57 protein-coding genes (1 of these 57 only partly in view) are annotated in these 55,594 nt (G+C 71.9%); 20 read left to right on the top strand and 37 right to left on the bottom strand.

All coding sequences use genetic code 11. The features are described 5' to 3' along the window. Positions 1–32 precede the first annotated feature (32 nt). The 4 genes from cysS to AB0M92_RS05230 all read right to left on the bottom strand — a co-directional run bounded on the left by cysS (position 33) and on the right by AB0M92_RS05230 (position 3,579). Positions 33–1,433, bottom strand: a complete 1,401-nt coding sequence (gene cysS, locus AB0M92_RS05215; protein WP_366100720.1) for a cysteine--tRNA ligase — start codon at positions 1,431–1,433, stop codon at positions 33–35. Between the two features lie 156 nt (positions 1,434–1,589). After that, the gene (gene ispF, locus AB0M92_RS05220; protein WP_366100721.1) at positions 1,590–2,102 is read right to left on the bottom strand and encodes a 2-C-methyl-D-erythritol 2,4-cyclodiphosphate synthase; all 513 of its coding nucleotides are present in this window, start codon (positions 2,100–2,102) and stop codon (positions 1,590–1,592) included. Beyond that, a complete protein-coding gene (gene ispD, locus AB0M92_RS05225; protein WP_366100722.1) occupies positions 2,092–2,838 on the bottom strand; it encodes a 2-C-methyl-D-erythritol 4-phosphate cytidylyltransferase in 747 nt (248 codons plus the stop codon). The genes ispF and ispD overlap by 11 nt, the downstream gene beginning before the upstream one ends. Positions 2,839–3,096: 258 nt before the next feature. Continuing rightward, entirely contained in the window at positions 3,097–3,579 is a 483-nt protein-coding gene (locus tag AB0M92_RS05230) for a CarD family transcriptional regulator (RefSeq protein WP_003953493.1), read from the bottom strand. 670 nt (positions 3,580–4,249) lie between these two features. Between AB0M92_RS05230 and AB0M92_RS05235 the strand changes: the two genes are divergently transcribed. Continuing rightward, the gene (locus tag AB0M92_RS05235; protein WP_366100723.1) at positions 4,250–4,930 is read left to right on the top strand and encodes a DUF461 domain-containing protein; all 681 of its coding nucleotides are present in this window, start codon (positions 4,250–4,252) and stop codon (positions 4,928–4,930) included. A gap of 112 nt (positions 4,931–5,042) precedes the next feature. On the opposite strand, the gene AB0M92_RS05240 is transcribed toward AB0M92_RS05235, so the two are convergent. Together AB0M92_RS05240 and AB0M92_RS05245 are read right to left on the bottom strand one after the other, a co-directional pair. Further along, positions 5,043–5,723 (bottom strand): response regulator transcription factor, encoded by a 681-nt coding sequence (locus AB0M92_RS05240; RefSeq protein WP_007265514.1) that lies wholly within the window; start codon positions 5,721–5,723, stop codon positions 5,043–5,045. A 35-nt stretch (positions 5,724–5,758) separates the two neighbouring features. Further along, complete coding sequence (locus AB0M92_RS05245) at positions 5,759–6,979, bottom strand: ATP-binding protein (protein ID WP_366100724.1); 1,221 nt, start codon at positions 6,977–6,979, stop codon at positions 5,759–5,761. Between the two features lie 216 nt (positions 6,980–7,195). Between AB0M92_RS05245 and phoU the strand changes: the two genes are divergently transcribed. Then, on the top strand, positions 7,196–7,873 hold the full coding sequence (phoU, locus tag AB0M92_RS05250) for a phosphate signaling complex protein PhoU (RefSeq protein ID WP_030157050.1): 678 nt from the start codon (positions 7,196–7,198) through the stop codon (positions 7,871–7,873). Positions 7,874–8,243: 370 nt separating this feature from the next. Here phoU and AB0M92_RS05255 read toward each other — a convergent pair whose 3' ends face one another. The 3 genes from AB0M92_RS05255 to AB0M92_RS05265 form a co-directional block, all read right to left on the bottom strand. After that, the gene (locus tag AB0M92_RS05255) at positions 8,244–9,098 is read right to left on the bottom strand and encodes a hypothetical protein (protein WP_366100725.1); all 855 of its coding nucleotides are present in this window, start codon (positions 9,096–9,098) and stop codon (positions 8,244–8,246) included. A 325-nt stretch (positions 9,099–9,423) separates the two neighbouring features. Beyond that, positions 9,424–10,683: a PQQ-binding-like beta-propeller repeat protein gene (locus AB0M92_RS05260; protein WP_366100726.1), complete on the bottom strand. Its 1,260-nt coding sequence runs from the start codon at positions 10,681–10,683 to the stop codon at positions 9,424–9,426. Positions 10,684–10,881: 198 nt separating this feature from the next. Continuing rightward, positions 10,882–11,643 (bottom strand): phosphoglyceromutase, encoded by a 762-nt coding sequence (locus tag AB0M92_RS05265; RefSeq protein ID WP_366100727.1) that lies wholly within the window; start codon positions 11,641–11,643, stop codon positions 10,882–10,884. Between the two features lie 163 nt (positions 11,644–11,806). On the opposite strand from AB0M92_RS05265, the gene AB0M92_RS05270 reads away from it, so the two are divergent. Continuing rightward, the gene (locus AB0M92_RS05270; protein ID WP_366100728.1) at positions 11,807–13,102 is read left to right on the top strand and encodes an MFS transporter; all 1,296 of its coding nucleotides are present in this window, start codon (positions 11,807–11,809) and stop codon (positions 13,100–13,102) included. 25 nt (positions 13,103–13,127) lie between these two features. Here AB0M92_RS05270 and AB0M92_RS05275 read toward each other — a convergent pair whose 3' ends face one another. Both AB0M92_RS05275 and mshA read right to left on the bottom strand, forming a co-directional pair. Then, complete coding sequence (locus AB0M92_RS05275) at positions 13,128–13,616, bottom strand: YbjN domain-containing protein (RefSeq protein ID WP_366100729.1); 489 nt, start codon at positions 13,614–13,616, stop codon at positions 13,128–13,130. After that, positions 13,609–14,979 carry a D-inositol-3-phosphate glycosyltransferase gene (gene mshA / locus AB0M92_RS05280; protein WP_366100730.1) on the bottom strand — a complete coding sequence of 457 codons (1,371 nt, stop codon included), beginning with the start codon at positions 14,977–14,979 and terminating at the stop codon, positions 13,609–13,611. The genes AB0M92_RS05275 and mshA overlap by 8 nt, the downstream gene beginning before the upstream one ends. A 279-nt stretch (positions 14,980–15,258) precedes the next feature. On the opposite strand from mshA, the gene AB0M92_RS05285 reads away from it, so the two are divergent. The 3 genes from AB0M92_RS05285 to AB0M92_RS05295 all read left to right on the top strand — a co-directional run bounded on the left by AB0M92_RS05285 (position 15,259) and on the right by AB0M92_RS05295 (position 18,891). Further along, a complete protein-coding gene (locus tag AB0M92_RS05285; protein ID WP_366100731.1) occupies positions 15,259–16,071 on the top strand; it encodes a class I SAM-dependent methyltransferase in 813 nt (270 codons plus the stop codon). Positions 16,072–16,297: 226 nt separating this feature from the next. Continuing rightward, positions 16,298–17,356, top strand: coding sequence for an NlpC/P60 family protein (locus AB0M92_RS05290; RefSeq protein WP_366100732.1), 1,059 nt, complete (start codon positions 16,298–16,300; stop codon positions 17,354–17,356). A 233-nt stretch (positions 17,357–17,589) separates the two neighbouring features. Beyond that, a complete protein-coding gene (locus tag AB0M92_RS05295) occupies positions 17,590–18,891 on the top strand; it encodes a fused response regulator/phosphatase (protein ID WP_366100733.1) in 1,302 nt (433 codons plus the stop codon). A 16-nt stretch (positions 18,892–18,907) separates the two neighbouring features. Here AB0M92_RS05295 and AB0M92_RS05300 read toward each other — a convergent pair whose 3' ends face one another. The 8 genes from AB0M92_RS05300 to AB0M92_RS05335 all read right to left on the bottom strand — a co-directional run bounded on the left by AB0M92_RS05300 (position 18,908) and on the right by AB0M92_RS05335 (position 24,263). Continuing rightward, positions 18,908–19,255, bottom strand: a complete 348-nt coding sequence (locus tag AB0M92_RS05300; protein WP_366100734.1) for a DUF2516 family protein — start codon at positions 19,253–19,255, stop codon at positions 18,908–18,910. A gap of 141 nt (positions 19,256–19,396) precedes the next feature. Further along, positions 19,397–19,978 carry a hypothetical protein gene (locus AB0M92_RS05305; RefSeq protein WP_366100735.1) on the bottom strand — a complete coding sequence of 194 codons (582 nt, stop codon included), beginning with the start codon at positions 19,976–19,978 and terminating at the stop codon, positions 19,397–19,399. A gap of 26 nt (positions 19,979–20,004) precedes the next feature. After that, on the bottom strand, positions 20,005–20,433 hold the full coding sequence (locus AB0M92_RS05310; RefSeq protein WP_366100736.1) for a helix-turn-helix transcriptional regulator: 429 nt from the start codon (positions 20,431–20,433) through the stop codon (positions 20,005–20,007). Positions 20,434–20,484: 51 nt separating this feature from the next. Further along, on the bottom strand, positions 20,485–20,904 hold the full coding sequence (locus AB0M92_RS05315; protein WP_366100737.1) for a VOC family protein: 420 nt from the start codon (positions 20,902–20,904) through the stop codon (positions 20,485–20,487). A gap of 10 nt (positions 20,905–20,914) precedes the next feature. Next, positions 20,915–21,340, bottom strand: coding sequence for a helix-turn-helix transcriptional regulator (locus AB0M92_RS05320; protein WP_366100817.1), 426 nt, complete (start codon positions 21,338–21,340; stop codon positions 20,915–20,917). A 128-nt stretch (positions 21,341–21,468) separates the two neighbouring features. Then, positions 21,469–22,245, bottom strand: coding sequence for a putative protein N(5)-glutamine methyltransferase (locus tag AB0M92_RS05325; RefSeq protein WP_366100738.1), 777 nt, complete (start codon positions 22,243–22,245; stop codon positions 21,469–21,471). Positions 22,246–22,263: 18 nt separating this feature from the next. Next, positions 22,264–23,508, bottom strand: coding sequence for a GNAT family N-acetyltransferase (locus tag AB0M92_RS05330; protein ID WP_366100739.1), 1,245 nt, complete (start codon positions 23,506–23,508; stop codon positions 22,264–22,266). Between the two features lie 119 nt (positions 23,509–23,627). Beyond that, a complete protein-coding gene (locus tag AB0M92_RS05335; RefSeq protein WP_366100740.1) occupies positions 23,628–24,263 on the bottom strand; it encodes an AmfC protein in 636 nt (211 codons plus the stop codon). Between the two features lie 162 nt (positions 24,264–24,425). On the opposite strand from AB0M92_RS05335, the gene dtd reads away from it, so the two are divergent. Continuing rightward, positions 24,426–24,851: a D-aminoacyl-tRNA deacylase gene (gene dtd, locus AB0M92_RS05340; RefSeq protein ID WP_366100741.1), complete on the top strand. Its 426-nt coding sequence runs from the start codon at positions 24,426–24,428 to the stop codon at positions 24,849–24,851. Between the two features lie 15 nt (positions 24,852–24,866). Here dtd and AB0M92_RS05345 read toward each other — a convergent pair whose 3' ends face one another. From AB0M92_RS05345 to AB0M92_RS05405, 13 genes are all read right to left on the bottom strand, one after another. Beyond that, positions 24,867–25,835 carry a folate-binding protein gene (locus tag AB0M92_RS05345; protein ID WP_366100742.1) on the bottom strand — a complete coding sequence of 323 codons (969 nt, stop codon included), beginning with the start codon at positions 25,833–25,835 and terminating at the stop codon, positions 24,867–24,869. A gap of 10 nt (positions 25,836–25,845) precedes the next feature. Continuing rightward, a complete protein-coding gene (locus AB0M92_RS05350; RefSeq protein WP_366100743.1) occupies positions 25,846–26,301 on the bottom strand; it encodes a Fur family transcriptional regulator in 456 nt (151 codons plus the stop codon). 66 nt (positions 26,302–26,367) lie between these two features. Continuing rightward, positions 26,368–26,940 carry an FABP family protein gene (locus AB0M92_RS05355; RefSeq protein WP_030718398.1) on the bottom strand — a complete coding sequence of 191 codons (573 nt, stop codon included), beginning with the start codon at positions 26,938–26,940 and terminating at the stop codon, positions 26,368–26,370. A gap of 280 nt (positions 26,941–27,220) precedes the next feature. Next, a complete protein-coding gene (locus AB0M92_RS05360; protein ID WP_366100745.1) occupies positions 27,221–28,141 on the bottom strand; it encodes a hypothetical protein in 921 nt (306 codons plus the stop codon). After that, complete coding sequence (locus tag AB0M92_RS05365; RefSeq protein ID WP_366100746.1) at positions 28,138–28,962, bottom strand: hypothetical protein; 825 nt, start codon at positions 28,960–28,962, stop codon at positions 28,138–28,140. The genes AB0M92_RS05360 and AB0M92_RS05365 overlap by 4 nt, the downstream gene beginning before the upstream one ends. Then, the gene (locus AB0M92_RS05370; RefSeq protein ID WP_366100747.1) at positions 28,959–29,738 is read right to left on the bottom strand and encodes a hypothetical protein; all 780 of its coding nucleotides are present in this window, start codon (positions 29,736–29,738) and stop codon (positions 28,959–28,961) included. Before AB0M92_RS05370 ends, AB0M92_RS05365 begins: the two co-directional genes overlap by 4 nt. Positions 29,739–29,853: 115 nt before the next feature. Beyond that, positions 29,854–30,117, bottom strand: coding sequence for a DUF3099 domain-containing protein (locus tag AB0M92_RS05375; protein ID WP_366100748.1), 264 nt, complete (start codon positions 30,115–30,117; stop codon positions 29,854–29,856). A 145-nt stretch (positions 30,118–30,262) separates the two neighbouring features. Next, entirely contained in the window at positions 30,263–30,553 is a 291-nt protein-coding gene (locus tag AB0M92_RS05380; protein WP_214939340.1) for a DUF1416 domain-containing protein, read from the bottom strand. Positions 30,554–30,613: 60 nt separating this feature from the next. Continuing rightward, on the bottom strand, positions 30,614–31,459 hold the full coding sequence (locus tag AB0M92_RS05385) for a sulfurtransferase (RefSeq protein ID WP_366100749.1): 846 nt from the start codon (positions 31,457–31,459) through the stop codon (positions 30,614–30,616). A 233-nt stretch (positions 31,460–31,692) separates the two neighbouring features. Then, positions 31,693–31,782 carry an Ms5788A family Cys-rich leader peptide gene (locus AB0M92_RS05390; protein WP_350875872.1) on the bottom strand — a complete coding sequence of 30 codons (90 nt, stop codon included), beginning with the start codon at positions 31,780–31,782 and terminating at the stop codon, positions 31,693–31,695. Between the two features lie 156 nt (positions 31,783–31,938). Then, the gene (locus AB0M92_RS05395; RefSeq protein ID WP_366100750.1) at positions 31,939–32,649 is read right to left on the bottom strand and encodes a DUF2993 domain-containing protein; all 711 of its coding nucleotides are present in this window, start codon (positions 32,647–32,649) and stop codon (positions 31,939–31,941) included. A gap of 144 nt (positions 32,650–32,793) precedes the next feature. Continuing rightward, positions 32,794–33,957: a hypothetical protein gene (locus AB0M92_RS05400; RefSeq protein WP_366100818.1), complete on the bottom strand. Its 1,164-nt coding sequence runs from the start codon at positions 33,955–33,957 to the stop codon at positions 32,794–32,796. Positions 33,958–34,527: 570 nt separating this feature from the next. Continuing rightward, entirely contained in the window at positions 34,528–34,782 is a 255-nt protein-coding gene (locus tag AB0M92_RS05405) for a MoaD/ThiS family protein (protein ID WP_030157092.1), read from the bottom strand. A gap of 447 nt (positions 34,783–35,229) precedes the next feature. Here AB0M92_RS05405 and AB0M92_RS05410 point away from each other — a divergent pair, with 447 nt between their 5' ends. From AB0M92_RS05410 to AB0M92_RS05430, 5 genes are all read left to right on the top strand, one after another. Then, complete coding sequence (locus AB0M92_RS05410) at positions 35,230–36,045, top strand: response regulator transcription factor (RefSeq protein WP_366100751.1); 816 nt, start codon at positions 35,230–35,232, stop codon at positions 36,043–36,045. A gap of 23 nt (positions 36,046–36,068) precedes the next feature. Further along, positions 36,069–37,091, top strand: coding sequence for a LacI family DNA-binding transcriptional regulator (locus tag AB0M92_RS05415; protein ID WP_099891111.1), 1,023 nt, complete (start codon positions 36,069–36,071; stop codon positions 37,089–37,091). Between the two features lie 136 nt (positions 37,092–37,227). Beyond that, on the top strand, positions 37,228–38,370 hold the full coding sequence (locus tag AB0M92_RS05420) for a trypsin-like peptidase domain-containing protein (RefSeq protein WP_366100752.1): 1,143 nt from the start codon (positions 37,228–37,230) through the stop codon (positions 38,368–38,370). A gap of 57 nt (positions 38,371–38,427) precedes the next feature. Beyond that, positions 38,428–39,183 (top strand): response regulator transcription factor, encoded by a 756-nt coding sequence (locus AB0M92_RS05425; protein ID WP_366100753.1) that lies wholly within the window; start codon positions 38,428–38,430, stop codon positions 39,181–39,183. Further along, positions 39,180–40,631, top strand: a complete 1,452-nt coding sequence (locus AB0M92_RS05430; RefSeq protein ID WP_366100754.1) for a HAMP domain-containing sensor histidine kinase — start codon at positions 39,180–39,182, stop codon at positions 40,629–40,631. Before AB0M92_RS05425 ends, AB0M92_RS05430 begins: the two co-directional genes overlap by 4 nt. Here AB0M92_RS05430 and AB0M92_RS05435 read toward each other — a convergent pair. Both AB0M92_RS05435 and AB0M92_RS05440 read right to left on the bottom strand, forming a co-directional pair. After that, complete coding sequence (locus AB0M92_RS05435) at positions 40,611–41,507, bottom strand: phosphatidylinositol-specific phospholipase C (protein ID WP_366100755.1); 897 nt, start codon at positions 41,505–41,507, stop codon at positions 40,611–40,613. The two genes, AB0M92_RS05430 and AB0M92_RS05435, sit on opposite strands and share 21 nt — an antisense overlap. A gap of 101 nt (positions 41,508–41,608) precedes the next feature. Then, positions 41,609–42,178 (bottom strand): TetR/AcrR family transcriptional regulator, encoded by a 570-nt coding sequence (locus tag AB0M92_RS05440; protein ID WP_366100756.1) that lies wholly within the window; start codon positions 42,176–42,178, stop codon positions 41,609–41,611. Positions 42,179–42,323: 145 nt separating this feature from the next. Here AB0M92_RS05440 and AB0M92_RS05445 point away from each other — a divergent pair, with 145 nt between their 5' ends. Then, complete coding sequence (locus AB0M92_RS05445) at positions 42,324–43,106, top strand: alpha/beta hydrolase (RefSeq protein ID WP_366100757.1); 783 nt, start codon at positions 42,324–42,326, stop codon at positions 43,104–43,106. 92 nt (positions 43,107–43,198) lie between these two features. Here AB0M92_RS05445 and AB0M92_RS05450 read toward each other — a convergent pair whose 3' ends face one another. Further along, positions 43,199–45,013: a bifunctional metallophosphatase/5'-nucleotidase gene (locus tag AB0M92_RS05450; RefSeq protein ID WP_366100758.1), complete on the bottom strand. Its 1,815-nt coding sequence runs from the start codon at positions 45,011–45,013 to the stop codon at positions 43,199–43,201. 176 nt (positions 45,014–45,189) lie between these two features. On the opposite strand from AB0M92_RS05450, the gene mshD reads away from it, so the two are divergent. The 7 genes from mshD (at position 45,190) to pstB (ending at position 54,175) form a co-directional block, all read left to right on the top strand. Continuing rightward, a complete protein-coding gene (gene mshD, locus AB0M92_RS05455; protein ID WP_366100759.1) occupies positions 45,190–46,122 on the top strand; it encodes a mycothiol synthase in 933 nt (310 codons plus the stop codon). 348 nt (positions 46,123–46,470) lie between these two features. Next, positions 46,471–48,765, top strand: a complete 2,295-nt coding sequence (locus AB0M92_RS05460; RefSeq protein WP_366100760.1) for an RNA degradosome polyphosphate kinase — start codon at positions 46,471–46,473, stop codon at positions 48,763–48,765. Beyond that, the gene (locus AB0M92_RS05465; protein ID WP_366100761.1) at positions 48,746–49,729 is read left to right on the top strand and encodes a CHAD domain-containing protein; all 984 of its coding nucleotides are present in this window, start codon (positions 48,746–48,748) and stop codon (positions 49,727–49,729) included. Before AB0M92_RS05460 ends, AB0M92_RS05465 begins: the two co-directional genes overlap by 20 nt. A gap of 303 nt (positions 49,730–50,032) precedes the next feature. Next, a complete protein-coding gene (gene pstS, locus AB0M92_RS05470) occupies positions 50,033–51,169 on the top strand; it encodes a phosphate ABC transporter substrate-binding protein PstS (RefSeq protein WP_366100762.1) in 1,137 nt (378 codons plus the stop codon). Positions 51,170–51,296: 127 nt separating this feature from the next. After that, positions 51,297–52,286: a phosphate ABC transporter permease subunit PstC gene (gene pstC / locus AB0M92_RS05475; RefSeq protein WP_366100763.1), complete on the top strand. Its 990-nt coding sequence runs from the start codon at positions 51,297–51,299 to the stop codon at positions 52,284–52,286. Further along, a complete protein-coding gene (pstA, locus tag AB0M92_RS05480; RefSeq protein WP_366100764.1) occupies positions 52,286–53,368 on the top strand; it encodes a phosphate ABC transporter permease PstA in 1,083 nt (360 codons plus the stop codon). The genes pstC and pstA overlap by 1 nt, the downstream gene beginning before the upstream one ends. A gap of 30 nt (positions 53,369–53,398) precedes the next feature. Then, positions 53,399–54,175, top strand: coding sequence for a phosphate ABC transporter ATP-binding protein PstB (gene pstB / locus AB0M92_RS05485; RefSeq protein ID WP_366100765.1), 777 nt, complete (start codon positions 53,399–53,401; stop codon positions 54,173–54,175). Positions 54,176–54,308: 133 nt separating this feature from the next. Here the strand turns inward: pstB and AB0M92_RS05490 are convergent, their stop codons facing one another. Both AB0M92_RS05490 and AB0M92_RS05495 read right to left on the bottom strand, forming a co-directional pair. Further along, a complete protein-coding gene (locus AB0M92_RS05490; RefSeq protein WP_366100766.1) occupies positions 54,309–55,310 on the bottom strand; it encodes an inorganic phosphate transporter in 1,002 nt (333 codons plus the stop codon). Between the two features lie 5 nt (positions 55,311–55,315). Further along, positions 55,316–55,594 carry the 3' portion of a DUF47 family protein gene (locus AB0M92_RS05495; protein ID WP_030858724.1) on the bottom strand. It continues 342 nt past the right edge of the window, so 279 of the gene's 621 nt are visible here — the last part of the coding sequence; the start codon falls outside the window, past its right edge; its stop codon occupies positions 55,316–55,318.

The following is a 55,594-nucleotide window of genomic DNA, read 5'->3' on the forward strand; positions in this document are numbered from 1 at the left end:
GGCACAGTCGGACTGCTCCGGGCGGCCGCGGCTCAGCGCGGGCCGAGCGACCAGCGCGGTCCCGTGGGGCTGTCCTCGATGACCAGGCCCGACTGCTGGAGCTGGTCGCGGATGGCGTCGGCGGTCGCCCAGTCCTTGCGGGCGCGGGCGGACTCGCGCTGCTCCAGGACGAGGCGTACGAGGGTGTCGACGGCGCCGTGGAGCTCCTCGCCGCGGTCGGACTCCCCGGCCCAGTGCGGGTCGAGGGGGTCCAGGCCGAGGACGCCGAGCATGGCGCGCACCTCGGAGAGCCGGGCGATGGCGGCGTCCTTGTCGTCGGCGGCCAGTGCGCTGTTGCCCTGGCGGACCGTGGTGTGGACGATGGCCAGCGCCTGCGGGACGCCCAGGTCGTCGTCCATGGCCTCGGCGAAGGCCGGCGGGACCTCCGGGGCCGGGTCGACGGTCTTGCCGGCCTTCTCGATGACGCGCTGGTAGAAGCCTTCGATGCGCGCGAAGGCGGACTCGGCCTCGCGCAGCGACTCCTCGCTGTACTCGATCATCGAGCGGTAGTGCGGGGTGCCGAGGTAGTAGCGCAGGACGATGGGGCGCCAGGCCTTGACCATCTCGGAGACGAGCACGGAGTTGCCCAGTGACTTGGACATCTTCTCGCCGGACATGGTGACCCAGGCGTTGTGGACCCAGTACTGGGCGAACTCGTCGCCGAAGGCCTTGGCCTGGGCGATCTCGTTCTCGTGGTGGGGGAAGATCAGGTCGAGCCCGCCGCCGTGGATGTCGAAGGCGCTGCCGAGGTACTTGTGCGCCATCGCGGAGCATTCGAGGTGCCAGCCGGGACGGCCGCGGCCCCACGGGGTCTCCCAGTCCGGCTCGCCGGGCTTGGTGGCCTTCCACATGGCGAAGTCGCGGGGGTCGCGCTTGCCGGTGATGCCCTGTTCGGCGGGCTGGCGCAGGTCGTCGATGTCCTGGTTGGACAGCTCCAGGTAGCCCGGGTACGAGCGCACGTCGAAGTAGACGCTGCCGTCGGCCTCGTACGCGTGGCCGCGCTCGATGAGCCCGCGCATCATCTCGATCATCTCGGGCACGTGGCCGGTGGCGCGCGGCTCGTACGTGGGCGGGAGGCAGCCGAGGGCGGTGTAGCCGTCGTTGAAGGCCCGCTCGTTGTCGTAGCCGATGGACCACCAGGGGCGGGCCTGGACCCCGGCCTTGGCGATGATCTTGTCGTCGATGTCGGTGACGTTGCGGACGAAGGTGACGTCGAGGCCGCGGTACTCGAACCAGCGGCGCATGATGTCGAAGTTCAGACCGGAGCGGATGTGCCCGATGTGCGGGGCCGCCTGGACGGTGGCGCCGCAGAGGTAGATCGAGACGCAGCCCGGGACGAGCGGGGTGAAGTCGCGGATCTGCCGGGCGCTGGTGTCGTACAGGCGAATAGTCACGGCATCCAGGGTAGTGGGCCTGTAGCAGTGCCCCGCGACCCTTTCGGCGCGCGGGGGTGCTTTGTTGCGGAAGCGGTGTGGTCGCGGCTGTGGGGCGTCTCGCCGATCAGACCGGATCGGGGAGCCGCGAGCCCGGCCCGATCGGCGTGACTCCGTCTAGGAATTCGCCCGGTACACCAGCGCGGTGGCGATCGCGGCGAGGCCTTCGGCGCGCCCGGTGAGGCCGAGGCCGTCGGTGGTGGTGCCGGAGACGGAGACGGGGGCTCCGGCGGCTGCGGAGAGGGTCTTCTGGGCCTCTTCGCGCCGCTTGCCGATCTTCGGGCGGACGCCGATCACCTGGATGGCGATGTTGCCGATCTCGAAGCCCTCGGCGCGGACGATGCGGGCGGCCTCCGCCAGGAGGGTGACGCCGGCGGCGCCGGACCATTCGGGGCGGGAGGTGCCGAAGTGCGCGCCGAGGTCGCCGACGCCGGCGGCGGAGAACAGGGCGTCGCAGGCCGCGTGGGCGGCGACGTCGCCGTCGGAGTGGCCGGCGAGGCCGTCCTCGCCCTCCCAGAGCAGCCCGGCGCACCACAGCTCGCGCCCGGTCTCGAAGGCGTGTACGTCGGTGCCGATCCCGACGAGCGGGATCAGGGGGACGGCGGGGGAAGCGGCGGGGCTAGTAGGCATCGGTGGCCCTCCTGCGGGCGAGTACGGCCTCGGCGAGGACCAGGTCGAGCGGGCGGGTGACCTTGAAGGCCTCTTCGTGGCCGGGGACCACCATGACGGTGATGCCGAGCTGTTCCACCATTCCGGCGTCGTCGGTGGCGCCCTCGCCGTTGACGGCGATGGCCTCGTGCGCCCGTACGAGGGTCGCGCGGTCGAAGCCCTGCGGGGTCTGTACCGCGCGCAGCCGGGCCCGCTCGGGGGTGGCGACGACCGGCTCGGCCTCGCCGGGCCCGCCGGGCTCGACCTCCTTGACGGTGTCGGCCAGCGGCAGCGCGGGTACCACGGCGGGCGAGCCGTCGCGTACGGCTTCGACGACGGAGTCGACGGTGTCCACGGGGACGAGCGGGCGGGCCGCGTCGTGGATGAGGACGGAGGTGACGTCCGCGGGGAGCGCGGCGAGGCCGGCGCGCACGGAGTCCTGGCGGGTCTCGCCGCCGGGGACGACCAGGATCTCGGTCCGGTCGGGCAGCGTGTGCTCGTCGACGAGCCGGCGCACCTCGGCGGCGCCGTCGGACGGGGCCACGACCACCACGAGGGAGACGGCCCGGGAGCGGGCCATCGCGCGGACGGCGTGGATGAGCATGGGGGTGCCGCCGATGGCCCGAAGGGCCTTGGGGGCGCCGGGGCCGAGGCGTACCCCCCGGCCGGCGGCCGGGATCACCGCGGCGGTGCGGTGGGGACGCGATTCGTCAGACATCAGTAGCTCCGAGCCAGGTTTGTGACTTCGGCCGACATGGGTATGGCCTGAAGGGTGCCGGGTGCGACGCCCTCGCCCCTTCCGTGACGACCGGTCGAGCAGGCTGGTCGGGCAGGCTTCAGGACCCGGCACGCCGGTGGGAAAAGTGCAGCAAAGGTGTGGGTACAGACATGCCGCAGCGCCCGGCAACAGCCCTCTCGTGGAGGAGAGGGCTTGTCATCGGGCACCGCGGCACAACTGTGTGAAGGACTTCTCGCGTCAGGACGCGAGGACCTCGTCGAGGAGGGCCTCCGCCTTGTCCTCGTTGGTGTTCTCCGCGAGCGCGAGCTCGCTCACCAGGATCTGGCGCGCCTTCGCGAGCATGCGCTTCTCGCCCGCGGAAAGCCCGCGCTCACGCTCACGACGCCACAGGTCACGCACCACTTCGGCGACCTTGATGACATCGCCAGAAGCGAGCTTTTCCAGATTTGCCTTGTAGCGCCGGGACCAGTTCGTCGGCTCTTCGGCATACGGTGCACGAAGCACCTCGAAGACCCGGTCCAGCCCGTCCTGGCCGACTACGTCGCGAACGCCGACGAACTCCGCATTGTCCGCAGGCACACGAACCGTCAGGTCGCCCTGGGCGACCTTGAGCACCAAGTAGGTCTTGTCCACGCCTTTGATCTGGCGAGTTTCGATGGCCTCGATCAGCGCGGCCCCGTGATGGGGATAGACCACGGTGTCGCCAACCTTGAACGTCATGTGACAGGTACCCCTTCCGTGGCTATCCAGGGTAACACGAGAACTGACTGTTATGAATGGCGTTTTCGCAGGTCAGGGCACATCTCGGGGCTTGACAACAGCGACACGAACGTGCTGCGAAGGGGTTCCGGAGGGGGGTATTCGCAGGTCGGAGGTGCTGTGCGGACCGGGCGAAACGGCCACGCCACACCCGGCCACCCACCCCGAGAGTGTGACGTACGTCCCGTTTTGCCGGTTTCGAAGCCGGGAAACCGAACTACTCCGTTCGACTGGCGACCACCCGTACGGAGCGGTTCAGGCCCAATCCGGAATTGATCACGGAGGGGTGTTCGAAGGAATCCCGGAATTGATCACCGGGGGTCGTGCGGGAGATATGCGGGAGGCACATGATCGGCAGATGAACGGCACGGGAAGCACGAAGCGCAAGGACGGGGAACGGCGGCGGAAGGGCGCGCCGAAGCGCGGGGCGAACAGCGGGGCGGACAGCGGGGTGAATGCAAGATCGCGGGGTCGGTGCAGGGTGGCCCGTGCGCTGCGGAGGGTCGGGTGCGGGGGCGGGGCGGCGGCTCGGTAACCTAAGCGCGCTGACACACCCTTAGGACGGCTTTACCTCGGCCGCTCTGAGACTGCCCACCCTTCCGTTCCGTACGTCCAAGGAGTTGCCGCCGCCGTGAGCCGCAGCCTTCGACGCGGCGCCCTCGCCGCCACCGCCATCGTGTTCTCGATCGCCTCGCTGGCCGCTTGCGGTGCAGGCAACAACGCGGAGACGCTCCAGATCAAGCCGGACAACGCCGCCGTCACCAAGGGCAACATCAAGATCCAGAACGCACTGGTGATCACCCAGGGCGAGAAGGAGAAGAAGGGCCCGGCCGCCGTCTCCGCGACGCTCTTCAACACCGGCATCAAGCCGCAGACCCTTGACGCCATCACCCTCGTGGGTGGCAAGTCCAAGGTCGTGCTGAAGCCGGCCGAGGGCACGTCCAAGGTCACCGTGCCGGCCGGCGGTTCGATCGTGCTGGGCGGCAAGGGCAACGCCTCCGCCGTGATCGAGGGCGGCGAGGCCGTGCAGACCGGCAACGCGCAGCCGCTCGTCTTCCAGCTGAGCAATGCGGGTGACGTGGAGATCGCCGCCTTCGTCGTCCCGGGCACGGGCATGTACGCGGGCTTCGGCCCGACCGAGGCCCCGATCGCCGCCCCCGGCGCCACGCCGTCGGGCAGCGCCTCCGGCGCCCCCTCGGGCAGCCCGTCCGGCTCCCCGGCCACGACAGCCTCGGGCGCCGCTTCCGGCGCCCCGGCGGGAACGGCCTCGGGGTCCCCGTCGAGCTCCCCCTCGCACAGCGCCGGCCACTGAGCCTGCGGCAACACGCGCGAAAGGGCCCCGTCCGCAGAAGCGGACGGGGCCCTTTTCGTCTGCCCGCCCGCGCCGGGCGGGGCGGGGCGGGGCGGGGCGGGGCGGCGGCGGTTTACGGCTCGAACTTGTAGCCCAGGCCGCGGACCGTGACCAGGTAGCGCGGGGCTCCCGGGTCGGGCTCGATCTTGGCGCGCAGGCGCTTGACGTGGACGTCCAGGGTCTTGGTGTCGCCGACGTAGTCGGCGCCCCAGACCCGGTCGATCAGCTGCATGCGGGTCAGGACGCGGCCCGCGTTGCGCAGCAGCATCTCCAGCAGGTCGAACTCCTTCAGCGGGAGGTCCACCTTGGCTCCGGCGACGGTGACCACGTGGCGGTCGACGTCCATCCGTACGGGGCCGGCCTCCAGCGCGGCCGGGGTGACCTCCTCCGGCTCGCCGCGGCGGCGCAGGACCGCGCGGATGCGGGCGACCAGCTCCCGCGAGGAGAAGGGCTTGGTGACGTAGTCGTCGGCTCCTATCTCCAGCCCGACGACCTTGTCGATCTCGCTGTCCTTGGCGGTCACCATGATGACGGGCACGTTGGAGCGGCCGCGCAGCTGCCGGCAGACCTCCGTGCCGGGCAGGCCGGGGAGCATCAGGTCGAGGAGGACGAGGTCGGCGCCGTTGCGCTCGAACTCGTCGAGCCCGTCGGGCCCGGTCGCGGCGATGGCGACCTCGAAGCCCTCCTTGCGGAGCATGTAGGACAGGGCGTCGCTGAAGGATTCCTCATCCTCGACGACGAGCACTCGGGTCACGGAAGGACCTCCGGGGCAGGAATGGCTGGTTCTGTTCAGGCAGGGGTGGGGTGGCTCGGTGCGGGGGCGGGCTCCGCGGCCGGGGCGCTCGCGGGTGCCGGGGCGGCTGCTTCCGGCAGGCGCAGGGTGAACGTGGAGCCCTGACCCTCCGAGCTCCAGACGGACACCTCCCCGCCGTGCGAGGCCGCTACGTGCTTCACGATCGCAAGGCCGAGGCCGGTTCCTCCCGTGGCACGGGAGCGGGCCGGGTCCACGCGGTAGAAGCGCTCGAAGATGCGCTCGCGGTCCTTTTCCGGGATGCCGATGCCCTGGTCGGTCACGGCGATCTCGATCAAGTCTCCCCCAGGTGCCGCGACCTTGCGTCCGGCTATGCCGACGCGGGTGCGGGCGGGGCTGTAGTTGACGGCGTTCTCGACCAGGTTCCCGAGGGCCGCCGCCAGCTGGCCGCGGTGGCCCCAGACGCGCAGGTCGGCGGTGCCGCCCGCGGCCATGGTGATCTGCTTGGAGGACGCCGTGTGGCGGCAGCGGTCGATGGCCTCGGCCACCAGCGTGTCCACCCGCACGGGCTCCGCGTCCTCCAGCGGGTCGTCGTTCTGCACCCGGGAGAGGTCGATGAGCTCCTGTACGAGGTTGATCAGGCGGGTGGCCTCGATCTGCATGCGGCCCGCGAAGCGGCTGACCGCCTCGGGGTCGTCCGAGGCGTCCATGACGGCCTCGGACAGCAGGGAGATGGCTCCGACCGGCGTCTTCAGCTCGTGCGAGACGTTCGCGACGAAGTCGCGCCGCACGGCCTCGATGCGGCGGGCCTCGGTGAGGTCCTCGACCAGCAGCAGGACCAGCCGGGAGCCGAGCGGGGCGACGCGCGCCGAGACCGCGAGGGCCTCGCCGCGGCCGGTGCCGCGCCGGGGCAGGTCGAGCTCGACCTGGCGTATCTCCCCGTCGCGGCGGGTGTCGCGGGCCATGTGGAGCATGGGCTCGACGGCCAGTTTGCCGCCGCGTACGAGTCCGAGGGCGTAGGCGGCCGAGCTGGCCTTGACCACCGCGTCGCCCTCGTCGAGTACGACGGCGGAGGAGCGGAGCACGGAGAGGACGGTGTCCACGCCGGGCGGGAGCACCGCGTTGATGTCGGGGCGCATGGAGCTCCGGGTGGGGCGGGCCTGGTCGCGCTCGCTCCAGCGGAACGCCAGCATCGCGATCACACCGGTGCAAAGACCGGCGATCGCTGCAGCTGCGGCGACCGCCGCGTTCACGTCCATGCCTCAAGGTTAAGCAGGCCCGACGGCACTTCCACAGCCGTTCGGGTGGCACCTCGAACAGTCGTCGCCCAGAGTTCACCGTGACGACGGGGTTGATTCACTTGTGGTGCCGAAGTCGGACGCGTTCGGCGCCCACCGTGTCAACGTGGGGGCACGAGGCCGCCCCGGCCCGTCCCACACGGGCAGCAGAGGCAGTAGGCAAGAGAGGGACAAGCCATGCGTGACGCGTACCACGAGGAACTGGACTCCATCGGGGAAGGCCTGGTCGAGATGGCCCGGCTCGTCGGTTCCGCGATCGGGCGGGCCACGACGTCCATGCTCGACGCCGACCTGAAGCTCGCCGAGAGCGTCATCGCCGCCGACCAGAAGGTGGACGACCTCCAGCACGACCTGGAGGCCCGCGCCATCGCGCTGCTGGCCCGCCAGCAGCCGGTCGCCACCGACCTGCGCATCGTGGTGACCTCGCTGCGCATGTCGGCCGACCTGGAGCGCTCGGGCGACCTGGCCCAGCACGTGGCGAAGCTGGCCCGGCTGCGCTTCCCGGACACCGCCGTACCGCGGGACCTGCACGCCACCATCCTGGAGATGGGTCAGCTGGCGCAGCGCCTGATGGCGAAGGCCGCCGAGGTCATCATCACGAAGGACGTCGACCTGGCCCTCCAGCTGGAGCAGGACGACGACGAGATGGACCAGCTGCACCGCACGCTCTTCCAGCACCTGATGGACGACCGCTGGAAGCACGGCATCGAGACCGCGGTGGACGTGACCCTGCTGGGCCGCTACTACGAGCGCTTCGCGGACCACGCCGTGTCGGTGGCCAAGCGCGTGGTCTACCTGGTGACGGGCGAGCACGCGGACGAGCTGCAGGCGCCGACGGTGGTCGACGGGGTCTGAGCCGTTCTGCTCCAGTGCGCCGTTGACGCGCCCGTGCGGCTGGGCATGAATGAGGCGAAGGCAGTACGACGCCACGCACGCCGCCTGCGAGGAGGATCCATGCCCGATTCCCCCGTCCCCATCACACCCGAGCACGAGCAGCCACAGCCACGGTCCGAACCCCTGCGGCTCCCGCTGCTCGCGGCCTGCGGTTGCGGCTCGGGCTGCGGCTGCGGCTGCCAATCCGGCGCGCCCTGCCAGTGCGGCGGCTGACCCCGCCGAACCGGCTCGGCGGCCCGGCCGTCACGGCACCAGGCGCAAGGAGAGGCCCCCTGCCCGCGGAGTCCGCGACCAGGGGGTCTCACGCCTTTGCCGGTTCCGGCTGCCGGTCCTACCAGAACACGACGAGGTAGCCGTTGCCGCCCACGCCGCCGGGGTCACCCGCGGTACCGGGGGCGCCGCCGCCCGCACCGCCGGTGCCGCCGTCGCCGCCCGCGCCGGTGTTCGTCGCCGGGAGCTGCACGATGCCGTCGACGGCGGCTCCGCCGGCCCCGCCCTGGTCGCCGCTGCGACCGTTCGCACCGGTGCGGTTCGTCACGTCGGCGCTGCTGCAGGTGCCCGTGCCGCCGGTGCCGCCCGGACCCGGGGTGCCCGCCGCGGCCGTACCACCACCACCGCCGCCGCCACCGCCGGTGCCGCCCGAGGCGCTGAGCTGGATGCCGCCCGAGGAGGTCAGCGTCGTCGCGCTGCCGGTTCCGCCGGTGCCTCCCGCCTGTCCGGGGTTGCCGCCGACGGGACCACCGGGTCCGGCCGTACCGGCGCCGCCGCCGGAGCCGACGTCCACCGTGTAGCTCTGGCCCGGCTTCACCTTGATGACGCACCAGGTGAACCCGCCGGCTCCGCCGCCACCGCCGGTGCCCCCCGTACCGGTCAGCGTCGCGCTCGCACCGCCGCCTCCGCCGCCTCCGCCACCACCGGCGCCCCAGGCCTGGACGTGCACCGAGGTGACGCCCTCGGGCGCCGTGAAGAACCCGTCCGCGGTGAAGTCCCGCAGGCCGTGGATGACGGTGGGCGCCTGCGGCTCCTTGGGCTTGGGCCGGTCGCCCCCGCCGTGGGGGCCGTCGTACGCGAGTGCGCCGGGTGCCGTGATGAGCAGCTGGCCGGAGAGCGCCACCGCGGCGAGGGCGGAGGCGAGGAGCATCCGGCGGGGGGCGCGGGAGCGCTGGGAAACGGGCTTCTGGTTCACGGAGCGAGTTCCTTCCCCGCGGCGGGCCGAGGCTCGCGCGGAGGACGAGGGGTGCGGGACCGGTCGGCCCGCGAGCCCATCGGACCCGCAACCCCGGTGCCCCGCACCCCGGAAGCCCGGTGCTTGGCCCGCGCAGGTGAGCGCTTGGTCCACCCGAGCGTTCAGGGTCCGCGGCCGGTGCGCCGGGCCGAACCCGAAACGACCAAGCCCCTGACCTGCGCCGTGCAGCGCGAACCAGCGTCCGCAGAGCCGGTAGCCGGTAACCGGAGAGGGCAGCGGGGTGGATTCCGGCGAGGTGGACGGTGGCGTTCTTGTCGTATCGGGGTCAGCCCGCGGCGGGATGGAACTTCGTTCCCACCAGACCGCCGTACCGATCGATTTCGTACGGCGCCGCGCCGGCTGACGTCTGTCGGTCCTGTCCCGTCGCGCCGTCCAGGACGATCGACTCGTCGCCGACTTCCCCGTACACGGCGCCGTGCCAGAATCCGCTGACCTTCGGCACCTTCCGTCCGGAGCCACCCGGCAGCGTCCATCGCTGCTGCACGGAAGCGGCGTCGAACACGGTGATCCCGCGCTCGGCCTCCCCGTAGCCGTACCTGGAGCACAAGACCAGGGACTGTGCGTCATGGCGGCACCGCCAGCCCTTGCCGACGAGCGCCGCTCGCTGCTCGCCGGTGACCGCGTCCACGACGAGTGTCTTGTCGGCGACGGTTGCGCTCAGCAGCCGCGACGCGGCTGCTGCCGGCTCCTTCGCCTCCGCCAGGGTCCACCGCTGTTCGCCCGTGACCGCGGCAAGTCCCAGCAGCCTGCCTTCGCCGTACCCCGTGCTCTCGCCGCCTGCAACGACACCGTCGGCCAGGGTCACCGCGCTGAACTGGGCCTTCTTCCAGCGGAGGGCGCCCGTGGAGGGGTAGACGGCATACGTGGTGCCGGCCGCGGCGACGAGCGCTGTGGTGGCATCGACTCCGATGATCCGCGGCGCCGTGACCGAGGAGGCACCGACAGCGACCTCGGCCGACCACGCCGTCTTGCCGGTAGCCGTCTCAACGGCCTCCACCTCGATGGCGTCCCGGTCAGGCGTTGTGCCTTCGCCCTTCACGTTCCTGCCCCAAGCGGCGTACACGGTCTTGCCGTCAGCCGACACGAGGGGAGCGGCACGGTCGCTTCCGAACCCGCCCTTCGCCGCGGGGTGCTTCGTCGTCGACTCCCACCGCAGGTCACCGGTCTGGGTGTCGATCGCCTCCAGCCCCTCCTCGGCGGTGACGTAGGCAATCCCGTCGGCAAGCGTGACCGCGGGCCGTGTCGCGTCCCCGCTCGCCGTACTCGGCTGCTTGGCATCCGGTAGTTCGACCGCGGACCCCTCGAAGCGCACGGGCGGGTCGAAAGCCGGACGGCTCGGCTTCGCGGAAGCCGCCGGGGACTGTCCGGCCGACTTGCCCGGCGCCTTCGCATCCGATGAGCCGCCGTCTCCACAGGCGGCCAGCGCCGTTGACGCCAGCGCCAGCCCCACCGCAGCTGTGGCCCACCGTTTCGTTCTGCCCGCCCGTCCCATTTCTCCCCCAGCCGCTAAGGTCTTCGTGATCACGAAGACCTTAGCGGCTGGGATTTCCTGAGATCGGCAAGTTCTCCGGCCACCCCGCAGCGGAGGCGGAAGGGCCTCACTGCCACGGGATGTTGCTCTGCGCCCGGACGGGCCCCCCGGTGCGGGCCCACAGTGGGCCCGGGGCAAACGAATGCCCCCGATCTGCGCCGTGTGCGCAGGTCAGGGGCATGATCGCTTTTCTTACTTCTTCTTGCCCTGGTTCTTGACGGCCTCGATGGCGGCGGCCGCGGCGGCCGGGTCGAGGTAGGTGCCGCCCGGCTTGAGGGGCTTGAACTCGGCGTCCAGCTCGTAGGCGAGCGGGATGCCGGTCGGGATGTTCAGGCCCGCGATGTCGGCGTCGGAGATGCCGTCCAGGTGCTTGACCAGCGCGCGCAGCGAGTTGCCGTGCGCGGCGACCAGGACCGTGCGGCCCGCGAGGAGGTCCGGGACGATGCCGTCGTACCAGTACGGGAGCATGCGGACGACGACGTCCTTCAGGCACTCCGTCTTCGGGCGCAGCTCCGGCGGGATCGTCGCGTAGCGCGGGTCCTCGGACTGCGAGAACTCCGTACCGTCCTCAAGGGCCGGCGGCGGGGTGTCGTACGAGCGGCGCCACAGCATGAACTGCTCCTCGCCGAACTCGGCGAGCGTCTGGGCCTTGTCCTTGCCCTGGAGCGCACCGTAGTGGCGCTCGTTCAGGCGCCAGGAGCGGTGGACCGGGATCCAGTGGCGGTCGGCGGCCTCCAGCGCGAGCTGGGCGGTGCGGATCGCGCGCTTCTGGAGGGACGTGTGGAGCACGTCGGGGAGGAGGTCGGCGTCCTTCAGGAGTTCGCCACCGCGGACTGCCTCCTTCTCGCCCTTCTCGTTGAGATTGACGTCCACCCAGCCGGTGAACAGGTTCTTCGCGTTCCACTCGCTCTCGCCGTGGCGGAGGAGGATCAGCTTGTACGGTGCGTCGGCCATGCGTACGAGCCTAATGGACGCGCGGGGGCGCCCGCGCGCGTGTCCACGGCCGCCCACGAGCCGTGGATTGACGGTGCGCGTCAATCCGGTGGCCTTCGCCGATCCCCCACCCGTACGGTGCGTTGAGCAGGAGAGACGCTTACACCACCGGGGGGAATCCGTTATGTCGGTCGCCAGTCTCAGACGGGCGGCGCGCGAGAGCGTGGCCGGCCTCCCCCGCGAGTTCTGGTGGCTGTGGACCAGCACCCTGGTGAACAGGCTCGGGGCTTTCGTCGCCACGTTCATGACCTTGTACCTGACCGTGGACCGGGGCTATTCGGCCTCCTTCGCGGGACTCGTGGTCGCCCTGCACGGGCTCGGCGGGGTCGTCTCCTCGCTCGGTGCGGGCGTGATGACCGACCGCCTCGGCCGGCGCCCCACGATGCTGGCGGCCCAGGCCTCGACGGCGTTCTCGGTGGCGCTGCTCGGCTTCATGGAGCACCCGGCGGCGATCGCGGCGGTGGCGCTGCTGGTCGGCATGACCTCGAACGCCTCGCGCCCGGCGGTGCAGGCGATGATGGCGGACATCGTCCGCCCGGAGGACCGGGTCCGGGCCTTCGCGCTGAACTACTGGGCGATCAACCTCGGCTTCGCCGTCTCGGCGACGGTGGCGGGCTTCGTCGCCGAGTACAGCTACCTGGCCGGCTTCCTCGGCGAGGCCGCGCTCACGCTGCTCTGCGCGGTGCTGGTGTTCGTGAAGCTGCCGGAGTCGCGGCCGGAGCGGACCGCCGCGGAGCGGGCCGTGGCCGAACCGGAGATCGGGCTCGGGACGGTGCTGAGGGACGGGCGCTTCATGGGCGTGGTCGGGCTGTCGTTCCTGATCTCGCTGATCTTCACGCAGGGGGCGTTCGGACTGCCGCTGGCGATGGGGGCGGGCGGGTTCTCGACCGCGGACTACGGCATGGTCTGCGCCGTGAACGGGGTGCTGATCGTGCTGGTGCAGATCCCGGTCACCCGTTTCATCGAGAAGGGCGACCCGCAGAAGCTGCTGGTGGTCTCCGCGCTGCTGGCCGGGTACGGGTTCGGGCTGACGGCCTTCGCCGGGTCGGTGTGGAGCCTGGGGCTGACGGTCCTCGTGTGGACGCTGGCCGAGATCATCAACTCGCCGACCCAGATGGGCCTGGTCGCCCGGCTCTCCCCGCTGCACGGGCGCGGGCGTTACCAGGGCATGTACACGATGTCCTGGGCGGTGGCCTCGCTGGTGGCACCGCTGATGGCCGGTTTCATGATCGACCGGTGGGGTGCGGGATGGCTCTGGGCCGCCGTGGCCGTGCTGGGCACGGTGGCGGCCCTCGGGTACTGGCTGCTGATGCGCAACCTCGCCGGGAGCGAGCCCGGCTCCGGGTCGGTGGTCACGGCGTCGGCCGCCCCGGCCGCCACAGCCGCCCCGGCCCCGGTCGCGGCCGTCGCCGAGGCGTAGGCGGCGGGTCCGCTCCCGTACGCGGTCAGGACGACGGCTGCGTCAGGTGCTTGAAGGCGTCCAGGTTGCGCGTCGGCTCGCCGCGCGAGACGCGCCACTCGTATTCGCGCCGGATCGCGCCCGCGAAACCCAGCTCCAACAGGGTGTTGAACGCGCCGTCCGCCGCCTCCAGGACCGTGCCGAGCAGCCGGTCCAGGTCCTCGGGGGTGATGACCGACAGCGGGAGCCGGGCCGTCAGGTAGACGTCGCCGAGCGGGTCGACCGCGTAGGCCATCCCGTACAGCTTGAGGTTGCGTTCCAGCAGCCAGCGGTGGACGCCCGCCTCGTTCTCGTCGGGGTGGCGGATCACGAAGGCGTTGACCGACAGGGAGTGCCGGCCGACCCGCAACGAGCAGGTCGTGGACAGCTTGCGCGTGCCGGGGAGCCGGACGACGTAGGAGCCGGGCTCGGGGCTCTCCCAGCCCAGTTCGGCCTCGGTCAGCGTGCTCTCGATGATCGCGGCGGTGTCAGCCATGGTGGGAGCGTACGCGACGGCGGTGATCATGCATGGCCGCGGTGTACACGTCCGCCGTACCGCTCGCCGCCGTGTCCCAGCCGAAGAACTGCGCGTGCCGCGCCGCCTCGGCGCCCATCCGGTCCGCGAGCCCCGGCTCGTCCACGAAGCGCCGCAGCTCGCGGGCGTAGTCCACCGGGTCGTGCCCGGGTACGAGGATCCCCGTCACCCCGTCGTTGACGGCGACGGGCAGCCCGCCGACCGCGGCGGCCAGTACGGGCGTGCCGGTGGCCTGGGCCTCGATCGCGACGAGTCCGAAGGACTCGTTGTACGAGGGCATGACCAGCACGGACGCCGCCCGGAACCAGTCGGCGAGCGCGTCCTGGCGGACCGGCGGGTGGAAGTGGACGATGTCGGCGATGCCCAGCTTCGCGGCCAGCTTCTGCAGCCCCTCCGGCTTGGCGAGCCCGCTGCCGCTGGGCCCGCCGACGACCGGGACGAACAGGCGCCGGCGCAGCGTCGGGTCCCGGTCGACGAGCTCGGCGACCGCGCGCAGCAGGATGTCGGGGGCCTTGAGCGGCTGGATCCGGCCCGCGAAGAGCGGGATCACGGCGTCCTGGGGAAGGCCGAGGCGGGCGCGGGCGGCGGCCCGGCCGTCGCCGGCGGTGAAGCGGTCGAGGTTCACGCCGGGGTGCACGACGGCCACCTTGCCGGGGTCGGCCTCGTAGTGGCGGACGAGCTCGTCCGCCTCTTCGGTGGTGTTCGCGATGAGCCGGTCGGCCGCGGACACGATCTGGGTCTCGCCGATGACGCGGGCGGCGGGCTCGGGGGTGTCGCCCGCGGCGAGCGCGGCGTTCTTCACCTTGGCCATGGTGTGCATGGCGTGGACGAGGGGGACGCCCCAGCGCTCGGCGGCGAGCCAGCCCACGTGGCCGGAGAGCCAGTAGTGGGAGTGGACGAGGTCGTAGTAGCCGGGCCGGTGGCCGGCCCAGGCCTGCATGACGCCGTGGGTGAAGGCGCACAGCTGGGCCGGGAGCTCCTCCTTGGCGAGGCCCTCGTACGGGCCCGCGTCCACGTGCCGTACGAGGACGCCCGGGGCCAGCTCGACCACGGGCGGCAGACCGCCCTCGGTGGCGCGGGTGAAGACCTCGACCTCGATGTTGATCGCGGCGAGGCGCTTGGCCAGCTCGACGATGTAGACGTTCATGCCGCCGGCGTCGCCGGTGCCGGGCTGGTGCAGCGGTGAGGTGTGCACGCTGAGCATGGCCACGCGGCGCGGCCTGCGGTGGTGGCCGACGGCCGGCAGGCGCAGCCGGGGCGGGTCGAGACGGGTGCCGCGGGCTGCGGCGATGCGGCCGCCGAGGCGGGACACGTACTGGCTCAAGGGAGCAGTTCCTCTCGCTCGGACGACACTCGGACGGCGCACGGTGGATCGGGTGAAGCGGGTGGAGCGGGTGAAGCGGGTGGAGCACCGTGCGGGGCGCGGACAGGACACGGACAGGGCATGCCGGAAGGAGCGCACGGGGCGCCCTTCAAGGAGTGCAACCCGGACGGCCGCGTCCCGCATTCCGGGGAAGCGCGCATTTTTCCGCGGCGTTTGGATCGGGGGCCTGGCCGCGGGACGGATTCCGTCAGGTGGGTGCCCTCCGCTTACCCTCTGCGCATGTCCTCCCGCGCCGCTGCCCCGCCCCCGCGCCGCCCCGTGGGCACGGTGACGCGCGGGACGACGAATCCGAACCGGCTGCGCCGAATGGACCGCTGGATCGCGGCCACGCACGGGCCGGTGCTGCGGCGCTCGGACGCCCCGGTCGCGGTGGACCTCGGCTACGGGGCCGCGCCGTGGACGGCGGTGGAGTTGCTGGCCCGGCTGCGGGAGGCGGCGCCGCGGGTGCGCGTGGTCGGCATCGAGATCGAGCCGGCGCGGGTCGCGGGGGCGAAGCCGTACGAGCGGGAGGGGCTCAGCTTCCGGCACGGCGGGTTCGAGGTGCCGCTGGAGGGCGGGGTCCGCCCGGCGCTGATCCGCGCGGCGAACGTACTGCGCCAGTACGACGAGGAGCAGGTCGCGGCGGTGTGGGAGCGGCTGTGCGCCCGGCTGGCCCCGGACGGGCTGCTCGTCGAGGGCACCTGTGACGAGATCGGGCGGCGGCACGTGTGGGTGGCGCTCGGGCCCGAGGGGGCGCGCACGGTGACCTTCGCCACCCGGCTGGGCTCCCTGGAGCGCCCTTCGGACCTGGCGGAGCGGCTGCCGAAGGCGCTGATCCACCGCAACGTGCCGGGGGAACCGGTGCACGCGTTCCTGCGCGACTTCGACCGGGCGTGGGCGGCGGCGGCTCCGTACGCCTCGTACGGGGCGCGGCAGCGCTGGATCCGGACGGCGCGGGCGCTGGCCGCGGACTGGCCGCTGGCGGACGGGCCCGGGCGGTGGCGGCAGGGGGAACTGACGGTGCGCTGGGAGGCGTTGCGCCCGGCGGGGTGAATGTGGCGCGGCGGGGAACCGGTCGCCGGGGTGGCCCGTTGAGTCGTCGGGGACGGGTGTGGGGGACTGGTTGGGGCAGGATCCCGGACCGCAGGCAAGATCGGGACGGCCCGCGTGAGGGTGTTGGAATTCACCCGCTCGTGGCACCATCCCGAAGGCAGGGCAAAGTTACTGATGAATAGTCAGATCTGACACCGGATCCGACTCGGGGCACCTTGGGGGGACCATGGGGACCGTGGAGCGAAGGCGGCGGGGCGCGTCCGCTCTCACGCTGCTGTGTGCGACGGCGCTGCTGGCGGTGTCGGCCATGACGGGCGCGGCCCAGGCGGCGCCGGTGCCCGCGCCGGGCGCCAAGTCCCTTGAGCAGGTGCGCGAGGAGATCGACGAGCTGTACCGCCAGGCGGGCACGGCGACGGACGCGTACAACCTCGCGGAGGGCGAGGCCAAGGCGCAGTCCGCCAAGATCGTCGAGATCGCGAAGCAGGTCGTGGCGGGCCAGGACCGGATCACGGCCCTGAAGAACCGCGCGGGGGCCGCCGCGCGCGCCCAGTACCGCTCGGGCGGGATGCCGGCCGGCGCGCGGCTGGCGCTGAGCGGCACCCCGAGCCAGTTCCTCGACGGGGCGGACCGGATCCGCCAGGGCGAGAAGGCGACCACCGACCTGCTGTCCGAAATGAACCGCACGCAGAGCGACTTGCAGCAGTACGCGAAGGACGCGAGCGCGCAGTGGGAGAAGCTCGAAGCCAACCGGATCAAGCAGGAGAACTCGAAGAAGCAGATCGAGGAGAAGATCAAGTCGGCGGAGTCGCTGGAGAGCAAGCTGGAGGCCGAGGAGAAGGCCCGGCTGATCCAGCTGGAGCAGGAAGCGCAGTACAAGGCGCAGACCGCCTGGCTGTCGACGGGCGTGCTGAAGGAGATCAACAGCTCGGCGTCGGAGTCGGGGAAGAAGGCGGTCCAGTACGCCACGGGGCAGATGGGCAAGCCGTACGTGTGGGGCGCCGAGGGCCCGGACTCCTTCGACTGCTCGGGCCTCACCTCGCAGGCCTGGCGGGCGGCGGGCAAGGGCATCCCGCGCACCTCGCAGGAGCAGCTGCGGCTGCTGCCGAAGGTCGCGATCAAGGACATGCGGCCGGGTGACCTGATCATCTACTTCGACGACGCGAGCCACGTCGGGATGTACGTGGGCGACGGCGCGATGATCCACGCCCCCCGCCCGGGCCGCAACGTCACCCTGGCCGGCGCCGGCTCGATGCCGATCAAGGCAGTGGTCCGCCCCGACGCGTGACGGCGGCCCGCCGCGAGGGAACCCGGCGGGGCCCGGCGGCGTCTCGGTGGGCGGGACGGCGATCGCCGTCCCCGTGACGTTTCTCATTCAGTGGGCACTCAGTGAGGCGGACTTTCCCCCGCGATAACGGCATATGACGGCGGCCCTGGCCCGGAGCGGCATTCCGCTCCACGGCCACCGCCCGCTAGGGTCTGGCGGACGCACCCTCGGGGGGAGGGAAGGAACCGGAGACGATGGCCGTACCCGTACCGCGGCAGAGGGACACCCCCGCCACGGAGAGCGCTCAGGCAAACCCGCCGGCAGCCGCGCACCTCCCCGCCGCGCACGCCACCGCACCCCAGGCGTCCCTGACCCTGCTGGTGATCGAGGACGACCCCGGGGGCGGGCTCACCGTCCCCGAGATCCTCGACGCCGACCGGCACCGCATCCGGCTCCGCACCGCCCGCAACCTCACCGAGGCCGCGCGCCTGCTCACCCACGACGTGCACTGCATCCTGCTCGACCTCTCCCTGCCCGCCGGCGGAACCACCACGGCGGGCGGCACGCGCACCGCGGTCGTCGACCAGCTGGACACCCTGCGCGAGGTGCTCCGGATCGCGCCCCGCCACGCCGTCCTCGTCCTCACCGCCGAGGCCGACGCCGAGCGCGCCGCCGAGGCCGTCCGGGTCGGAGCGCAGGACTTCCTCTTCCGCGACGAGCTCGACGGCCGGCTGCTGAGCCGGGCCATCCGCTACGCCGTGGAGAGAAAACGGGCGGACATCGCCCAGTACAAGCTCGCAGAATCGAAACTTCGGGCCCAGGAGAACGCCCGCCTGGAGCGGGGGCTGCTCCCCAACCCCCTCCTCGAAGGCTCCGACCTCCGCTTCGCCGCCCGCTACCGCCCCGGCCGCAGCCGCGCGCTGCTCGGCGGGGACTTCTACGACACCGTCCGCACCCCCGACGGCACCGTCCACGCCATGATCGGCGACGTCTGCGGCCACGGCCCCGACGAGGCCGCCCTCGGCGTCGAGCTCCGCATCGCCTGGCGCGCCCTGACCCTGGCCGGGCTGTGCGGCGACGACCTGCTGTCGACCCTCCAGGAGGTCCTGGAGGTGGAGCGGCCCAACGACGAGATCTTCGCGACCCTGTGCACGGTGGACATCTCCCCCGACGGCCGCCGCGCCGGCCTGTGCCTGGCCGGCCATCCGGCCCCGCTGATATCCCGGCCGGGCCGCCGCGCACAGCTCCTCCCGTACGAGAACAGCGGCCCGGCGCTCGGCCTGCTGCCCAAGGCCCGCTGGCCGCGCCGCCAGGTCGAGCTGGGCGGCACCTGGAGCCTGATGCTCTACACCGACGGGCTGATCGAGGGCCGCATCGGCGAGGGCAAGGAACGGCTGGGCCAGGACGGGATGGTCGAGATGATCAACCGGCACCTCGACCGCGGTCTGACCGGCGAGGGCCTGCTGGAGGCCTCCGTCACCGAGGCCCGCCGCCTCAACGGCGGCGAGCTCACCGACGACGTGGCCGTGGTGATGCTCTCGCGCAACGCGTCCTGACGGGTCGGGCCCGCGGTCAGCGCCCGCCGTTGTACGGGCCGTACGGACCGTCGCTGCTGCTCCCGCCGCTGCGCCGGCCGCCCCGGCCGCCGCCCGAGACCTGCTTGAGGGCCGGGCGCACGTCGACGAAGAACACGATGGTGGCCACCAGGCCGGCGATCTCCAGGAACAGCATCCCCAGGAAGAAGTCCACCAGCACGGTGACCCCGAGGATGACCAGCCAGAAGGTCTTGCTCTGCTTGTCGGCGGCGCGGTACGCGTCCTCGCGCGCCAGCAGCGCGAAGACGAAGGCCACGACGGCGAGTGCCAGCATGGCGAACCCGAGCAACGGAAGCACTCCGTTATCGAACCCGTTCATCAACATCGCCTGACCGCCTTCTCACGCTCGCACGCCCGATGCCGCCTGCCTCCACGCTACCGGCAGGACGGCTCTCTCAAACAACAACGGGCCGGACACCCCACTGGTGCCCGGCCCGCCATCACTGCATTCGCATCCCGTTCGGGATCAGCCCTCGTCGCCGGCGGCGACGGTGGCCTTCTTCACGTTGTTCTTGCGCGCCGTGACGCGCCGGGCGGCGGGCTTGTCCTCGGCCGCGGAATCGGCGGCGACGGGCTCCTGCGCCGGCTGCTCCGACGCCTGCTCCTGCTCCGACTTCGGCTCGACGGCGACCGCGATGTCGACGATCTCCTCGGAGACCTCGCCGCGCCAGGTCCGCACGGCCTGCTCGCCGTGCTCCGCGACCTTGTCGTACGTCTCCTTGGCGCGCACCGCGTACTCGGCGGCGACGCCGACCCCGCGCAGCGCCAGGTCCTGCGCGGTCTCCCCGAGCTTCTTCGGGTCGATGGCGGTCAGCACCTCGGCGAACTTGGAGGTGACGGCCTCCTGCGCCTCGCGCGCCTTCTCCTGCACGATCTTCGGGTCGGTGTTCTTCACGGCCTCGATGCGCGCGGGGGCCTCGGCGCGCAGCTGCTCGATGAGCCCGGGCACCTTCTTGGCCTGCTGCACCGCGAGGTCGGCGGTACCGGCGGCGAAGTAGAGCGGCGTCGGGTCGGTGAGGGTCTTCTTCAGGTCATCGGCGATGGCCATGGTGGCTGGTCCTCCCGGATCACAGTTCAGTTCGTAGGGTGCATCGCGTCGTCCCCGCCGGACGGGGCGGACGGATCGGCCGGGTCGGCCGGGTCGGCCTCGTCGGCCTCGGCCGCGTTCTCCTTGCGGAACGAGTCGTAGATCTGGAGCAGCACCTGCTTCTGCCGCTCGTTGATGGACGGGTCGCCGAGTATGACGGCCCGCGTCTCGACCTCGTCGCGATCGCGCTCGTCGAGGATCCCGGCCTGCACGTACAGCGTCTCCGCGGAGATCCGCAGCGCCTTGGCCAGCTGCTGGAGGATGTCCGCGCTCGGCTTGCGCAGCCCGCGCTCGATCTGGCTCAGGTACGGATTCGACACCCCCGCCGCGTCGGCCAGCTGCCGCAGCGAGAGCTGGGCCTGCCGCCGCTGCTCGCGGAGGTATTCGCCGAGATTTCCGACGTTGAGCGATGCCATGCCCCGATCCTGCCGCACCTTGCTAACTATTGCAAGCAGCTGCTTGCAAAATCACCCACGGGCGCGGGGCTGGTTGAAGCGGAGCATGTTGCCCGCCGGATCGCGAAAGGCGCAGTCGCGGACTCCGTACGGCTGGTCGGCCGGCTCCTGGAGGACCTCGGCGCCCGCGGCGCGGATGCGCTCGAAAGCGGCGTCCACGTCGTCGGTCGAGAAGATCACGCCGCGCAGCATGCCCTTGGCGAGCAGTTCGGCCATCGCCTGCCGGTCGGCGGGTGCGGCGTTCGGGTTCGCGGCCGGGGGTTCCAGGACGATCTCCACGTCCGGCTGCGCCGGCGAGCCGACGGTCACCCAGCGCATCCCCTCGAACGCCACGTCATTGCGGACCTCAAGGCCGAGGGCGTCGCGGTAGAAGGCGAGCGCCTTGTCGTGGTCGTCGACCGCGATGAAGCACTGGGACAGCTTGATTTCCATGCGACCGACGCTAAGCGCGGGCGGCGGATTCCGCTTCCGGACCGCTCTCGGCACCGCCGCCCTCGGCGGGCCCGCTCGTGGCCGGGCCGTTCCTGACCGGCCGCGTGAGGATCTTGGCGACGCACGCCGGAATGGCCGCGCCGGGCTCGTGGCCGCGGGCACGGTACGCGCTCGGGCTCTCGCCGACCAGCTCGGTGAAACGGGAGCTGAAGGACCCCAGCGAGGTACAGCCGACCTCGAAGCAGACCTCCGTGACGCTCAGGTCCCCCCGCCGCAGCAGCGCCTTCGCCCGCTCCACGCGCCGGGTCATGAGGTAGCTGTACGGGGTCTCTCCGAAGGCGGCCCGGAAGCTGCGCGAGAAGTGCCCCGCCGACATCAGGGCGACGCCCGCCAGCTCGGCGACATCGAGGGGCCGCGCGTACTCGCGGTCCATCATGTCCCGGGCCCGCCGCAGGCGTCTGAGGTCGTCGAGCGTCACCCCGCCAGCGTACGCGCCCCCACCCGGCCCCCGGCAACTCGTGTGCGACGACGTCCGGTTGTCCGTACGCGGGCCCTCGGCGCCCCTTAGGCCGCCCGCGTCCCGATGGCCAGCGTCGCGTGCAGTTCCTCCGAGGAGGCCGCGCGGACCGCCAGGCCCGCCGCCGACAGCGCCGAGGCCGTACGCGGGGACTGGCGGGCGCTCGTCTCGATCAGCAGGCGGCCGCCCGGGGCCAGCCACGGCAGGGCCCCCGCCGCCACCCGCCGGTGGATGTCCAGGCCGTCCGGGCCGCCGTCCAGCGAGGTCAGCGGCTCGTGGTCACGGGCCTCCGACGGGAGCAGCCCGATCTCCTCGGTCGGCACGTACGGGGCGTTGACCAGCAGCAGGTCCACCCGCCCCCGCAGCGAGTCGGGCAGCGCCGCGTACAGATCGCCCTCGTGGACCCGCCCGCCGTACGGGGCCACGTTCAGCCGCGCGTACTCCAGCGCCGCCGGGTCGATGTCCGCCGCGTGCAGCTCCACCCGGGCGCCCAGCTGCGCCGCCACCGCCGCGCCCAGCGCGCCGACCCCGCAGCACAGGTCCAGTACGACCGCGTCCGGGCGGCCCAGGGCCACCGCCTCCTGCACCAGGAACTCGGTGCGCCGCCGCGGTACGAACGCCCCCGCGCCCACGCGCATGCGCAGCCCGCAGAACCGCGCCCACCCGACGACGTGTTCCAGCGGTTCACCGCCCGCCCGGCGGGCCACCAGGTCCGCCAGGTGCCCGTCGTCCTGCGCGGCGGCCGTCAGCAGCTCCGCCTCCTCCTCCGCGAAGACGCAGCCCGCCGCGCGCAGGGTCTCGACAATCGAAGTCACTGGATTCAATCCCTCATTCAATCCCTCTTAGAAGACGTCCGGGCACCACGGGCGGCGCGCCGTACGGAACACCGCGTCCGCGAGCGCCAGCGCCCCCGGCCGCTCCTGCGCGATCCGCCCGAGCGCCCCGAGCCGTACCGCCGACTCGTCGCCGAGGTACAGCGAACCCAGCGCCGACGCGTCGAGCCGCAGGTCGGCCGGCTCCTCCGTGACCGTGCACTCCCCCGTGCCCGCGTCCAGACGGTAGCGCCCGGCGGCCGGACCCGCCGGGTCGGCCACCTCCAGGACGAGCACTCCTGGCACGGCGTACGTCCGCGAGCCCAGCGCCCGTACGACGTCCAGCACGCGCACCCACAGGAAGTCCGAGGCCGTCACGATCGCGGCCGCGCGCGGATCGGGCAGAAGCTGCGCGACGAGGTCGTCGGGGGCCCGGTAGCCGGTGCGGACCTTCATGACCCAGTCGATCGAGCACAGGAAGTGCCACAGCGCGCGCTGCGCCTGGGCAGTGACCGCGATCAGGTCCTTGACCTGCACGGTGTTGAGCGGGACCTTCGCGTCCGTCCAGTGCGCGTCGGACACGTACGCGGCGAGGCCGGCCGGCTCACCCTCCGCCGTCCGGTACACGGCGTAGAACTGCTCCTTGTACGGGCGGGAAGCCAACTCCTCCAGCCCGGTGGCCACTCTCCACCAGCGCGCGGTGCGGTTGACCGTTCCGGGCGTGAGCGCCCGCAGCCGCTCGTGCAGCTCGGGGCCGACCGCGCGCGCCCCAGCCGCGTCCACCAGCTCGATCCGGCCGCCGTCCGCGGGTACCGGCCGGCGGGTGTCGAGCCCGGTGCGGCTCACGTCGATCTCCCACTCGGCGATCGGGGCGGCGGGCCCGTACCCGTACCGCCCGTAGATCGGGTACTCGGCGGCGATGAGCGTGGACACGACGTCGCCGCGCTCGCGTGCGGCCGCCAGCTCGGTGGCCATCATCCGGGTCAGCAGACCGCGGCGGCGGTGCGTGGGCAGGACGGTGACGTTGGTGACGGCGCTCGCGGGCACGCTCGCCCCGCCCGGGACGGTCAGCTCTTGGGCGAAGGAGCGGAAGGTGGCCACGCAGCGGCCGGTGGAGGCGTCGAAGGCACCCAGCGTGCGGGTGAAGTCGGTGTGCTTGGCCCGCTGGGCGATTTCGGAATCGGTGAGGCGTTCGGGGCGCAGGAAGCCGCTGTTCACGGCTCCGAGCCACTCGGGGAGTTCGGATTCGGCGATCGACCGCACGTCAGCACTCATAACCGGCCACGCTAACCGCCGCCCCCGGCCGCGGTCGCGCGAATTATCCGCTCCCGTACGTCCGCCGGGCGGCGCCGCGCGGTCGGGCCTTGGCCGCCTGCGCCCGGCACGCCGGCCGGTTACGCCAGCAGGTCGTCCACCTGGGCCTCGCCCTCCCGGTAGCGCCGGGTGATCTCCGCGCTGCAGTCGTCCGCCGTGCGCTGCAACTGCTGCCTGCGCCGCGAGACCTGCTGTTCGTACCGCACCAACCGGGCCATGGCGTCGTGCAGTTCGCCGTCGGTCCGGGCCACCAGGTCCGACAGCTCCACGTCCGACAGCATCTCCGCCGCCAGCAGCCGGAACTCCTCGCTGTGCGGGGTGCACAGCGTGACGTGCCGGGCGGAGGCGCTGCGGCTGGAGGGCGCGTCGGCGAGGATCTCCGAAAGCCGGTCCACCACCGGCGGCTCCGGGGTCACCGGCGCCTCCGGGTCGCTGCGCCGGGCCAGTTCGGCACGCAGGATGTCGATCCGGCCCTGGAGGAGTCTGCGCACGTAGCTCAGGTCGGCCTCGTCGCGCTGCGCGTCGCGGCGCAGCGTACGCAGCTCCGGCAGCCCGAGCGCGGTGGCGGGGCCGGCGGCGAGCGCGGTGGCGGACGTGGTCGGCGCCTGCTCCCCGCCCGTGCGCTGCGCGGGCGGTCGGACCGCGCTGCCCGTCGAAGTGGCCGCGGATGATGCCGGTACGGGTGAAGCAGGTACGGAGGTACCAGAAGTATTCATGTGAACGTGTCCGTCCCCTCGACCGGTGCATGGGGTCTCTCCCGGCCCATGGGACCGGAGGGAAGCACCGCCTGCGTGCATCGTGCCACTCTCCGTGGTGCGGGTGCAGTCCCACTCCACCCGATCGGCCCCTGATGGGTGCACGCCTGGTACACAGGTGGCATGCGAGCAGTGGTGCAGAGGGTGGACGGCGCGAGCGTCGTCGTGGCCGGCGAGACCGTGGGCGAGATCGTCGGCGAGGGGCTGTGCGTGCTGGTGGGGGTGACCCACGACGACACCCCGCAGAAGGCGGCGCAGCTGGCGCGCAAGCTGTGGTCCGTACGGATCCTGGAGGCGGAGAAGTCCTGCAGCGACGTGAACGCTCCGCTGCTGGTGATCTCCCAGTTCACGCTCTACGGGGACGCCCGAAAGGGGCGGCGCCCCACCTGGAACGCGGCGGCGCCCGGCGAGGTCGCCGAGCCGCTGGTCGACGAGGTCGTCGCACAGCTGCGGGCGCTGGGGGCGACGGTGGAGACGGGCCGGTTCGGCGCGGACATGCGCGTCTCGCTGACCAACCACGGCCCGTTCACCATCGTCATCGACGTCTGAGACGCGCCGGCGCCCTCACGGCGCCACGACGACCTCCTGCGCGGCGGCCGTGTTGCCGGCCAGCAGCGGGGCGTCGACCGGCACGTTCCGCTTGACCAGCGCGAGCGCGATCGGGCCGAGCTCGTGGTGGCGGACCGCGGTGGTCACGAAGCCCAGCTGGCGGCCCTCCTCCCCGTCGGCGGCGAGCCGGATCGGCGTGCCGTGCGCCGGCAGGAGCACCTCGGAGCCGTCCAGGTGCAGGAAGACCAGGCGGCGCGGGGGCTTGCCCAGGTTGTGGACGCGGGCCACCGTCTCCTGGCCGCGGTAGCACCCCTTCTGGAGGTGCACGGCGGTGCCGATCCAGCCCAGCTCGTGCGGGATGGTGCGGTGGTCGGTCTCCTGGCCGAGCCGCGGCCGGTGCGCCTCGACGCGCAGCGCCTCGTACGCGAGGAGCCCGGCGGCCGGGGCGTGCGAGGCCGCGAAGGCCTCCAGCCCGGCACGGGGCACGAAGACGTCGCGGCCGTACGGGGTCTCCCGTACGGGGTGCTCCTCGGCGACCTCGGCGATGGAGCCGGCCGGCAGGTGGACCACGGCGAAGTCGGCGGTGCGGTCGGCGACTTCGACGCGGTAGAAGAACTTCATCGACTCCAGGTAGGCGATCAGCGCCTCCTGCGTGCCGGGCTCCACGTGCGCCCACACGGTCTCGCCGTCGTCGACGAGGTAGAGCGCGTGCTCGATGTGGCCGTTGGCGGAGAGGATCAGCGCCTCGGTGGCCTGCCCGGGCGGAAGTTCCGTCAGGTGCTGGGTGAGCAGCAGGTGCAGCCAGCTCAGCCGCTCCGGTCCGGTGACGGTGACGACTCCGCGGTGCGAGAGGTCGACGAAACCGCGGCCGTCGGCGAGCGCGCGCTGTTCGCCGTACAGCTCTCCGTAGTGGGCGGCGACGCCCTCGTCGCGGCCTTCGGCGGGTACGGCGCCGGGGAGATGGAGCAAGGGGCTGCTGGTCATGCCACCAAGCCTACGACGGGGCGTCCTGCTCCTTGGCGGCGCACTTCTTGCAGAGTCCGAAGATCGCGAAGTGCTTCATGTCGGTCTCGAAACCGAAGGTGGCGCGCAGCTTGGCGGTGAACTCGGCGGCGATGTCCACGTCCGCCTCGATCACGCCGGTGCACTCGCGGCAGACCAGGTGGATGTGGTGGTGCCGGTCGGCGAGGTGGTACGTGGGGGCCCCGTGCCCGAGGTGGGCGTGCGAGACCAGCTTGAGCTCCTCCAGGAGCTCCAGCGTGCGGTAGACGGTGGAGATGTTGACCCCGGAGGCGGTCTTGCGCACCTGGGCGAGGATCTCGTCCGGCGTCGCGTGCTCCAGGCTGTCGACCGCTTCCAGCACGAGCTGGCGCTGCGGGGTCAGCCGGTATCCGCGCTGCCGCAGGTCGCTCTTCCAGTCGGCACTCTCGGTGTCTCCGATGCTCCCCACCCGGCCAGTGTAAGCGCGCGAAGGGGACCGCGGGCCGAGCCCGCGGTCCCGATCGTGGACGATCTGTCAGCGGAAGAAGGCGATGCCGTCGTCCGGCATGTCCGGGAGGTTGCGCGCCATCTCGGCGACCTCTTCCGGGGTGACGACCTTCTTGAGCTGGGCCGACATGTACGGGCGCAGCTCGACGTCCGGGGTGGCCTTCTCGCCGACCCACATGAGGTCGCTCTTCACGTAGCCGTAGAGCCGCTTGCCGCCGCTGTACGGGCCCGAGGCCGCGGTCCGGGCCACGGCGTCCGTGGCCAGGTCGATCTGCGGCTTCTGGTCGGCGAGCTCGCCGTACCAGACCTCGACGACGCCCTGGTCTCGGACCATGACGATCTCGACCTTGCGGTCCTTGTCGATGCGCCAGTAGCCGGACTCCGACTCCAGCGGCCGCACCTTGTTGCCCTCGGCATCGAGGACCCAGCTGTGGGAGGTGTACTCCAGGAAGTCCCGGCCGTCGTGGCTGAAGACGACTTCCTGGCCGAAGTTGCACTTCTCTTCACCGGGGAAGTCGAAGACGCCCGCGCCCTCCCAGGTACCGAGGAGGAAGGCGAGGGGGACGAGGCCCGGGTTCAGGTCGGACGGGATCTGGATCATGTGTGGCTGCTCAGGCGATCTGTGGGGAGGGGTTCCGGGTCCGGGAGGGCGGCCGATCGGATGATCAGCGCTGGCCCTGGTACAGCTTCTTCACTGCGAGGCCGGTGAAGGCGAGCACGCCGACGCAGACCAGGACCAGCAGGGAGGTGAAGATTGCCTCAAGCACGGGGTGCTCCTCGGAGTGATGTGGGCGTGTACGGGGCCGGTCCCCAAGCCTACTGGCCCGGGGACCGGCGCACTCCGCGAGGTGGGCCGCACGGCTTTTCCCGCCCGTGATCGGTCAGCTCAGCAGCTGGCTCTGCAGGATCACCGTCTGGTGGAAGGGGACGGTGGCCACCCCGCCCTTGCGGGTCTGGACGATCACGGCCTGGACGTCACCCGCCTGGAGGCACCCGAGCCTGGTCTGCTCGTCGCCGCCCGCGGGGCGGGGCTCCTGGTACAGGCTGATGTCGGTGCTGCCGAGGCCGACGGGATACCCGGCGACGTGCTGGTCCGTGACGACGGGCTGGCTGCTCCTGACGGCGCTCCATTCCGCGTCCGTCTCCAGGGCGGGGGCGCCGGTCAGCCGCGTGTCGTAGGTGCAGCCGTGGAAGGCGTCCACGAAGCCCGCGGCGTGGAAGCGCAGCAGGTAGACGCGCGTGCGCGTCCCGTCGGGGGTGGTCCAGCCGCGGGCGGCGATCTGGCGCAGCCCCTCGTACTCCAGCTCCGTCTTCAGCTTCGCCCGGCCGTCGGGGGCGTACTCCTCCAGGAAGGCGTCGGCGGAGACCAGCTGGTTCGCGTCGGCCTTGAGCCCGGCGTCCGGCGCGGAGCCCTCGGGGGCCGGCAGCAGCAGGCCGGTGAGCGGCGCGTAGTGCGTCTCGGCTCCTCTGCTGCCCTCCGGGACGGCCGGCGCGGCTCCGGCGGGCAGGGCGGGCTTGGACAGGGTCGGGTAGGTCCAGCGGCCGTCGCTCTCGGTGGACAGGCCGGGGACGTCGGTGCGCTCGGCCCCGGCGATCCCGTACGCGACCCCCGAGGCGACCGCGGCGAAGACGGCCGCGGCGGCCGTCCAGCGCAGCGCGGCGTACAGCTTGCGGCGGTCCTTCGGCGCGGCGGGGGCGGGGGCCGGATCCGGGGCCGGATCCGGGGCCGGTGCCTGGACCCGCGGCTCGCCGGCCGGGACGGCGGCCTCGGGGGCCGGGTCGGCGGTGTTCTGCTCGGTCACACGGACTCCCCGGGGGACTTCAGGTGGCTCAGCTGCTGCTTGAACAGGGCCGCGGCCTCGTTCGCGGCGAAGGGCCTCGGCCCGTACATCCGGAACGCCACCAGCACATCGCCCTGGAGGGCCACGCAGTCGATGGTGTCGATCTTGTGCTGCTCTTCCAGCTTCGCCTTGCCGAGGGCCTGCAGCGCGCACCTGGCGTCGGGGAAGCCCTCGATCTTCGGTGCGTCGCGATCGTCCCCGGTCAGCTCCAGCAGCTTCTTGCTGAACTCGGAGAACTTCGCGAGGGCCTGGGGGTCGGCCTGGGTGAGGCGGATCTCCATCGCCCGGCTCTCTCGGCGCTCGTAATAGCTGCGTCCGGCCATGCCCTTGAGCTTCAGGTCGGCCAGCGCCTTGTCCCGCTCCGCCCGCTGGTCGCCGGAGAGCCCGGAGCGCACGTCCTTCTGCGCCTGGACCGCCCGCTCGCCGGACACGTAGAAGTCGTTGCCGTCCACGGCGATGTCGGGGCCGGGTTCGAAGCCGGACGGCATCGGCAGCAGCTTGCCCGTCAGCTCGTTCGGCGGCACCGTCGGGGCCGGATCCGGGGCATCGGTGGGCAGGGGATCGACGCCCGCCGCGATCCAGTAGCGGGTCGGCGCGGTGCGGTCGGCACCGGCGATCCGGCCGGCCGCCCAGAGGGCCCCGCCGGCGAGGAGGGCGACGGCGAGCCCGCCCGCGACCAGGGTCACGGTCCGGCGGCTGCGCGCCCGCGGCGCGGCGGCCAAAGTCGCCCCGGGGGCGGCCGCGGGGGCCGTTTCGACGACGGCGTCCTGCGGGTCGCTCACAGCCGCTCCCACTGTCGCTTGGCGATCTCGACGATGTCGTTCTCGTCGATGGCTCCGCGGTTGTTCATGTAGCTGATCTCCATGACGACGTCCCCGCGCCGGGCGACCACCCGGGCCGACTTCGTCGGGAGGTAGCCCTCCTTCTCGCGCTGCGCGGAGTCCACCCACAGGTGTCCGTACTCGGCGGGCACGCCGGGCAGGTCCTTGCCCGCGTTGCCCGCGTGGTCCTTCTCCGACATGTAGCGGTGGGCGTGCTGGTACGCGTCGGCTCCGGAGCGGTCCTTGTACTGGAAGAGCCGGACCACGACGAAGTTCCGGTCGTCCTGGGCCCAGTTCAGCTCGGCGATCCGCCGTACGTCGTTCCTGAGCTGGCTGGTGAGGCCGCCGCCCGGCTCTTCGTAGAAGTCCGCCGAGAACGCGTCCGGGGACACGTCCCCCCGGTAGCGGACCTCCACCCCGGAAGGAGCCTCGATCAGCGTCTTGGCCAGGTCGTCGTCCGTCTTGTACCAGCGGTTGGCATTGATCGAGCGCGCGCTCGTGGACTCGTTCGGAGCCTGCGGCTTCGGCTGGTCGATCTTCTGCTGCGCCAGCGGCGGCAGCGGCGTGGGCTCGCGGTGGTACTGGATCGCGTAGCCGGTGACCGTGCCCGCGAGCACGCCGAGGACGGCGGCGCCGGCGATCAGGAGGACCGTGCGGCGGCCGGCCCGCGGGCGGCCGGCGGCGGTCGCGGTCTCCTCCCCCGACGACTGCTCGGGGCTGGTCTGTGCGTGTTCCAAGGAAGTCCCCCCACAAGGACATGGGGCATCGGGTGGTCACCCGTGCACACGCATGACATGTACAAGAGGAGGGTGGTTGTACGCGTGCTGATCACATTCTTGTCTCGCGGTGCCGTCAGTCCTCGTGACGCCGCTTTCCGTCCAGTTCGTCCCACCACTCGTCGGACTTCGGGTCCCCCGAGGGGTCGTCCCACCAGCGGTCGTCGGGCCCGCGCCGGTTCGCGATCATCGCGGCGACCGGCGGGATGACCATGGCCACCACGCACAGGGCCACGGCCGCCTCGACGGAGAACAGCCGCACGAAGGCCCAGGCGGATACGAAGAGGAAGACGCATCCGCCCATGAGGACGAAATAGACGCGGCGCCGCCGGGCGTACATGTCTCCAGGGTAGGGCCGGAGGGGGCCGGTGCGCAGGGCCGCGGCGGGCGCGGGCCGCGACGGCACGAAGGGCCGCACCCCGTTCCAGTGGCGTCCAACCCCCGGGGGTGCGGCCCTTCGGCCGGTCATGTCAGGCGTGCGGTGCTCAGACCGCGATCGCCACGTCCGTCACGCCGCCGGACTCGGCAACGACCACGGCGCGGTCCGCCTGGGCGCCGGGAACCAGCGCACGCAGGGTCCACGAGCCGGTCGCCGCGTAGAAGCGGAACTGGCCGGTCGCCGAGGTCGGGACCTCGGCCGTGAACTCGCCGGTCGAGTCGAGCAGGCGCACGTACCCGCTGATGGGCTCGCCGTCCTTGGTCACCTGACCCTGGATGGCGGTCTCACCGGGCTTGAGCGTGGCGAGGTCGGGCCCGCCGATCTGTGCTCCACACATGTTCTCTGTCCTGTCCTAGAGGTCTTCGTACTGCCTGTGGGCGTCGCCTGCCCGGCGGGACTACTTGTTGGCGCCGAGCTCGATCGGCACGCCGACCAGGGAGCCGTACTCGGTCCAGGAGCCGTCGTAGTTCTTGACGTTCTCCTGGCCCAGGAGCTCGTGCAGCACGAACCACGTGAGCGCGGAGCGCTCGCCGATGCGGCAGTACGCGATGGTGTCCTTCGCCAGGTCGACCTGCTCGGCCTGGTAGAGGGCCGTCAGCTCCTCGTCGGACTTGAACGTGCCGTCGTCGTTGGCGTTCTTCGACCACGGGATGTTGCGGGCGCTCGGCACGTGGCCGGGGCGCTGCGACTGCTCCTGCGGGAGGTGCGCCGGGGCGAGCAGCTTGCCGGAGAACTCGTCGGGCGAGCGGACGTCGACCAGGTTCAGGGTGCCGATCGCGGCCACGACGTCGTCGCGGAAGGCGCGGATGGAGGTGTCCTGCGGCTGGGCCTTGTACTGGGTGGCCGGACGGTTGGGGACCTCGGTGCCGTCGACCAGGTCGCGGGAGTCGAGCTCCCACTTCTTGCGGCCGCCGTCGAGGAGGCGGACGGTCTGGTGGCCGTACAGCTTGAAGTACCAGTAGGCGTAGGAGGCGAACCAGTTGTTGTTGCCGCCGTAGAGGACGACCGTGTCCTCGTTGGAGATGCCCTTGGCGGAGAGGAGCTTCTCGAAGCCCTCCTGGTCCACGAAGTCGCGGCGGACCGGGTCCTGGAGGTCCTGCTTCCAGTCGATCCGGACGGCGTTGGTGATGTGGTTCTTGTCGTACGCGGACGTGTCCTCGTCCACCTCGACGATGACGACGTCGGCGTCGTTCAGGTGGGCCTCGACCCAGTCGGCGTCTACGAGGACGTCGCTGCGGCTCATGGTGGTCTCCTCCGGGGCAGTGTGCGGCGGGGCGTGCTGTGCAGGTGCAGGTTCTGCAGGTGCTGCTTTTTCTGCGGGTTCTGCGGGTTCTGCGGGTTTTCCTGGTGCGTACCGGCCGCGGGCGGCTCCCCCGGCACTGCGCGGGGAGGCGTCAGTGGGCAGGAGGGGGCGGCTGCGGTGCGGTCACGCGGGAAGGACGGTCGTCCGGCTGATGGAGCGGAAGCGCTCACAGTTCACATGGATCGACAGAGCATGGCGGCGACGCGACACAGGTCTACTGCCCGTCGCTTCGTGAGGTCCGCCTGCTGATGCTTCATAGCCATGGATCGTAGGGACGAATCGGCCGCCCTGTCACCGGCGTGTCATATTCCGAGACAGGATCGTCCGAATGCTGGGATGAGCATGCCCCCGGGCGGCTGCCGCACCGCCTCCGGGGGCCTTCGTACGGCCCGCCCTCCTACGGATCGGACCGTGCCGTCTCACGATCCGGCCAGCACCACGTCCGTACCGCTCAGCGTGAGGTGAACGCCGGACTCGTCCGAGGTCAGCGCGGTCAGCTTGAGCCCGGACGGCAGACCGCTGTCGAGCCGGCGGTCGAAGTCCGTCTTCTTGCGGACCGCGCTCTCGATCCCGGGCAGCCCCTCGCCCGGCACGTCCTCGGCGCGGACGCGGACCATCTTGCCGCCGCCGGGGGCGTCCACGAGCGTGACCGTCGACACGACGCTGGGCGCCAGCTTGCGGCCGAGGACCTCCACGGCCGCGGTGACCTTCACCTTGCCGGGCGCGCCGCCGTACGTGACCGTCACGCCGGTCTGCGAGGCCTCGGTCAGGTCCTTGTACGTGACGAGCGCCGTGCCCTCGGCCCGCTTGGCGGTGCCCCCGCTGTAGTCCCCGTTCAGCGCCACGCTGCGGAAGCCGGCGTCGAGCTGCGAGAGCCGCGTCTTGCGCCCGTCCGAGACGGCCTCCACGCCCGTGAGCTTCACGTCGACGCGTTCGAGGTCGTGGCTCAGCGCCTGGGTCAGGAACGGGAACCCGTGGATGTCCACCTCCGCGGACCCCGCGAGCCCCTGGCGCGCCTGGATGCGTTCGGCCAGCCGGTTCTCGGCGTAGTTCACCGCCCAGCGGTCGGCGCCGGCGAACAGCGCCCCCAGCACCACTGCGATGATCACGACTACGCGCAGGAACCGCACGTGCCCCTCCCCCTGTTGACCGACTGGTACGTGCGTTCTAGTGGACCACGACCGGGCGTACGAAAGCCGTCAGGCCCGGGTCCCGGGCATGGCGCCCGGGCCGGGCCTGACGGCTGACGTCTGACGTCTGGCGGAGGGCCGGTGTCAGCCGACCACCCTGCCGATCAGGTAGACGGCGGGAGCGGCGGCCGCCAGCGGCAGCGCGACGCCGGCCGTCATGTGCACGAACTTGGACGGGTAGTCGTACGCGGCCACCCGCAGCCCGATCAGCGCGCACACCCCGGCCGCCAGCCCCAGCAGCGCCCCGCCGACCCCGACGGGGGTCAGTCCGCCGACGGCGATGCCGGCTCCGGTGGCGGCGGCCAGCGAGACGCCGACGGAGACCGGGGTCGGCAGCGGCAGCGCGCGGGTGAAGACGGCCACCGCGACGGCCGCGGCGCCGACGCTGACGGCCGCGGAGTCGGCGGCCAGGTAGCCGGCGCAGACGATGGCGAGCGCGGCGGAGGCCACGGAGGCCATCAGCCCGTACATCCGCTCGTCGGGATCGGCGTGGCTGCGCAGCTGGAGGACGAGGGTGAGCAGGACCCAGGCACCGAGGGTGCCGATGATCGCGCCGGGTCCGTACGTCTCGTCCACGGCGAGCACGGCCGCGTCGGCGACGAGGGCTCCGAGGAAGGCGAGGGCGATGCCCTGGCGGGCGGGCCACATGCCGTTGAGCCGGAACCAGCCGGCCGCGGTGAGCGCCTGGAGGACGATCAGCGGCCCGAGGAGCGCGAGCTCCCCGACGGCGGCGGCACCGGCCAGGAGCAGCCCGAGCGCGGCGGTCAGTATCGCCGGCTGCGGCCCGGGATCGATGACCGGCGACCGCCCCTCCGCACGCGCCTGGGCCGGATCGACGGCGCGCACGGTGTTCCCTCCGAGGGTGGGCGGGGAGTACGCGGGCTCCTCGCCGTCGGCGCCGGGGGCGGGCTCCCCGGGGCCGGGGCCGGTGCCGGTGCGTGTGCCTGTGCCCGGGGCGTCCGCCGCGGCGGAGCCGGGGTACGGCGGCAGGAAGGCGGTCTGCTCGGCGGCGGCCTGCGGCGGGAGGTAGGCGGTCTGCTCGGCGGCGGAGCCGGGGTCGGCGGACGCCTCCCGCCAGTCGGCGGCAGGGGCTTGGACCGGGGCCTGGACCGGGGCCTGGGCGGCAGGCGCCTCATCCCGGAACCACCCCTCGGGGGCAACGGCCTGCGCCTGCGGCTCCGCGGCCGGGTACGGCGAGCCGGTCGCGGCCTGCGGCTCGGCCGCGCCGGGTCCCGGGTACGGCGGCAGGTACGCGGTCTGCGCCGCCGCCGCGGCGCCCTGGCTCCCGTCCGCGCCCGGGTACGGCGGGAGGTAGGCCGTCTGCTCGGCGGCATCGGGCGCCGGAGCGGCGCTCTGCGGCGGGAGGTACGCCGTCTGCTCCGCGGCGGAGCCGTCGCTCCACGCCCCACCGCTCGGCGCCCAGCCCGCCGCGGGCGGCTCCTCCCGGACGCCGCCCGACTGCCAGTCGGCGGCGGGCGCCTCGTCGCGGAACCAGCCCTCCGGCGCCACCGGCTGCTGCTGCGGCGACGGGTACGCGGGCTGCCCGGGGCCGGCGGCCTCCGGCTGGGGCCAGCCCTGCGGCTGCGCGGCGGCCGGGGCCTCGTCGCGGAACCAGCCCTCCGGGGCCACCGGCTGGCCGGGCAGCGCGCCCAGCGGCTGCGGCTGCTGCTGCGGCGGCGGCTGCTGCTGCTGCTGCTGCACCGGCTGGTAGCCGGTTTCCCACGTGTCCGACTGCCAGGTCTGGGTCCCGTACGGGTCCGGCTCCTGACGCTGCTGCTGTTGCTGCTGCTGTTCCTCGGGAGTGCTCATCGTTTCCGCTCACCCGCCCGCGAACGGCGGGAGCACCTCGACGGTGCCCCCCTCGGTCAGCGGTACGGCATCGTGCGGGCGCTTGCCCACGGGCTCTTCGTTCACGAGGAAGGAGCAGCGCTGCAGGACCCGGGTCAGCTCACCGGGGTGGCGTTCCCGCACGGCGTCGAGCGCCTCGGCCAGTGTCCGCGCCGAGTACGGCTCCTCCGCCGTCTTGGCCGCGGCCTTGGCCGCCGCCCAGTAGCGGATGGTTCCGGTTGCCACTGCAGCTCCTATCGTCGGCTCTCTACCGTCGGCCTCCATGATGAACCCTCCGGCCCCCCGATCCGGTGTGCCTCCGCGCGCCCCGCATGCGCCCGGGCGGACTCCCGTACGTCCATCGATCCGGTGAAACCGGGGCATACGCCGGTCGTGGGGGTGGCAGGAACCACAGAAGCGAGGGAGGCCCGACCCGGCCGCGCGGCGACGGGTGGGCTATTCTGCTGGCGAGAGGATCCGGGCAACGTTGCCCCCGGGTCCTTTTGTGCTTTCAGCACGTTGAACGGACCGAGAACACCGTGTCCGTCCGGACCTCAGGGCGCGGGGACCGGCGGACACCACCGCACCACGTACGAAGCAGTACCGCGAAAGTCCTCGACGGGACCGAGGAGGAACCGACGTGATGGACCAGCGAACCGTGCACGACCGCCCGACCTGGGCAGGTGGTCGGGCATGAGCTCACTCCTGCTGCTGACCAATGCCCTCCAGCCGTCCAGCGAGGTGCTGCCCGCCCTCGGCCTGCTCCTGCACAGCGTCCGGGTGGCCCCCGCCGAGGGCCCGGCGCTCGTGGACACCCCCGGCGCGGACGTGATCCTCGTCGACGGCCGCCGCGACCTGCCGCAGATCCGCTCGCTCTGCCAGCTGCTGCGCTCCACCGGCCCCGGCTGTCCGCTGATCCTCGTCGTCACCGAGGGCGGCCTGGCGGCCGTCACCGCCGACTGGGGCATCGACGACGTCCTCCTCGACACCGCGGGCCCGGCCGAGGTCGAGGCGCGGCTGCGGCTGGCCACCGGCCGCCAGCAGCTCGGCTCCGACGACTCCCCGATGGAGATCCGCAACGGCGACCTGTCGGTCGACGAGGCGACGTACTCGGCGAAGCTGAAGGGGCGGGTCCTCGACCTCACCTTCAAGGAGTTCGAGCTGCTCAAGTACCTCGCGCAGCATCCGGGCCGGGTCTTCACGCGCGCCCAGCTGCTCCAGGAGGTCTGGGGGTACGACTACTTCGGCGGCACCCGGACGGTGGACGTGCACGTACGGCGGCTGCGCGCGAAACTGGGCCCCGAGCACGAGTCGCTGATCGGTACGGTCCGCAACGTCGGCTACCGCTTCGTCACGCCGGAGAAGGTCGAGCGGGCGGCCGCGGAAGCGGCGGCCCAGGCGGCCGCCAAGGCGGCGGCCCAAGCGGCGGCCCAGGCCGCGTCGGGCGTCCCCCGTATGGAGGAACCTCCTGTGATCGTCCAGTCGGCAGGACGGCCTGCCCAGAGGTAGGTCACCCCGCGTAGACTCCGAGCGTGGCCAAGGTGACGCGGGATGACGTTGCACGACTTGCGGGTACGTCTACCGCCGTCGTGAGCTACGTCATCAACAACGGACCCCGGCCGGTCGCCCCGGCCACGCGCGAGCGTGTACTCGCCGCGATCAAGGAGCTGGGCTACCGCCCGGACCGGGTCGCCCAGGCGATGGCCTCGCGGCGCACCGACCTCATAGGCATGATCGTCCCCGACGCGCGCCAGCCGTTCTTCGCGGAGATGGCGCACGCGGTCGAGCAGGCCGCCGCCGAGCGCGGAAAGATGGTCCTGGTCGGGAACTCCGACTACCGGGACGAGCGCGAGGTCCACTACCTGCGGGCCTTCCTCGGGATGCGGGTGTCGGGCCTGATCCTGGTCAGCCAGGGCATGAGCGAGCGGGCGGCTTCGGAGATCGAGGCGTGGGACGCGCGCGTCGTACTGCTGCACGAGCGGCCGGAGGCGATCGACGACGTCGCGGTCGTCACGGACGACATCGGCGGCGCGCAGCTCGCCACCCGCCACCTGCTGGAGCACGGGCACGAGTACGTGGCGTGCATCGGCGGGGTGGAGAACACCCCGTCGGTCGGCGACCCGGTCGCCGACCACGTGGAGGGCTGGCGCCGGGCGATGCAGGAGTCCGGGCGCTCCGTCGAGGGCCGCCTCTTCGAGGCCCCGTACAACCGCTACGACGCGTACCGCGTCGCGCTGGAGGTCCTCTCCGGCCCGGACCGCCCGCCGGCCATCTTCTGCGCCACGGACGACCAGGCCATCGGCGTACTGCGCGCGGCGCGCGAACTGCGCATCGACGTCCCCGGCGAGCTGGCGGTGGCCGGCTTCGACGACGTCAAGGAGGCGGCCCTGACGGATCCGCCGCTGACCACGATCGCCTCGGACCGCCCGGCGATGGCCCGCGCGGCCGTGGACCTCGTCCTGGACGACGCCCTGCGCGTGGCCGGGTCCCGTCGCGAACGCCTGAAGCAGTTCCCGTCGGCCCTGGTGATCCGCCGCTCCTGCGGCTGCCGCTGACCCCTGCTCACACGCCCCTCGCGGGCCCGGGGCCGTCGCCCCGGCGGGGCGGGCTTATTTCGGGCATACGCGGTTCTGTCGGGCTTCTCAGGGGGGACTCAGGAAGCTCTCATGATCCGCGGACAGAGTCATAGACATGACCGAGAGCTTCCGCCGCGACGGCGAGTACCCGCAGGAGAACCGCCCGACCCAGAGCGCCGGCTTCGGGGAGTACCCGCCGCCGCCCGCGTACCCGCCGCCGGCGGCCGCTCCGGCGCCCGGGTGGCACGAAGCGCACCAGCCGCCGGTGGCCCCGGCGCCCGCCGAGGGGCCCGCGCACGCGGCCCGCGCCAAGCGGCCCGTCGCACTGCTCGTGGCCGTGGCGCTGGCCGCCGCCGTCATCGGGGGCGGCACGGCCGCCGGCGTGCAGCAGCTGCTGGCCGGCCAGGACCGCAGCGGCGGCGCCATCAACGGCACCAACGTCTCGCAGTCCAGCACCGGCACCGTCTCCGGGGTCGCCGAGCAGGTCAGCCCCTCCGTCGTGCGGATCGACACCCGTACCGGCTCCGGGCAGGGCACCGGCTCCGGCGTCGTGGTCACCGCCGACGGGGAGATCGTCACCAACAACCACGTCGTCGACGGCGCCACCGAGATCCAGGTGACGATGAGCGACGGCAAGAAGTACGCGGCCAAGACCGTCGGCACCGACCCCGGCAAGGACCTCGCCCTCATCAAGCTCCAAGGGGCGAGCGGGCTCAAGCCGGCCAAGCTCGGGAACTCCGACGGCCTCAAGGTCGGCGATCAGGTCGTGGCCATCGGCTCCCCCGACCGGCTCACCGGCACGGTCACCAGCGGCATCGTCTCCGCCCTGAACCGCGAGGTGAACGTACCCAAGTCCGAGCAGCAGGCCCCCCAGCGCCAGCGCGGCGGCGGTGGCGGTGGCGGTGGCGGTGGCGGCAGCTGGCCGTTCTCGTACGACGGCCAGCAGTTCAACGGCAACACCGGGTCGAACACCACCTCGTACAAGGCCATCCAGACGGACGCCTCCCTCAACCCGGGCAACTCCGGCGGCGCCCTCGTCAACATGAACGGCGAGATCGTGGGCATGCCCTCCGCGATCTACTCCCCCTCCAGCGACAGCTCCGGCGCCGGCAGCGTCGGCCTCGGCTTCGCCATCCCGGTGAACACGATCAAGGCCGACCTCGACTCCCTCCGCAAGGGCGGCCCCGGGGGGACCGGCAACGGCAGCACCGGCAACGACGACGGCTCCGGCATCAGCGGCTTCGGAACCTCGTACTAGGCCCGTCGTGCGAGCCTGGTACGACCGACCACGACGATCACCCCTGGGGGACCGAAGATGAATCCGGCCGAAGGCGACCCGCACCGCATCCTCGTCGTCGACGACGAGCCGGCGGTGCGGGAGGCCCTGCGCCGCAGCCTCGCCTTCGAGGGGTACGACGTGCAGACCGCCGTCGACGGACTCGACGCGCTGGAGAAGGCGGCCGCGTACGACCCCGGCCTGATCGTCCTCGACATCCAGATGCCCCGGATGGACGGCCTCACGGCGGCCCGCCGGCTGCGCGCCTCCGGCAGCACCACCCCGATCCTGATGCTCACCGCCCGCGACACCGTCGGCGACCGCGTCACCGGCCTCGACGCGGGCGCCGACGACTACCTCGTCAAGCCCTTCGAGCTCGACGAGCTCTTCGCCCGCGTCCGCGCCCTGCTGCGCCGCAGCGCCTACGCGACCCCGCGCGCCGGGGGCGAGGGATCCGCCGAGGACGCGGACACCCTCGCCTTCGGCGACCTGCGCATGGACCTCGCCACCCGCGAGGTCACCCGCTCCGGGCGCCAGGTCGAACTGACCCGCACCGAGTTTACGCTGCTGGAGATGTTCCTCGCGCACCCGCGCCAGGTCCTGACCCGCGAGCAGATCCTCAAGACCGTCTGGGGCTTCGACTTCGAACCCAGCTCCAACTCCCTGGACGTGTACGTCATGTACCTGCGCCGCAAGACCGAGGCCGGGGGCGAGCCCCGCCTGGTGCACACCGTGCGCGGGGTGGGTTACGTGCTGCGCGTCGCCGGGGCCGGGGATTCCGGAGGGCCCGAGTGAGCCCGTCGGCCAGATTCCGCGCGCTCCCGCTGCGCTCGCGCATCGCCCTGCTGGTGGCCACGGCCGTGGCCCTGGCCGTGGCCACCGTGTCCGCGGTGTCGTGGGTGATGGTGCGGGCCCAGCTGGGCAACCAGCTGAACCAGTCCCTGATGTCCACCAATCCGACCGCGCAGGTGCTGGAACGGCTGCGCGAGGGCTGCCCGGCCCGCCCGCCGACACAGGCCCGGCAGGACATCGCCGAGAACCTGAACGCCACGGTCCAGATCGTCGCCTCGGACGGCAGCCACTGCTGGGTGAGCGGGCAGAGCGACCTGCCGGTGACCGCCACGGACAAGCAGGTGGCGGCGGGCCGCAAGGCCAAGGCGCTGCACGACGCGACGACCGACGACGGCGTCGCGATGCGCGTCTACACCTTCGCGGCGCGCACCCAGCCCGGCGCACCGGTCTTCGCGGTCTCGGTGGCCCGGCCGCTGGCCGACATCGACAAGCCCCTGTCCACCCTGGCCTGGGTGCTGATCCTGGTCTCCGGCATCGGGGTGGCCGGGGCCGGCGTCGCCGGGCTGTGGGTGGCCCGTACGGGGCTGCGGCCGGTCGACGAGCTGACGGGCGCCGTCGAGCACATCGCCCGGACCGAGGACCTGACCGTACGCATCCCCGATGAGGGCGACGACGAGATCGCCCGCCTGTCGCGGTCCTTCAACTCCATGACGGCGGCCCTCGCCTCCTCCCAGGAGCGCCAGGCCCAGCTGATCGCGGACGCCGGGCACGAGCTGCGCACCCCGCTGACCTCGCTGCGCACCAACATCGAGCTGCTCGCGCGCAGCGAGGAGACCGGCCGCGCGATCCCGCCCGAGGACCGCAAGGAGCTGCTGGCCTCGGTCAAGGCGCAGATGACGGAGCTGGCGGCGCTGATCGGCGACCTCCAGGAGCTGTCCCGCCCGGACGCGGCCCCGCCCGCCAGGCTGGAGGTGGTGGCCCTGCACGAGATCGCGCAGAGCGCCCTGTCCCGGGCCCGGCTGCGCGGCCCCGAGCTGCACTTCACCGACCAGATCGCGCCCTGGTACGTACGGGGCGAGGCGGCGGCGCTGGAGCGGGCGGTGGTCAACGTCCTGGACAACGCGGTGAAGTTCAGCCCGCCGGGCGGCGCGGTCGAGGTCGCGCTGCGGGCGGGCGAGCTGACCGTGCGCGACCACGGGCCCGGTATCCCTGCGGAGGACCTGCCGCACGTGTTCGAGCGGTTCTGGCGCTCCTCCTCGGCCCGCGCCCTGCCCGGCAGCGGGCTGGGCCTGTCGATCGTGGACCGTACGGTGCGCCGCGCGGGCGGCAGCGTGGAGCTGCGGGCGGCCCCGGGCGGCGGCCCGGGTACGGAGGCGGTGCTCCGCATCCCGGGCGCCCCGGCGCCGCCGCCGGATCGGCCGCGGCAGCCGTCAGTTGTGCCGTATGAGTGAGGCGACGAGTCCGGAGCGGGTGTTCGGGAAGTCCATCGGGACGATCCCGAGCCCGGTCCGGCCGGCCAGCTCCCCGCCGTCGACGAACGAGTGCACCTGCGGGTTGAGCCGGTCGGAGTTCCAGCGCGGCGGCATGTAGGCGGCGGTGCTGACGTAGTTCACGAACAGCTTCCCGGGCTGCTGGACGGCCTTGCGGAACTGGTTCTCGATCCGGCCGCGCTTGGCGAAGGGCTCGGTGTTGTAGTCGTCCTGGATGTCGAAGACGTTGCCGTCGCCGTAGCGCAGTCCGGGCAGACCGCCGTTGTCGGCGAGCAGGACCACCTTGCCGCGGGCCTGGCCGAGGGTGGGCAGCGAGTCCGCGATCCGGAAGAGCGGGCGCCAGCCGCGGTTGTCGAGGTAGTCGTCGAAGACGGCGCGGAAGGTGGCGTCGCCCTCTTCCGAGTACTCCTGCTTGACGCGCATCAGCACGGTCTCGGAGGGGTGCGCGGCGAGGAAGTTCCAGCAGGCGACGAGCACGTCCCCGAACATCAGGTCCTGGAAGAACGCCGCGTGGTGGATGGCGAAGGAGCCGCCGGTGACGCGGCAGCGGACGTCCAGGAAGCGGATCCCGGAGTCGAGCTGCTGGGCGATCGAGGTGTTCTGGCAGGCGACGTAGAGCCCGCCCTTGGTGGCGCCCGAGTCGTGGGTGCCGGGGATGGTCATCCGCTGGAGGGCGGTCGCGTCCCCGAGCCCGGCCATCCAGTCCTGAGTGGACAGGGCCTGCGCGGCGGGCGTGCGGACGGCCGATGCCGACGCCGTACCCGCTCCGAGTCCCACGGCGGCTCCCGCTCCCGCCGCCACCGCCCCGATCATGAATGCCCGACGATCCAGTGCCATGCCCGCCCCTTTGCGACCCGGTGATGGAAGCCGGCCTTCGCCGGCCTGTGCCCCCGGGATTCTGGCGTGCGGGACGCGCCATTACTACCCTTCGGTAGCCCCTAGCTTTCGAGCAACTCGGCCATGGCGCGCAGCCCTTGGGCGAGCTCCCGGCCGGTCGGCGCCTGCTCCGGGTCCGTCAGCGCCTGCACCATCACCCCGCTCAGCAGCGCGATGTGCACCGACCCGAGGGCCCGTACGTCCTCTTCCGCGACCGCGTCCCCGGGCACACCGCGCAGTTGCGCGGCCACCATGCGGCGGGCCTGGCGCTGGTTCTCGGCGAGGGTGGCGAGCAGTTCGGGCGTGGACTGGGCGTGGACGAAGGCCTCGACGGAGGCCATCCAGAGCCAGCGCATGTCGCCGAAGTCGCGGATCTTGCGGTCCCAGGTGTCGGCGTAGCGCTCCGCGGTGGTGGCGCCCTCGCCCGCGAGCCGGCCGGAGCCCGCGGCCCACTCGTCCATGGCGGCGAAGAGGGCGAGGTTGAGAAGGGCCTCGCGCGAGCCGAAGTGGTAGCCGATCGCGGCCATGGACACCTTCGACGCCGCGGCGATGTCGCGCACGGTCGTGCGCAGGTAGCCCTTCTCCTCCAGGCAGCGGCGCGCTCCGGCCAGCAGGTCCTCGCGATTTCCCATGCCGGGATCGTATCCGCGCGCCCCGTGCACGCCCCTCCCTCACCTTCGTTTGGGCAACTGCCCAATACAGGCGTCTTGCGCGCTTGCCCAAATCCTGGCACGCTCATACCCGTCACCACCGGCCACACAGGGGAGAAGCCAAGCCATGCGCCACACGCTGACGATCGACGGCCGCGCTCTGTCGTACCTGGACTTCGGCGGCCCGGGCCGCCCGCTGCTCGCCCTGCACGGGGGCATGTCCGAGGGCCTCGCCTTCGCCGCTCTCGCCGCCGCCCTGGGCGACGCATGGCGGGTCATCGCCCCCGACCAGCGCGGCCACGGCGACTCCGACCGGGCCGCCGACTACGGCCGCGAGGGCTACGTCTCGGACGCCGTGGCCCTCCTGGACCACCTCGGCCTGGACTCCCCCGTGGCCGTCCTCGGCTACTCCCTCGGCGGGTTCAACGCCTACCACCTGGCCGCCGCCCACCCCGACCGGGTCTCGGCCCTCGTCGACGTGGACGCCACCGTGGAGATCGAACCCGACACGGCGGGAGCGCTCTTCGCCTTCCTGCCCGGCATGCGCTACACCGCCCCCACCCGCGAGGAACTCCTCGCCGCGGCCGGGCCGGTGGGCTCACAGTTCGTCGAGCAGGCGCTGCGCCCGCTCCCCGACGGCGGCTGGCGGCTGCCCTTCCACCCGCAGGACATGATCGACTCCGCCGAGGCCTGCCGCGGCGACCACTGGAACGCCTGGCTCGGGAGCCGCTGCCCGGCGCTGCTGATCCACGGCACCCGCAGCCAGACGCTCCCGCAGAAGACGGCCGACGCGATGGTCGCCCGCCGGCCCGGGACCTCGTACACACCTGTGGACGGTGAGCACTTCCTGCCGTTCACCCACCCCGGAGAGTTCCACGAGGCCGTCCGCGCGTTCCTCGCGGACCTCTGACCGCTCCCGTACGGGGGTCCGGGGCGGACACGCCGAAGGGGCGGCGGGCCGGGAAGGCCCACCGCCCCTTCGGGCGCGCTGTGCGCGGGGTGTTACTTGACGACCGTGATGCGGTCCGCCGCCGGCGGGGCGATCGGGGCCGCCTCCGTCGACTTCGCGAGGTACGCGTTGAAGGCCTCCAGGTCGGGCACGCCGACCAGCTTGTTCTTGTGGTCCTTCAGGACGGTGAACCCGTCGCCGCCGCCCGCGAGGAACTCGTTCATCGCGACCCGGTAGGTCTTGGCGGGGTCGATCGCCGCGCCGTTCAGCTTCACCGAGTCCACGACGATGCGGTCCGCGCCCGTCTTCGTCATGTCCAGGGTGTAGGTGAAGCCCTTCGAGACCTGAAGGATCTTCGGGCTCGCGCCGTTGACCGGGCCGCTGACCTGCTGCTGGAGCGCGGTGATCAGCTGCGCGCCCGTCAGGTCCACCACGTTCATCAGGTTGTTGAACGGCTGGACCGTGTAGGACTCGCCGTACGTCACGACGCCGTCGCCCTCGCCACCCGCGGCCTTGTAGGCCAGGTCGGCACGGATGCCGCCCGGGTTCATGACGGCCAGCTGCGCGCCGCCCTTGGCGGCCGGGGCCGTGGCCTCCAGCTGCGCGTCGGCGATCATGTCGCCGAGCGGCTTCTCGGGAGCCTCGGAGCCGCGGCCCACGATGTCCGCCGAGATGTAGCCCTGCGGGGCGCTCGCGACCGGGGCGGCCAGCGCGTTCCAGCGGGTGATCAGCTCGGTCATGTCCGGGGCCTTGGGCTGGTCCCGGCTGACGAGCTTGTTGACCGGCTTCGGCGCGAGGGCCGCGGTGCGGACGATGTCCTTGGTCTGGCGGTCGTACGTGAGCGTGGTGTCCGTGAACAGGCGGCCGTACGAGGCGGCCGAGGTCACCATGCGCGGGTTGCCCGCCGGGTCCGGGATGTTGCAGGCGTACGCCTGGTGCGTGTGGCCGGTCACCAGGGCGTCGACCTTCGGGTCCACGTTCTTGGCGATGTCCACGATCGCGCCCGAGATGCCGGCGCCGGCGCCCGGGGCGTCGCAGTCGTAGTTGTAGGCGCCGTTGGCGGGCATGCCGCCCTCGTGGATGAGCGCGACGATCGACTTGACGCCCTGCTTGTTCAGGTCCGCGGCGTACTTGTTGATCGTCTCGACCTCGTCGCCGAACTTCAGGCCCTTGACCCCGTCGGCGGTCACGACGTCCGGCGTGCCCTCCAGGGTGACGCCGATGAAGCCGATCTTCACGTCCCCCTTCTGCCAGATGAAGGTCGGGTTCATCAGCGGACGCTTGGTCTTCTCGTCCGTGACGTTCGCCGCGAGGTACTTGTACTCGGCGCCCGTGTACTCCTTGCCGGGCTCGAAGCAGCCGTCGACCGGGTGGCAGCCGCCGTACGCCATGCGGCGCAGCTCGGTCTTGCCCTCGTCGAACTCGTGGTTGCCGACGCTGCTGACGTCGAGCTTCAGCTTGTTCAGCGCCTCGACGGTGGGCTCGTCGTGGAAGAGACCGGACAGCATCGGGCTGCCGCCGATCATGTCGCCGGCCGCGGCCGTGACGGAGTACTCGTGACCCTTGCGGGCCTCGCGCAGGCTGGTCGCCAGGTACTCGACGCCACCGGCGGGTATCGCCTTGGTGGTGCCGTCCGCCTGACGCTCGTTCACGGTGCCGGAGGAGCCCTGCGGGGGCTCCAGCGTGCCGTGGAAGTCGTTGAACGACAGCATCTGCACATCGACGGTGCGGCTCTTGGCCGCACCGCCACCACTCGCGGCACCGGCCGGCAGTGCGGCCGCGACCATCGCTCCGGCACCGGCCGTGACGGCGATGGCGGCGAAGGTCAACCGGCGGGTTCGGCGGTGCCGTTGTGGCGTCGCTGACATTTAGTCCCCTTTTGGACAGCGGTAAAACTCGGGAGGTCGGCGGCAGCCTATGGTCAACGCGCGTAGCACGACAGGGGGTACGGGTGTCGGACTGGTTACACGCAGAAGACGGCTCCATCTCGCTCCGCCGCACGCACACCACCCGCGGGCGGCTCCCGCGGTCGTAGGCTCGACGCATGACTGACGACGCAGCAGCGGCCCTGGAGCCGGGACGCCAGATTCAGACCCTCGACGAGCTGACGGAGGAACAGGCCGACTCCGTGCTCGCCCTCATCGAGGACGCGGCCCGTACGGACGGCACCACCGCCGTGTCCGAGCAGGGCCGGCTCCAGCTGCGCGGCGGGCGCCGCGAGGGGATCCGGCACTTCCTGCTCACCGAGAAGGGCCGGCTCGCCGGGTACGGACAGCTGGAGGACACCGATCCGGTGGAGGCCCCCGCCGCCGAGCTCGTCGTCCACCCCGCGCTGCGCGGGCGCGGGCACGGGCGGGCGCTGGGCTCGGCCCTGCTGGCCGCCTCGGGCAAGCGGATCCGGGTGTGGGCGCACGGCGGCAAGTCGGCCGCCCGCCACCTCGCGCAGGTGCTCGGCCTGACCCTCTTCCGGGAGCTGCGCCAGCTGCGCCGCCCGCTGGGACCGGAGGGGCCGGCGCTGCCCGAGGTGGTGCTGCCCGCTGGTGTGAGCGTACGGACCTTCGTGCCCGGCCGGGACGACGCGGCCTGGCTCGCGGTGAACTCGGCCGCCTTCGCCCACCACCCCGAGCAGGGCTCGCTGACGCAGCGGGACCTGAACGACCGGATCGCGCAGCCCTGGTTCGACCCCAAGGGCTTCTTCCTCGCCGAGCGGGACGGGGAGCTGATCGGCTTCCACTGGACGAAGGTGCACGCCGAGGAGCGGCTCGGGGAGGTCTACGTGCTCGGCGTCCGCCCCGGAGCCCAGGGCGGCGGCCTCGGCAAGGCCCTCACCGCGGTCGGCCTGAACCACCTCGCGGAGGCGGGCCTGCCCACCGCGATGCTGTACGTGGACGCCGACAATCCGGCGGCCCTGGCCGTGTACGAGGGCCTCGGCTTCAGCACCCACGAGGTGGACCTGATGTACCGCACGGAAAGCTGACGCGAGCGCCGGCGGAAGGCTCGCGCCAGGCCCGGCGGAGGGCCGACGCGAGCACCGCCGGAAGGCCCGCCGGAAGCCCGCCGGACCGGCACGGAGAGCGAGGGTCTGCCCACGGACAGGCCCCGCACTCCGGGCGCACGCCAGGGACACAGGGGACGTGCCGGAGCATTCCGGGCGCGGAAAACACGTAAAAGACGTACTCGTGCACCACCCGGAGCCTGGAAGCCATGCGCCATTCACCGGACCTTCACGCACGCTTGCGACTCTCCCCGCATGCAGCCCCGACTCCGACTGACGGGAACCCCGTCCGACGCGCCTGTCCTGCCCCCTGCGCGGAACAATGGAGTCATGAGCCCCCAGCCCAGCGCAGGCCCCACCGAGGTCCCCGCCCAGCACCCGTCCCACGCCTCCGCCGAAGCCCCCGCGGCCTCCTCCGCGGGCGCCCCGGGGCCGGCTGCCCAGCCCGCGCGGATCGGCTCCATAGCCGCGCACCGCCCGCACTCCGGCATGGAACCGGGCCTGGCGCCCGATCTCGACGCCGACCTGGACGGCTACGACGACAAGGACGGCGACGAGCTCCCCCCGGGGCGCTTCCTCGACCGCGAGCGCAGCTGGCTGGCCTTCAACGAGCGCGTCCTGGAGCTGGCCGAGGACCCGGCGACCCCGCTCCTGGAGCGCGCCAACTTCCTGGCGATCTTCGCGAGCAACCTCGACGAGTTCTTCATGGTCCGCGTCGCCGGCCTCAAGCGGCGCATCGCGACCGGCGTCGCCACCCGTTCGGCCTCAGGCCTCCAGCCCCGTGAAGTGCTGGACCTGATCTGGACCCGCTCGCGCGAGCTCATGGCCCGGCACGCCGCCTGCTTCCAGCAGGACATCTCCCCGCAGCTCGCCGAAGAGGGCATCCACCTCATCCGCTGGCCGGACCTCACCGAGAAGGAGCAGGCCCGCCTCTTCACGCTGTTCCGCAACCAGATCTTCCCGGTGCTCACCCCGCTGGCCGTGGACCCCGCGCACCCCTTCCCGTACATCTCCGGGCTCTCGCTGAACCTCGCGGTCGTCGTCCGCAACCCGGTCAGCGGGCACCGCCACTTCGCCCGCGTCAAGGTCCCGCCGCTGCTCTCGCGCTTCCTGGAGGCCTCCCCGCAGCGCTACGTCCCCCTTGAGGACGTCATCGCCGCGCACCTGGAGGAACTCTTCCCCGGCATGGAGGTCCTCGCCCACCACATGTTCCGGGTGACCCGCAACGAGGACCTGGAGGTCGAGGAGGACGACGCGGAGAACCTGCTCCAGGCCCTGGAGAAGGAGCTCATGCGGCGCCGCTTCGGCCCGCCGGTGCGCCTGGAGGTCGAGGAGTCCATCGACCCCGGCATCCTGGACCTCCTCGTACAGGAACTGAACGTCACCGCCGCCGAGGTCTACCCGCTGCCCGGCCCGCTGGACCTGACCGGCCTCTTCGGCATCGCCTCCCTGGACCGGCCCGAGCTGAAGTACCCCAAGTTCGTCGCCGGCACCCACCGCGACCTCGCCGAGGTCGAGTCCGCGTCCGCGCCCGACATCTTCGCCGCGCTGCGCGAACGGGACGTGCTGCTGCACCACCCGTACGACTCCTTCTCCACCTCGGTGCAGGCCTTCCTGGAACAGGCCGCCGCAGACCCGGACGTCCTCGCGATCAAGCAGACCCTGTACCGGACCTCCGGCGACTCCCCGATCGTGGACGCCCTGATCGACGCCGCCGAATCCGGCAAGCAGGTCCTCGTGCTCGTCGAGATCAAGGCCCGCTTCGACGAGCAGGCCAACATCAAATGGGCCCGCAAGCTGGAGGAGTCCGGCTGCCACGTCGTGTACGGCCTGGTGGGCCTCAAGACCCACTGCAAGCTGTCGCTCGTGGTCCGCCAGGAGGGCGACACGCTGCGCCGCTACTCCCACGTCGGCACCGGCAACTACCACCCCAAGACCGCCCGCCTGTACGAGGACCTCGGCCTGCTCACCGCCGACCCGCAGGTCGGCGCGGACCTCTCCGACCTCTTCAACCGGCTGTCCGGCTACTCGCGCCGCGAGACCTACCGCCGCCTGCTGGTGGCCCCGCGCTCGCTGCGCGACGGCCTGATCTCGCGGATCGACAAGGAGGCCGCCCACCACCGGGCCGGCCGCCCCGCGTACGTGCGACTCAAGATGAACTCGATCGTCGACGAGGCACTCATCGACTCGCTCTACCGGGCCTCCCAGGCGGGAGTGCCCGTCGACATCTGGGTCCGCGGCATCTGCGCCGTGCGCCCCGGGGTCCCCGGGCTCTCGGACAACATCCGGGTCCGCTCGATCCTCGGCCGCTTCCTGGAACACTCCCGGGTCTTCGCCTTCGGCAACGGCGGCGAGCCCGAGGTGTGGATCGGCAGCGCCGACATGATGCACCGCAACCTCGACCGCCGCATCGAGGCACTGGTCAGGGTCGCCGACCCGGCCCACCGCGCGGCTCTGGACCGGATGCTGGAGACCGGCATGTCCGACGCCACCTCCTCCTGGCACCTGGGCCCGGACGGCGAATGGACCCGGCACAGCACGGACCACGAAGGCCAGCCGCTGCGGCACGTTCAGGAGATGCTCATAGACGCCCGGAGGCGCCGGCGTGGCTCTGCCAAACCATGACCTGACAGCGCGTGGAGAGGGCTCCGCGGGGGACGTGCTCGGCGCGTACCTGCGGGCCCAGGCCACGGCCTTCCTGCGCGGGCTGCGCCTCCACGAGGAGTGGGGGTCCCCCCGGACGGAATCCGGGGGAGGGGCCGACGCCGCGCAGGGCAGCGGTGCGGCGCGCGGCCTGCGGGGGGCTGCGCGCCGGATCAGCGGATCCCTGTCCACCTTCCGCGCGGTGACCGAGTCCTCGTGGGCCGACGGGCTGCGCACCGAGCTGGTGTGGCTGTCCTCCACCCTCGCGGACGAGCACGCCCACGCCGCCCGGCTGACCCGGCTGCTGGACGCACTGCACCGGCTGTCGGGCTCCCCGGAGGTGCCCGCGCCCCGGGCCGCCGCCGGCGCGCTCACGGTGGGCTCGGCGCGCGCAGGGGCCCTGCTGGAGCGGCAGCTCACGCTGGCCCGCACCCGCGCCCACTCGGCGACCCTCCAGGCGCTGGGCTCCTCCCGCTTCCACGCCGTCGCGGACGCCGTGGCCGTACTGGCCTCCGAGGTGCCGCTGGAGCCTGTCGCGGCCCGCGGGCGGGTGGACGAGGTCCTGGTCCCGCTGGCGGAGGTGGCCCACACCCGGCTGTCGGCGGCCGTCTCGGCGCTCCCGCACGCCGCCGAGTCCCAGCCGTACAACGCCGAGCACGACGGCTCCTGGCACGAGGTGCGCCGGCTGCTGCGGGTCCACCGCTACGCCCGGGAGGCCCTGGGCGAGGACGTGGCCCGGCTGGCGGCGGCCGGCGAGGCCCTGGACCGCCACCGCGACGCGTCGGAGGCCGCGGCCGCCTCGGCGACGGCGGCCCGCACCCCGCGGATCGCCCCGGCGACGGCGTACGCCCTGGGCGTGCTCCACGCCGACCAGCGGCACGAGGTGGAGGCGGCCCGCCTCACTTTCCAGGGCCTGTGGCAGCCGGTGACGGCCGCTGCGCCGTAACCACGAGCGCCCGGACCGAAAAGAACCGGCCACCCGGGTCCGGTCACATAACGGTAACGAGGGGACAACGGCGGATGACCTTCCGGAGCAAACCCGGCCATCCACACCAGGCCGTCCGCCACGGTTCACCATCCGTTCACTTGCCCCGGTCGGCCGCTTCACCTGATCTGCCTAATTTCAGTGGTGCACGGAGCGCGTCACACACCGGATCGAATGACACGCCGTGCGATCCGACGTAGTCCTCTTCGCACGCCGCCCCGATTCAGAAAGCGGCCGGCGGCTTCTGGAAGGAACACCCGAAAAGTGAAGCTTCAGCGCAAGAACATGCTTCGTGCCTCCGCCCTCGGGGCGCTTGTCGTGTCCGGCGCCCTGGTCCTCTCGGCGTGCGGCTCGGACGACAACACGACGGACGGCGCCGCCGCCAGCGGCAAGCCGTCGGCCGCCGCCGGCGACATCAAGTGCGACGGCGCCAAGGGCAAGCTCCTCGCCTCCGGCTCCTCCGCCCAGAAGAACGCCGTGGACCTGTGGGTCAAGAACTACATGGCCGCCTGCTCCGGCGTCGAGGTCAACTACAAGTCCTCCTCCTCCGGTGAGGGCATCGTCGCCTTCAACCAGGGCACCGTCGGCTTCGCCGGCTCGGACTCCGCGCTGAAGCCCGAGGCCGTCGAAGAGTCGAAGAAGATCTGCACCGGTGGCCAGGGCGTCGACCTGCCCATGGTCGGCGGCCCGATCGCGCTCGGCTTCAACGTCGCCGGCGTGGACAAGCTGAACCTGGACGCCACCACGATCGCCAACATCTTCAACGACAAGATCAAGAAGTGGGACGACGAGGCGATCAAGAAGCTGAACCCCGGCGTCACGCTTCCCTCCACCGCCATCCAGCACTTCCACCGCTCCGAGGACTCGGGCACCACCGAGAACCTCGGCAAGTACCTCAAGGCCGCCGCTCCCGAGGCCTGGACGTACGAGGCCGCGAAGAAGTGGCCGGCCCCCGGCGGCCTCGGCGCCACCGGTTCCGCGGGTGTCGCCACCCAGGTCAAGCAGGTGGACGGCTCGATCGGCTACTTCGAGCTCTCCTACGCCAGCGCCCAGGGCATCAAGACCGTCGACGTCAACACCGGCGCGGCCGCCCCGGTCAAGGCCTCCTCCGAGAGCGCCTCCAAGGCCATCGCCGCCGCCAAGATCGCCGGCACCGGCTCCGACCTGGCGCTGAAGCTCGACTACACCACCAAGGCCGAGGGTGCGTACCCGATCGTCCTGGTGACGTACGAGGTCGTCTGCGACAAGGGCAACAAGCCCGAGACGCTCTCCACCGTCAAGTCCTTCCTGAACTACACCGCCTCGGACGCGGGCCAGAAGGTCCTCTCCGACAACGGCTACGCGCCGATCCCGGCCGAGATCAACACCAAGGTCCGCGAAGTCATCAACTCGCTGTCCTGATCGCTGAAGCCCCGGTGCCGGGCAGTTCCCGTCCGAACTGCCCGGCCCTCGGGACCCTCCCCTCCACCCAGGGGATCCGGTGCACCGCCGCCAGGGGGCATGGCCCCCCACCCAGACCGGAAAGACCATGGCTTCCACCACACCCACCCAGATAGACCAGGCTCCGCCTGTCTCCAAGAGCGCAAGGTCCACCGGCCGTGCCGGTGACAAGATCTTCGCCGGGCTCTCCAAGGGATCCGGCATCCTGCTCCTGGTGATCATGGCGTCGATCGCCATCTTCCTCACCTACCGCGCCTCGATCGCACTGTCGAAGAACGAGGGCAACTTCCTCACCACCTTCGACTGGAACGCGTCGGCCACCCCGCCCGTCTTCGGCATCGCCGTCCTGCTCTTCGGCACCATCGTCAGCTCGATCATCGCGATGGCCATCGCGGTTCCGATCGCTGTCGGCATCGCCCTCTTCATCTCGCACTACGCGCCGCGCAAGCTGGCCGCGCCCCTCGCGTACGTGGTCGACCTGCTCGCCGCCGTGCCGTCGATCATCTACGGCATCTGGGGCGCGCTCTTCCTGGTCCCCCAGCTCGCGGGCCTCAACCTCTGGCTCGACGAGTACATGGGCTGGACCTACGTCTTCGACAAGACCCAGGTCGGCGTCGCCCGCTCCCTCTTCACCGTCGGCATCCTGCTCGCGATCATGATCCTGCCGATCGTGACCAGCGTGAGCCGCGAGGTCTTCCTCCAGGTCCCGCGCATGAACGAGGAGGCCGCCCTGGCCCTCGGCGCGACCCGCTGGGAGGTCATCCGGATGTCGGTGCTGCCCTTCGGCCGCTCCGGCGTCATCTCCGCCTCGATGCTCGGCCTCGGCCGCGCCCTCGGCGAGACCATGGCCGTGGCGACCGTCCTGTCCCCGAGCTTCCTGATCAACGGACACATCCTGGACCCGGGCGGCGGCACGTTCGCGCAGAACATCGCCGCGAAGTTCGACGAGGCCAACGAGTTCGGCCGTGACGCCCTGATCGCCTCCGGTCTGGTCCTCTTCCTGCTCACCCTGCTGGTCAACGGCGCAGCCCGCCTGATCATCGCTCGCCGCAAGGACTTCTCGGGGGCGAACGCCTGATGAGCCACGCACTCCAGGACCAGCGGCCCGCCCGGGCCCCGAAGTCCGCCGCTCCCGCCCGCCTGACCCGAGGCGGCCTCCCCCGCTGGGCCCCGGCCGGCACCGCGGTCCTCGCGATCGCCCTCGGCTGCGGCATCGGCGTCGTCGCCGACCTGCACAGCAAGGTCCAGTGGGGCCTGATCGCCTCGCTCCTGTTCGTCGCGATCACCTACCTCTCCAGCGCGATCGTCGAGAACGGCCGCCAGGCCAAGGACCGCGTCGCGACCTCCCTCGTGTGGGTCTGCTTCGTCCTCGCGGTCATCCCGCTGCTCTCGCTGATCTGGACCACCGTCAGCCGCGGCGTCAAGGCCCTCGACGGCGACTTCCTCAGCCACTCGATGAACGGCGTCACCAGCTTCGAGCAGGGCGGCGGCGTCTACCACGCGCTGCTCGGCACCATCGAGCAGGTCGCCCTGGCCACCGCGATCGCAGCGCCCATCGGCCTGATGACCGCCGTCTACCTGGTCGAGTACGGCAAGGGCAAGCTGGCCAAGGCCGTCACCTTCTTCGTCGACGTCATGACCGGCATCCCGTCCATCGTCGCGGGTCTGTTCATCCTCACGACCTGGAACCTGGCGCTCGGCTTCGGCCCCTCCGGCTTCGCCGGCTCGATGGCCCTGTCGATCCTGATGATGCCCGTCGTGGTCCGCTCCACCGAGGAGATGCTCAAGCTCGTCCCGAACGAGCTGCGCGAGGCCGCCCTCGCCCTCGGCGTGCCGAAGTGGCGCGTGATCCTCAAGGTCGTGCTCCCCACCGCCATCGGCGGCATCGCGACCGGCGTCATGCTGGCCGTCGCCCGCATCGCCGGTGAGACCGCGCCGATCATGCTGCTGGTCTTCGGTACCCAGCTGATCAACCCGAACCCCTTCGAAGGTGCCCAGTCCTCGCTCCCCCTGTACATCTGGGAGCAGTACAAGGTCGGCAGTGACGCCTCCTACGACCGGGCATGGGCCGCAGCGCTCGTCCTGATCGCCTTCGTCATGATCCTCAATCTGGTGGCCCGCGGCATCGCCCGCTGGAAGGCCCCCAAGACCGGTCGCTGACGCGACTATCTGAAAGCGAAGTGACCCCTCATGGCCAAGCGAATCGACGTCAGCGGACTGTCCGCCTTCTACGGCAGCCACAAGGCCATCGACGACATCTCGATGACCGTTGAGCCGCGCTCCGTGACCGCCTTCATCGGCCCGTCCGGCTGCGGCAAGTCCACCTTCCTGCGCACCCTGAACCGCATGCACGAGGTCACCCCCGGTGGCCGCGTCGAGGGCAAGGTGCTCCTGGACGACGAGAACCTGTACGGCGCCGGCGTCGACCCGGTCGCGGTCCGCCGCACGGTCGGCATGGTCTTCCAGCGTCCCAACCCCTTCCCCACCATGTCGATCTTCGACAACGTGGCGGCGGGCCTGCGCCTGAACGGCAGCTTCAAGAAGTCCGAGCTCGCGGAGATCGTGGAACGGTCCCTGAAGGGCGCGAACCTCTGGAACGAGGTCAAGGACCGCCTGAACAAGCCGGGCTCCGGCCTCTCCGGCGGCCAGCAGCAGCGTCTGTGCATCGCCCGCGCCATCGCGGTCGAGCCGGAGGTCCTGCTGATGGACGAGCCCTGCTCCGCCCTGGACCCGATCTCCACCCTCGCGATCGAGGACCTGATCGGCGAGCTCAAGGAGCGCTTCACGATCGTCATCGTGACGCACAACATGCAGCAGGCCGCCCGCGTCTCCGACCGCACCGCCTTCTTCAACCTCTCGGCGGTCGGCCAGCCCGGCAAGCTCGTCGAGATCGACGACACGGACCGGATCTTCTCGAACCCGTCCGTCCAGGCGACCGAGGACTACATCTCGGGCCGCTTCGGCTAGACCGAAGCCCTCGGATGTGAACAACGTCCTGCGGTGCTGCATGGCGGTGCCACCGCAAGGCGAAAGAAAAGGGCCGGCTCCCCCTGGGTGGGGGGAGCCGGCCCGCTTTCGTTCGTACGCCGGTCTTCGCCGGCTATCCGACGAAGGCCAGGTCCACGACCCAGAAGCTGAGCGCGGCGACCAGGGCCGCGGCCGGCATGGTGATGAACCAGCCCATCACGATGTTCTTGGCGACGCCCCAGCGGACCGCGTTGACCCGCTTGGTCGCCCCCACGCCCATGATCGCCGAGGTGATCACGTGGGTGGTGGAGATCGGCGCGTGGAACAGGAACGCCGAGCCGAACATGATCGAGGCACCGGTGGTCTCGGCGGCGAAGCCCTGCGGCGGGTCCAGCTCGATGATCTTGCGGCCGAGGGTCCGCATGATGCGCCAGCCGCCCGCGTACGTACCGAGCGACAGCATCACGGCGCACACGATCTTGACCCAGATCGGAATCGGCGCGTCGGCGGCCTGCACATCGGCGATGACCAGGGCCATCACGACGATGCCCATCGTCTTCTGCGCGTCCTGGAGGCCGTGACCGAGCGCCATGCCGGCCGCGGACACGGTCTGCGCGATGCGGAAGCCGTGCTTGGCCTTGTGCGGGTTGGACCGGCGGAACATCCACAGGATGGCCACCATCACCAGGTAACCGACGACCAGACCGACGACCGGCGAGACGAACATCGGGATGACGACCTTGTCGATCACCCCGCTCCAGATGACGCCGGTGCCACCGGCCAGCGCCGCGCCGACCATGCCGCCGAACAGCGCGTGCGAGGAAGAGGAAGGAAGGCCGAAGTACCAGGTGATCAGGTTCCAGACGATCGCGCCGACCAGCGCCGCGAAGAGGATCCACATGCCCCGGTTGCCCTGGGGCGTTTCGATCAGGCCCTCACTGACCGTCTTGGCGACCCCGCTGCCCAGGAAGGCACCGGCGAGGTTCATCACCGCGGCCATCGCGAGGGCGGCGCGCGGGGTCAGCGCGCGGGTCGAGACCGAGGTCGCGATCGCGTTCGCCGAGTCGTGGAACCCGTTGGTGTACGTGAAACCGAGCGCGACACCGATGGTCACGATCAGAGCGAAGGTGTCCACGAGGTTCAGGACTCCTTGACCGCGATGGTCTCCACCGTGTTCGCGACGTGCTCGAACGCGTCGGCCGCCTCTTCGAGCACGTCGACGATCTGCTTGAGCTTCAGCACCTCGATGGCGTCGTACTTGCCGTTGAAGAGCGTCGCGAGCAGCTTGCGGTGGATCTGGTCGGCCTGGTTCTCAAGGCGGTTGACCTCGATCCAGTACTCGGTCAGGTTGTCCATCGTCCGCAGGTGCGGCATGGCCTCGGCGGTCAGCTCGGCCGCCCGCGCCAGTACCTCGATCTG

The sequence above is a fragment of the Streptomyces sp. NPDC051582 genome, from assembly GCF_040681715.1.
Lineage (GTDB): Bacteria > Actinomycetota > Actinomycetes > Streptomycetales > Streptomycetaceae > Streptomyces.

Coding starts and splice junctions, on each gene's coding strand:
- ispF (WP_366100721.1), bottom strand. CDS start 2,102: ATGCCTACTAGCCCCGCCGCTTCCCCCGCCGTCCCCCTGATCCCGCTC.
- ispD (WP_366100722.1), bottom strand. CDS start 2,838: ATGTCTGACGAATCGCGTCCCCACCGCACCGCCGCGGTGATCCCGGCC.
- AB0M92_RS05230 (WP_003953493.1), bottom strand. CDS start 3,579: ATGACGTTCAAGGTTGGCGACACCGTGGTCTATCCCCATCACGGGGCC.
- AB0M92_RS05245 (WP_366100724.1), bottom strand. CDS start 6,979: ATGGACGTGAACGCGGCGGTCGCCGCAGCTGCAGCGATCGCCGGTCTT.
- phoU (WP_030157050.1), top strand. CDS start 7,196: ATGCGTGACGCGTACCACGAGGAACTGGACTCCATCGGGGAAGGCCTG.
- AB0M92_RS05265 (WP_366100727.1), bottom strand. CDS start 11,643: ATGGCCGACGCACCGTACAAGCTGATCCTCCTCCGCCACGGCGAGAGC.
- AB0M92_RS05270 (WP_366100728.1), top strand. CDS start 11,807: ATGTCGGTCGCCAGTCTCAGACGGGCGGCGCGCGAGAGCGTGGCCGGC.
- AB0M92_RS05275 (WP_366100729.1), bottom strand. CDS start 13,616: ATGGCTGACACCGCCGCGATCATCGAGAGCACGCTGACCGAGGCCGAA.
- AB0M92_RS05285 (WP_366100731.1), top strand. CDS start 15,259: ATGTCCTCCCGCGCCGCTGCCCCGCCCCCGCGCCGCCCCGTGGGCACG.
- AB0M92_RS05290 (WP_366100732.1), top strand. CDS start 16,298: ATGGGGACCGTGGAGCGAAGGCGGCGGGGCGCGTCCGCTCTCACGCTG.
- AB0M92_RS05295 (WP_366100733.1), top strand. CDS start 17,590: ATGGCCGTACCCGTACCGCGGCAGAGGGACACCCCCGCCACGGAGAGC.
- AB0M92_RS05300 (WP_366100734.1), bottom strand. CDS start 19,255: ATGTTGATGAACGGGTTCGATAACGGAGTGCTTCCGTTGCTCGGGTTC.
- AB0M92_RS05305 (WP_366100735.1), bottom strand. CDS start 19,978: ATGGCCATCGCCGATGACCTGAAGAAGACCCTCACCGACCCGACGCCG.
- AB0M92_RS05310 (WP_366100736.1), bottom strand. CDS start 20,433: ATGGCATCGCTCAACGTCGGAAATCTCGGCGAATACCTCCGCGAGCAG.
- AB0M92_RS05315 (WP_366100737.1), bottom strand. CDS start 20,904: ATGGAAATCAAGCTGTCCCAGTGCTTCATCGCGGTCGACGACCACGAC.
- AB0M92_RS05320 (WP_366100817.1), bottom strand. CDS start 21,340: ATGATGGACCGCGAGTACGCGCGGCCCCTCGATGTCGCCGAGCTGGCG.
- AB0M92_RS05330 (WP_366100739.1), bottom strand. CDS start 23,508: ATGAGTGCTGACGTGCGGTCGATCGCCGAATCCGAACTCCCCGAGTGG.
- AB0M92_RS05335 (WP_366100740.1), bottom strand. CDS start 24,263: ATGAATACTTCTGGTACCTCCGTACCTGCTTCACCCGTACCGGCATCA.
- dtd (WP_366100741.1), top strand. CDS start 24,426: ATGCGAGCAGTGGTGCAGAGGGTGGACGGCGCGAGCGTCGTCGTGGCC.
- AB0M92_RS05345 (WP_366100742.1), bottom strand. CDS start 25,835: ATGACCAGCAGCCCCTTGCTCCATCTCCCCGGCGCCGTACCCGCCGAA.
- AB0M92_RS05355 (WP_030718398.1), bottom strand. CDS start 26,940: ATGATCCAGATCCCGTCCGACCTGAACCCGGGCCTCGTCCCCCTCGCC.
- AB0M92_RS05375 (WP_366100748.1), bottom strand. CDS start 30,117: ATGTACGCCCGGCGGCGCCGCGTCTATTTCGTCCTCATGGGCGGATGC.
- AB0M92_RS05380 (WP_214939340.1), bottom strand. CDS start 30,553: ATGTGTGGAGCACAGATCGGCGGGCCCGACCTCGCCACGCTCAAGCCC.
- AB0M92_RS05385 (WP_366100749.1), bottom strand. CDS start 31,459: ATGAGCCGCAGCGACGTCCTCGTAGACGCCGACTGGGTCGAGGCCCAC.
- AB0M92_RS05390 (WP_350875872.1), bottom strand. CDS start 31,782: ATGGCTATGAAGCATCAGCAGGCGGACCTCACGAAGCGACGGGCAGTA.
- AB0M92_RS05410 (WP_366100751.1), top strand. CDS start 35,230: ATGAGCTCACTCCTGCTGCTGACCAATGCCCTCCAGCCGTCCAGCGAG.
- AB0M92_RS05420 (WP_366100752.1), top strand. CDS start 37,228: ATGACCGAGAGCTTCCGCCGCGACGGCGAGTACCCGCAGGAGAACCGC.
- AB0M92_RS05425 (WP_366100753.1), top strand. CDS start 38,428: ATGAATCCGGCCGAAGGCGACCCGCACCGCATCCTCGTCGTCGACGAC.
- AB0M92_RS05435 (WP_366100755.1), bottom strand. CDS start 41,507: ATGGCACTGGATCGTCGGGCATTCATGATCGGGGCGGTGGCGGCGGGA.
- AB0M92_RS05440 (WP_366100756.1), bottom strand. CDS start 42,178: ATGGGAAATCGCGAGGACCTGCTGGCCGGAGCGCGCCGCTGCCTGGAG.
- AB0M92_RS05445 (WP_366100757.1), top strand. CDS start 42,324: ATGCGCCACACGCTGACGATCGACGGCCGCGCTCTGTCGTACCTGGAC.
- AB0M92_RS05450 (WP_366100758.1), bottom strand. CDS start 45,013: ATGTCAGCGACGCCACAACGGCACCGCCGAACCCGCCGGTTGACCTTC.
- mshD (WP_366100759.1), top strand. CDS start 45,190: ATGACTGACGACGCAGCAGCGGCCCTGGAGCCGGGACGCCAGATTCAG.
- AB0M92_RS05460 (WP_366100760.1), top strand. CDS start 46,471: ATGAGCCCCCAGCCCAGCGCAGGCCCCACCGAGGTCCCCGCCCAGCAC.
- pstC (WP_366100763.1), top strand. CDS start 51,297: ATGGCTTCCACCACACCCACCCAGATAGACCAGGCTCCGCCTGTCTCC.
- pstA (WP_366100764.1), top strand. CDS start 52,286: ATGAGCCACGCACTCCAGGACCAGCGGCCCGCCCGGGCCCCGAAGTCC.
- pstB (WP_366100765.1), top strand. CDS start 53,399: ATGGCCAAGCGAATCGACGTCAGCGGACTGTCCGCCTTCTACGGCAGC.